This window comes from Pedobacter psychrodurus (assembly GCF_004331735.1).
Lineage (GTDB): Bacteria > Bacteroidota > Bacteroidia > Sphingobacteriales > Sphingobacteriaceae > Pedobacter > Pedobacter psychrodurus.
Genome location: NZ_SJSO01000029.1, coordinates 1 through 57,671, shown reverse-complemented (window position 1 = coordinate 57,671; position 57,671 = coordinate 1). Strand labels below are relative to the sequence as shown.

The following is a 57,671-nucleotide window of genomic DNA, read 5'->3' as shown; positions in this document are numbered from 1 at the left end:
AAAAACATTTTTTTATTTCATTTTCAATAAAATTCATAAAAATAATACGATTCTTTTACGAAGATTAAGAAAATATACTATTTTTGACAAAAAACATAACAAATTAATGAAAAGCTTAAGAACCATCGCATTAAAAGAGGCTCAAAACAGAATTTCACCAGAAGTTAAATCACCATCAGCAAAAATTTCTGACTTTTTTGGCGCTAATGTATTTGATAAGAGAAAAATGAGAGATTTCTTATCTAAGGACGTATATGAAAAATTAATATCATCTATCAACCAGGGTGAGTTAATTAACGCAGAAGACGCTAATCAGATTGCGACGGCAATGAAATCTTGGGCTATGGCAGCTGGTGCAACACATTATACGCACTGGTTCCAACCATTAACTGGCACAACTGCTGAAAAACATGATTCATTTTTTGAGCCTAGCGGCGAAGGTGCAATTGAAAAATTTGCTGGTAGCGCTTTAGTTCAACAAGAACCAGATGCATCTAGTTTCCCTAACGGAGGTATCCGTAATACTTTCGAAGCGCGTGGTTATACTGCCTGGGATCCTTCTTCTCCAGCTTTTATCATGGAAAGCAAAGCAGGTAAAACACTATGTATCCCTACAGTATTTGTATCATATACCGGTGAAGCCTTGGATTATAAAGCACCATTATTAAAAGCATTATCTGCGCTTGATAAAGCAGCAGTTGATGTTTGCCAATACTTTGATAAAAGTATTACTAAAGTAAATGCATCTTTAGGTATCGAACAAGAATATTTCTTGGTTGATGAGTCGTTGTTCAATGCCCGCCCAGACTTATTATTAACTGGCCGTGCTTTATTCGGACACATGTCTGCTAAGGGCCAACAACTAGAAGATCACTATTTCGGTTCTATCCCTGAGCGCGTATTCAGCTACATGGTAGATTTCGAAAACGAAGCTTTAAAATTAGGTATTCCTTTAAAAACCCGTCACAATGAGGTTGCACCTTCTCAATTTGAGTGTGCACCAATTTATGAAGAAATCAACTTAGCTATCGATCACAATCAATTATTGATGGATTTGATGGAGAAAGTTGCCCGTCGTCACCACTTCCGTGTATTATTACACGAAAAACCATACGCAGGTATCAATGGATCAGGTAAACACAACAATTGGTCGTTAATTACCGATACCGGTAAAAACTTATTGGCACCAGGTAAAACACCTAAAAATAACTTAATGTTCCTTGCTTTCTTTGTAAATACAATTAAAGCCGTTAGCGAGCATGCCGATTTATTACGTGCAAGTATTGCATCAGTAAGCAACGATCACCGTTTAGGTGCTAACGAAGCTCCACCTGCAATTATCTCTATCTTCTTAGGTTCTCAATTGAACGATGTGTTAGACGAGATTGAGCACTCACGTATCAGCAAAAAAATCAAAGAAGATAACGCACTTTGGTTAGGTATTCCTAAAATCCCTCAGATTTTATTAGATAATACCGACCGTAACCGTACTTCTCCATTCGCATTTACAGGTAATAAATTTGAGCTTAGAGCTGTTGGATCTTCAGCAAACTCTTCTGCTCCAATGACGATCTTAAACGCGATTATGGCCGAGCAATTGGTTAAATTTAAAGTTGAAGTTGATAAATTGATCAAAAAAGGTGATAAAAAAGACATCGCTTTATTAACAGTGATCAAAAAATACATCAAAGAATCTAAAAACATCCGTTTCGAAGGTAATGGTTATAGCCAGGAGTGGGAAGATGAAGCTGCAACACGCGGTTTATCAAACATCAAAACTACACCAAAAGCTTTAGATGCTTATTTAACTGAAAAATCTGCTGAGTTATTTGCCTCAACTGGTATTTATAGTGCACGTGAGATTCATGCCCGTCATGAAATCATGTTAGAAAACTTCTATAAAAAACTACAGATCGAAGCACGTGTTATGGGCGAAGTAGCTAACACCGCTATTATCCCTGCAGCAATTGCTTACCAAAATGCTTTAATCGAAAACGTTAAAGGATTAAAAGAACTTGGTATTGAAAGCAAATCATCATTAGATATTGTTAAAAAATTATCAGAACACTTAGATATTGTTAAAACCAATATCGACGCCATGTTAGAAGAACGTAAATTAACCAACAAAATCGAAGATACCCGCGAGAAAGCGATTGCTTACGATGAGAAAGTTAAATCTTACTTCGATACCATCCGTTACCACGCCGATAAATTAGAACAAATTGTTGACGATAGCGTTTGGCCTTTACCAAAATTCAGAGAATTATTATTCATGAAATAAGAAAGGCGTAAGCTAAAAGATTTAAGGCGTAGGGTTCACTCTACGCCTTTTTTATTTTGTTCATTTTCAGTTGTCTCATTCCACAAATCCGTCATCCGATAGCTATCGGATGCGAACCGATTTTTCATCGGTGAAGCAATCTTCAAGCCATTAAACAGCTTCAATTCTTTGTGGCCTTTGTGTCTTTGTGGTAAAAACTTAGATGTGCTCAGGTGGTCAAAAATTATTATTTAGGAAAGCAATTGCAATGCTCATTGGTTAAAGCAGCCCTGCTTTCCTTCCTGCTGTAATAATTTTCGCAAGATTTTAATCAATCTTTCACAGCATCCATGCAATCAGGTTTATTTAAGTTAGGCCTGTGCAGGAAAAACCCGCCATATCAAACAACCCTCAGTACCTTAAGCCCGATTGTACCGTCCTTACATAAAGTCCAACCGTGCGTGGATACCTTTTTTACGAATAGTTTTGGGCGTCATGCTAACCAGCTTTGAAAAACCACAGGCTTTACCGAAGGACGCCGTCAATCCCAAGTGGCAGGAGAATCAAAAAAACAGGTGCACAATGGTGCGAACAGTACTACCAAACCTGAAACGCAGTGGTTTTGTGTTCATTTGCAATGAATTCAAAGTTTAATATAAATTGAACACAAACCCCGAAGGGCTCAATCAGACCAAAGAAAACATAGACAATACCTGATTAAACGAAGTGCCGCTGTTTTTTTGATGAGAATGGGGCATTGAGAAGCCACCTTGCCGGATTGACAAAGCATTTATTCATGGTTATTTATTGTTTTATAGGCATGAATGAGCTCCGCTAAAGCTCCGGTTTTGCATACTTTTGATGCCTCAAAAGTTTGATGCCCTGCGGCATAGGAGCAAAAAATAATTAAATATTTATGTCCACTCAGTATAAAGTAAAAACGGCAGGAGGAAAAGCGGGACAGCAAGCCGCCATGAAAACCCAACCTTCACTTCCAAAACCTCTCAATGATATTGTTAAGACAAGCCTGTACAGCTAAAATCTCAACGCCAAATTAATATTCGACCCATCGACTTCAGACTTCGGACTCCCGACTCCCGACTTTCTACCTTCTACCCTTTTACCTTCCACCTTAAAAAACTATCTTTGCGCCAACATGAGTGATAACAGGTACAATCAACGCGGCGTTTCAGCCTCAAAAGAAGATGTGCACAATGCCATCAAAAACATCGATAAAGGAATTTTCCCTAAAGCATTCTGCAAAATTATCCCCGATATTTTAGGTGGTGATGAGCAATACTGTAATATCATGCATGCAGATGGCGCAGGCACCAAATCTTCTTTAGCCTACGTATACTGGAAAGAAACTGGAGACATCTCCGTTTGGAAAGGTATTGCACAAGATGCCATCATCATGAATATCGATGATTTAATCTGCGTTGGTGCAACCGATAATATCCTCTTATCTTCCACAATTGGCAGGAATAAAAACCTGATCCCAGGTGAAGTAATCGCCGCGGTAATTAATGGTACAGAAGAAATTTTGGCCGATTTACGCGAGCAGGGTATTTCGATCTATTCTACCGGTGGCGAAACTGCCGACGTAGGCGATCTGGTGAGGACCATTATCGTCGATTCTACGGTAACTTGTCGCTTAAAACGTGAAGATATCATCAGCAACGATAATATTAAACCTGGCGACGTAATTGTGGCACTAGCCTCTTCCGGACAAGCTACTTACGAAACGGAATACAATGGTGGTATGGGCTCGAACGGATTAACCTCTGCCCGTCATGATGTTTTTGATAAATCAGTAGCTAATAATTACCCTGAAAGTTTCGATCCGGCTGTTCCTTTCGATCTGGTTTTCTCTGGAAAGAAACAATTAACAGAAGAAATAGATATCGAAGGATTCGGTAAAACCACTGTTGGTAAATTGGTATTATCGCCTACCCGCACTTATGCTCCTGTAATTAAAAAGATTCTAGAAAGCTATCGCAGTCAGATTAATGGTATTGTACACTGCAGTGGTGGCGCACAAACCAAGGTGTTACATTTCATCAATGATGATATCCATGTAATCAAGAATAACTTATTTCCTATCCCTACCCTGTTTAAATTAATTCAGGAACAATCGGGTACCGATTGGAAAGAAATGTATAAAGTATTTAACATGGGGCACCGTATGGAGCTTTATGTCCCTCAGGAGATTGCTCAAAATATTATCGAAATTTCTAAAAGCTTTAATATCGATGCGCAGATTATCGGTCGCGTAGAAAAAGGCGAGCAGAAACAGGTAACCATCGAAAGCGAAAAAGGAACTTTTGTTTATAATTAATAAATTAAAAAATAACGAAAAGCCGTGTTGAGATTCTCTTCACGGCTTTTCTTTTGCAAGAATCTTCCAAAACCTATTATATCTTTATCGATACATTCTTAAGTTTTATCGGCACATCATTTAATTTTGCTTGTATAAGCATATATTAGACTTAACAAATTACTCCTAACAGGAATAAGAACGATGATTAATGTATATCTATTGGGTGTCGGTAAACATGCCACTAAACTTAGCGAGTATTTTAATGGCTCGGGTGAGTATCTTTTAACGGGATATATAATCAATTTAGAAGATGCTGAAAATCATCCAAACCTAACGAAGCCCATTATTTCGCTACCATCTTTTTAGAAAAACATCCCGCTGCCTTAAATATTGCATTAATTGGGGCAATAGGCAGTTATGAAAGAAAATCTATTATTAAGCTGTTAGAAAACAAAGGCTATCCGTTCATCAATATCATCCACCACCACAATTACATCAGCCCTTCGATTAAAATTGGTGTAGGAAACGGCATTGCCCCGGGCTGTGTAATTAACGCAAATGTGCATATCGGCAACTATGGCATTGTTAATTCAAATTGCAATATCAGTCATGATTGTATTATAGAAAACTACGTGACCATTTAACCAGGCGTAACCATTGCAGGCAATGTACATATTAAGGAGGGTATTTTTATCGGATCTGGCGCAACAGTAATTCCAGGCATCACGATCGGAAAGGGAGCCTATATTGCCGCCGGAACCTGTGTTACAAAAGATGTGCTAGCAAATGTGATGGTTGCTGGTGTGCCTGCAAAGATTAAAAAAGAGGTAGGATCATGATTTGATTAGTTCGAAATAACAACCCTCGTTCCCATTCAGTGTTATAACAAAAAAAAAGCCCCGATCAAATGATCGGGGCTTTTAAATGTTGTATTTCAGTATTAGTTAAAGTTATAACGAACTCCAACTTGTCCTTGCCATCTTGAAAGGAAAGAAGACAGTGCATAAGGAACACCACCAGTTGGTGCTCTAAATGTAAAACCGCCACCATTCGCAGCAACATAGTTAATAAGCGAGTAAGCTGTATTATTAATAAAATAAGATTTTCCCCAATCTTTATTGATCAGGTTTCCTACGTTTATAATATCTACAGAAAGTTGTAGTGAATTTTTAGTGCCTTTAAACACAATACCTAAATCTTGCATAATGCGAACATCAAACTGGTGTTCCCAAGGCATCCTGGCAACATTACGCTCAGAGTACTGACCTCTAATTTTACTTAAGTAAGGATCATTGCTAATATAGTTATCTAAGGCAGCCCATTGTTCAGCAACCGATTGTGCAGGTAAAGATCCTGAAGCAGCCAAAGGGATTAATTTAATATCGTTTAATGTACGAGGTACAAAAATTAAATCGTTGCTTGGGTTTCCAGATGAAATTGAGTTATCACCATTTAAATCACCATTATAGATATAAGAGAATGGGGTTCCAGACTTACCTACATAAAATAACGAGAAAGTAGTAGCTGAAGCTTTGTTTCTGCCATATTTAATTGAATAATTTAATGCACCTACCACTCTATGACGAAGATCGTAATTAGAATAAGCTAGTGGTGGGTTTTGAGGATCGCGAGAAATTAATACACCTCCAAATCCAGAACTGGCCGTACTACTAAAACCTGAGTTGATATCTTCTGATTTCCCATAAGTATACGCAATTGAAGCATATAACCCCATGTCGAATGCTTTTTGTAATTGAGCAGTTACATTATAAGCAGAACCACTTCTTGTATTTTGCAATAAATAAACTTCAGTAAATTTTGCTCCGTTTACCCTACCTGCAGTTGTATTAACAAAAAGAGGACGAGTATCAGCGCCACCAGATAAAGATGGGTTAATTGAGGCAACAGAAGGTTTAATATTTAAATTTTTATATGAAATATTGTTAACCGTTGAAGAATATAACCCTTCGATAGTTGCTTGAACTCCTCCAGGTAATTTAAAATCAACAGCTAAATTGGCTCTAAAAACCTGAGGTAATTTGAAGTTATTATCAATTAAACTAATTTGTGAAGTTGTACCAGCAACACCACCAGCAGCCGATTGGTTATTTACATCTGGAATAAATGTTCCAGTTCCAACAGGAGCACTAACGGCACTAGTTAACATACCATTTCCAGAGAATTGATTAGATATCCATACAAATGGCGCGCGACTTGTTAATAGTCCACCACCACCTCTCAATTGAACCGAACGATCTCCTGTTAAATCCCAGTTAAAGCTCAAACGTGGAGAAACAAGTATTTGGCCGCTTGGAACCTGATCAGTTCTGTAATTAGGGAAAGTAGCAACAACATCAGGGTTTGCTAATGGAGTATCAAAAATTAATGGCACATCTACTCTTAAACCAGCGATCAGTTTAAAGCCTTTAAATGCATCTATTTCATCTTGGAAGTAAAATCCTAATTGCGCAGCACTAAATCTAGCTGCAGGTCTTGGATCTCCCGGAACCTTTGAAGTACTTGTAGCTGCAGAGGGTTTAGTATTAGCCTCAAAGTCTGCTAAATTATTCCATGCATAACTTCCAGTAAGGTTGTTCACAAATAAGTTTCTGATTTTATAAAACTCATTGTGTGTACCAATTGTGAAAGTATGTTTGTTAGCAAAAATTTTAAAGTTATCAGTAAATTCAAAAATATCCTGATCCAACTCATTCGCTGTTGATGATGCTTCTGAACCCAATGTAGCAGCTTGGCTACCTGTACCTAAACCATTAATTCTGATTTGTGGGAATAAATCACCAACAGTTGCTCTTGTATCTCTAATTCTAGAATAACCAATAATTAAATTATTCGATAATGTACTAGATATTGCACTTCTCAATTCTAAAACAGAATTGTTTTGCTGATCATTAAAACGATATAAGTTACTTGCAAATCGGAAAGCAGTCGCACTTCTAGAGATGTTATCATCATAAGCTTTAATGTAGTTATGACGTAATGTTAACTGGTTCTTCGAATTAATGTTCCAATCTAAACGAGCAAAAAGTTTGTCACTTCTTGTTTCAGCATCAAAAGCATCAATACCACCTGCATCATAACCGTAACGATCTTTAGCAACTTTAGCAATTCTTAAAAGTTCAGCAGTAGAAACTGCGCCTACATCACCTGAGTTAAAAGTTGTAGGCTGAACAATAGTTTGTCTTTCAGCACTTACAAATAAAAATAATTTATCTTTAATAATTGGCGCTCCAATTCTTGCTCCATATGTATAATTGTGGAAAGGTAATGCCTTGGTATTTGTACCATCAACACTTTTACCAATTGTATTTTGGTTTCTACCGAAGAAATAAGCTGAACCTTCTACAGTATTTGATCCTGAACGGGTAACAGCATTCACACCTCCACCAATTGCATTACTATTCGTAACGTCAAATGGAGCCAATACAATTTGTAATTCTTGAATCGCATCTAATGAAATTGGTTGTGTGTTTGCCTGGCCACCTGGTGCACCTGTACTTCCTAAACCAAAGGCATCGTTGTTTACAGCACCATCAATAGTTAAGCCATTGAAACGGTTATTGATACCACCAAATGAATTACCATTTGCTTGTGGAGTTAAACGTGTAAAATCTTGCAATGAACGTGATAAAGAAGGTAAATTTTGAATCTGGTCCTTGCTAACATTCGTAGAAGCACCCACTTTTTTACTGCTAAATACGGCATCTCTTTTACCAGCAACTACAACTTCCTGTAGTTGTTTGCCATTTTCACTTAAAACAAGGTTTAATAAGTAAGGTTCACCTAACTTTAACATTGCTCCAGTTACTTTCTCTGGTGCATAACCAACAAAACTAATTTCGAAAATATAAGGACCGCCAACACGCATGTTATTGATTACAAAACGGCCATCGTTATTTGTTGATACAGAATATACTGTACCAGTTGGGGTATGTGTTGCTTTAACACTTGCACCAGGTAAGGCGCCTTTGGCATCCTTAATTGTTCCTGTCATTGATGATGAGGTTACCTGTGCATTTGCACTAAAGGTAATACCTACAAACGCAACAATAACCAGTACTAATCTTAAAAGTAAAGATTTCTTCATACTTTGTTTTTTAAATGTTTTTTGTTGTTGAATAATAAATCTAATAGGGATATTAATGCCGCAAATGTACCCAATAAAATTTAACACATTTTAACATCCAATGTTAAATAATTATTAAGTCAGGCAAAACTTTTCAACATTTAACACATATTGGATCGACTATAACTTTCAGTTTATCAATACTTTGAGCATATAACTAGATTATTAATAACGAAACTTACCGTTGATTATAATTTACGCAGAAAAGACCCTATAATGTTGGTATTTTTCCAATAACACCTGTTAACAATAAGTTTTTAAGCAAAAACACCATCATAATTTAACATATCGTTAAAATATTTATTATTTACTTGCAAAATCCCGAACACCAGATCAACACACAACCGTAAATTTGCACGACCAATATTCAATCATTGTAAATTTTAACGGTTATCTCAACATTGATCTAAGCAATTGACATTTTTTTTTTAGTTTTGAGCGATTGTTGCAGGATGAAGATCTTTTAACTTTTTGTAATCCGAATCTAGGCAACCAGTATTAAGGAATAAAGCCTAACGATTACAGCTAATACAAAACAATTAAAAATAAATCTCATTAAAACAGATACGAACCGTCCATAAATTAAATGATGATTTTAATTATGGTAAGCTTCCATCTGACAGATAAAAAATAAACTAAAAAATACGGATGAATTACGATGTTATTGTTTTAGGCAGCGGCCCAGGTGGTTACGTAGCTGCAATCAGAGCTTCTCAATTGGGACTAAAAGTTGCAATTGTTGAGCGTGAATCATTAGGTGGTATTTGTTTAAACTGGGGCTGTATCCCTACTAAAGCACTTTTAAAAAGTGCTCAGGTTTTCGAATATATTAATCATGCTGCTGATTACGGAATTACTACTGCTGGCGCAACTGCCGATTTTGCTGCTGTGGTAAAACGCAGTCGTGGTGTAGCCGATGGCATGAGTAAAGGCGTTCAATTTTTAATGAAGAAAAATAAAATTGACGTAATTATGGGTACTGGTAAAGTAAAACCAGGAAATAAATTAGACGTTAAAGGTGCTGATGGTTCTCAACAAGAACTTAGCGCTAAAAATATCATCATTGCTACAGGTGCACGTTCAAGAGAATTGCCTAACCTGAAACAAGATGGCAAAAAAATTATTGGCTACCGCCAGGCAATGGTACTTCCTGAATTACCAAAAAGCATGGTAGTAGTAGGTTCCGGTGCTATTGGTGTAGAGTTCGCTTATTTTTATGCTACCATGGGCACAAAAGTAACCATCGTAGAGTTTATGGATAATGTGGTGCCGGTAGAAGACGAAGATGTATCTAAACAATTATTACGCAGCCTTAAAAAAGTGGGTATCGATGTAATGACATCGGCTAGTGTAGAAGCTGTTGATACAAGCGGCGCAGGCTGTAAAGTTTCTGTTAAAACGGCTTCGGGTATGCAGACTATCGAAGCTGATATCGTACTTTCAGCTGCTGGTATCGTAGCAAACATCGAGAACATTGGTTTAGAAGAAACCGGTATCAAAACAGAGAAAGGTAAAATTGTTACTGACGAATTCTACAACACTTCTGTTAAAGGTTATTATGCAATTGGCGATGTAGTAGGTGGCCAGGCACTTGCACACGTTGCTTCTGCAGAAGGTATTATCTGTGTAGAAAAAATCGCTGGTCAGCATGCTGAGCCATTAGATTACAACAACATCCCAGGATGTACTTATTGCACACCAGAAATTGCTTCGGTAGGTTATACCGAAAAAGCAGCAAAAGCAGCAGGTTACGAATTAAAAATTGGCAAATTTCCATTCTCTGCATCAGGTAAAGCAAGTGCTGCCGGTGCGAAAGATGGTTTCGTAAAACTAATTTTCGATGCTAAATACGGAGAATTATTAGGCGCACACATGATCGGTGCCAACGTTACCGAAATGATCGCCGAAATAGTAGTTGCCCGTAAATTAGAAACTACTGGTCACGAAATGATTAAATCTGTTCACCCTCACCCTACCATGAGCGAAGCCATTATGGAAGCCGCTGCTGATGCATACGGAGAAGTGATCCACCTATAAGTCATGAGTCTGTAGTCGAGAGTCTATAGTCAATGATCCAAATAACAAAAACCCTTTAGTTAATCCTAAAGGGTTTTTGTATTTTTCTAAACCCCTAACCCCTAACCCGAACCCTCAAATGAAACTCCACACCATAAACACAGGCTTATTTAAACTAGATGGTGGCGCTATGTTTGGCGTTGTACCCAAGGCCATCTGGCAGAAAACCAACCCGGCCGATGCGAACAATCTTTGTACCTGGGCCATGCGCTGCCTTTTGATAGAAGAAGGCAATCAATTAATTTTAGTGGATACCGGAATTGGAAACAAACAGGACGAAAGGTTTTTCAGTCATTATTATTTGCACGGGGACGATTCGATGGAAAAATCGCTCGCACATTTGGGTTTTAGCACAGCCGATATTACTGATGTTTTCCTTACCCACCTTCACTTCGATCATGTTGGTGGTGCCATAGTTAGAGAAAACGACAAACTGATACCTGCTTTTAAAAACGCGCACTATTGGAGCAATGAAAAACATTGGCAATGGGCGGTAGAACCAAATGCAAGAGAAAAAGCTTCTTTCTTAAAAGAAAACATCCTTCCTATTCAAGAAAGCGGACAGCTTAAATTTGTGGAAGAAAAAGAGAATATCGAGTGGCAAAAAAACATCAATATCAGTTTTGCTTACGGCCACACCGACGCCATGATGTTACCCAAAATCAGTTACAAAGACAAAACAATGGTGTATATGGCCGATCTTTTACCTTCAGTAGGTCATCTTCCCCTGCCCTACGTAATGGCCTACGACATGTTCCCGTTAAAAACATTGACCGAGAAACAGGCATTTTTAGAAGAAGCGGTAAACAACAACTACATATTATATCTTGAGCACGATCCAATTAACGAATGCTGTACCCTGCAAAGAACAGAAAAAGGAATCCGAGTGGCTGATACCTTTAACCTAAGCGATATCTAAATGATTAGACCAGCCCAGCCCACTGATGCTGAAGCAGTTGTACCGTTGATTATCCAGGCCATGGGTACATTGGCGAATAAATTAACCAATTCTGATGACGTAGAAGTCATTAACGAGATTTTTAAACACTTCTTCCAGCAGCGGGGTAACCAATATAGTTACGAAAATACTTTAGTTTTTGAAGATGAAGGCAAAGTTCTGGGATCTATAAATGCTTACGATGGCAGTAAACTCCCCGAACTTCGTCAGCCATTTCTGGCATACCTGGCCGAGCATCACCAGGCAAACAATACTAATCAAGGCACTGAGACCCAAAGTGGGGAATTTTACCTCGATACCATTAGTGTTAATCCGAAGACTCAAGGAAAGGGAATAGGAAAACAGCTCATTAAAGCAGGAATTGATTGGGCTAAGCAACTTGGCCACCATCACATCGGCTTATTGGTAGAACAAAACAATGACCGGGCATTAAAACTTTATCAAAATATGGGCTTTGCTATTCAGAATGAAAAGGAATTTATGGGCGGACTGTATCATCATATGGTTTTTACAACCAATTGTTAACGAATAGTTTACACGCATAAACAACCTATATAAATAGGCCTGATATATCTGCCTTGCATGCCTACTGATGCTTATATGTTCTTTAATTACTTATATGGTTCACATATATACGGTGTAGTTTTAAAAATTGATCTATTTTATCTGCCTCAGCTATTTACCATTTAAGGAATATAAGGTCATTTTAGACCATTTGTTTTAAATCGGCCACTTATTCAATTATAAATCACTACGCTTTAATGTATCTGGCTTACATGTCTACTGATACTCTTATGTTCTTTAATTAACTTATATGGTTCAATATACGATGTGGCTTTATAATCAATATATGTAGCTGCTTCAGCTATTTAACATTTAAGGAATATAAGATCATTGAAGTATTTCTTTTAAACCATCATTGTTCAATTATAATTCACTACGCTTAAAAACCAATTTGGCAACCCGCCTAACGCTCTACGCTGAGCGCTTCCCAAATTTATTTTCGTTTTTATTTGTATTTAATCTAAATAATGCCAATTTTTGTAACCGATGGAAAAAGCGTGTATCGATATTAATGAACTGGTTAACGTATTCTCAAATACCCATGGTTCTATTTATCAATCAGATAAATTAAACTGCTTTTATGTAGATTTTGGCGGCAAGTTTGCACGCTTTAACTGCCTGTCTCTTCAAAAATTAAAAAAAGTAGTAGAGGAGATTGATATCGAAGCACTTCTTTTAAATACGCACAAGGCCGATTTCGAACTGGTTACCTTTAATGGCTGCGAACACATTTATTTATTAAGCGCTTTAGAAATCATAGCCTTAAAAGATTTATTACAAGGCACCTTTACCATGTTCAAATTAAACCACCTCATTAGCGACTGCCTGTATAGGTTGGTTTACTAGTTCAGTGGTTCATTAGTCATTTGTTCTGCAAATTGGTTAACTGCATAAATTGGTTGATCGGTTAATTGTTTAAACTGGCTAACTGCTTATATCAAAATGCCAATTGAAAATTGTTAACTGAAAATTGCCAACTTCTCTTACACTTGTTTCAGTATCCATTATGCTGGGAAGATCCTGAGATAAACTACCATTAACGTTATTCGTAATCATATAATGATAAGCACTTTATTTGCAACATACATTTCTGCCCAGCTTGGCCATAGTACTATATCTCCGTTATACTTAAATCCGGCCTAACAAATTTTTCGGGCTCTACCGCCCCAGCCATCCCCCTAGCTTTGAAAGAAAAATTTTCAGCCGGTGGTTTTTGTTTTTTCACTTGCTTTTATTTTTTTTAGATGTGTTCAAGCTAGCTTTGCTGGTCTTTTTGACACCAAAAAGAAAGAGCCAATCGGCGGCGGTGAGTCGTAGGGTAAAAAATCAATCATATTGATTTTTTACAATAAATTATCCCTCAGGATGACGATCGCGAAGTGAGTTTCGATATAACCCATTTCCTAATTCTCAATTACTCAACATAGGCTTAAATTCATTCGTAACTGCAAACTGGTCTTTTGGGTTAATTGTTTAAATCAGTTAACTGATGTCAAATGCCCAACTAAAAACTCCAAACTTATGGTTATTTCACTGGTATCTGAAAATTGTCAACTGAAAACTGATCACTATCCTTCTGATTCTCAACCAGTATCCGTCTCGCGTTATTCCGTCATCCATATTACATCCTCCATCATACACCCCACCTTATTTAAACTGATTACAAATAACTAATTATCAGCAATTTAGACTAATTTCATATAGCAAATAAATCACACAATATGGTTAATTTGATGTTACATTTGTATCATTAGTTAAGCAAAGAAAATTATGAAAGACTTAATGCGCATTAAATGTTTAATATCACAAGATATTGAAACATTATTAAATCAGCAGATCAAAAAAGAAGCTCACTCTTCATCACTATATTTATCAATGTCATCTTGGTGTGACCAAAATGGATTCGATTTTTCAGCAGATTATTTTTTAAAGCAATCTGAAGAAGAAAGAGTACATCAGTTAAAATTATTTAAATATGTTTTAGATATGGGCGGAAACGCAATATCTCCAGAAGTTTCGGGTATTAAAACCGAATTTGCCGGATTTAGAGAAGTTTTCGAAGATGCCTTAGAAGCAGAGATCGCGATTACCCAAAGTTTTAAAAACCTGGCTTCTAAATGCCATAAGGAACAGGATTTTGTAACCATGGAATTCTTAAACTGGTTCTTGAAAGAGCAACGCGAAGAAGAATACAAAGCACGTAGAGCATTAGAATTATTCGAAGTGATTGGCGAAGAAGGCACAGGAAGATGGGAAATTGATAAACACGTAAATAAAATCACTTATTCTGAAGCATAACAACAACAAAACATATATTGAAAGCTATCCCGATTAAAATCAGGATAGCTTTTTTTATACTCAGAATCCTTTTGAGGGATCGTCATTTCGACCGCAGTGTTCTAAAAGAACTCCTTTGAAGGAGAAATCTTTGAACTTTTCAAACTAAACATAGTTTATAGATCTCTCCATTCCGCTTCACTTCATCCGATAGCTATCGGATCGAGACGACGACTTTTCTATTAGAGCCCGCCATTGTATACAACCTCAACACCTGCTTAATTTGTACTTTTTACCTTCTTAAATCTTCGGGAAGTATAAAGCCATAATCATCTGTTCTCCTAGATGCCGCAGAAAAATAGGGCAGATTTAAAAGGATGTTTAATTGAACATTCTCTTTAAACCACATACCCTACAAACTGCCTCTAGTTTCTTAACCATATGAGACATAGAAGGATCATATAAGCTTTGTGGCCTTACATTTTCTTAAATTCCTTATATGGTAAAATTAAACCGTGCTTTGTCTGTCTGAGCCTGTCGAAGACAAGTAACGAAGGATCAATAATAACGGTGGCCAACTAGTCTATTTCTTTGCTCAAAGATCTCTCCATTTCAGTCGAGATGACGATAGACTTATATAGCTTCTACGCTGATCATCTTAAATCTGCGAAAAAAACATCACCCCTTTTCCCTGACAATGCAGAAAAGAAAAGCGTAGACTTAAAAGAAATATAAATGAAAAAGCTAAAAAATAAGGCGAATAAAAAGAAAAGCTCCAGTTTTACTGGAGCTTTCTTGGTTTAGGGTGTTTGGTTTATGTTGATTATGAATAAGTCTTGTAATTTTTATAAAAAAAGCGCCGTTACCAGCGCTTTTTTTAAACCAAATATATAATAATAATTAACGAGCATCACAAAAGTACAAATTTTATCCATATTAGCAAGTATTTTTATTAAAAAAATTAAAATTTTAATAAAAAATACATAAAACACTAAAATTCAGATACAAAAATTATCACAAATAGACATAAATCATATTATTATTAAATTTTTATATAAAAACATTAGTTTTTCACTTACAAAATCATAATTTAAGGAAATATTTAAGCAAAATGATAGAAGATTTTATAAAAAATTACTTTAATCATCCCAAAACTTACGATGAAATGTTCCTAAATGGTGATAACTATAGAGATCACTATTCAAACTTCATCAACAATTTCTCTAAAGAATCGCTCGACAACCTAAACAAAAAGGAAGAACTGGCCAAAAAGCTGTTCATGAGCCAGGGTATTACCTTTACCGTATATGATAGCGGCGAAGGCATAGAAAAAATCTTCCCTTTTGATATTATCCCGAGAATTATCACTTCAACAGAGTGGTCTTTTATAGAAAAAGGGATAAAACAAAGGCTAAAAGCGCTGAATCTTTTCTTAAAAGACATTTATAGCAATCAATTTATCCTAAAAGACCAGATTGTACCTATAAATGTAATTTATTCTTGTCCGCATTTTTTAAGAGAGATGCACAATGTAAATGTATTACACGATATCTATATTCATATTGCCGGAATAGACCTGATCAGAGATCACGATGGAACATTTTATGTACTGGAAGATAATCTTCGAACACCATCAGGCGTAAGTTATATGCTCGAAAACAGGGAAATCACCAAAAGACTATTCCCCGACCTCATTCCGCAATGCAGTGTAAGAAGTGTAACCGAGTACCCTGCCATATTATATAAAAATTTAATGAGCCTCTCTCCCAGAGCAGTTTCGAACCCAACAATTGTTCTCTTAAGCCCGGGCATGTATAATTCTGCATATTACGAACATACCACCCTGGCTCGCTTAATGGGCGTAGAACTGGTAGAAGGACGTGATTTGGTGGTTAAAAATCAAAAGGTATTTATGAAAACTACCACTGGCCTGCAGCAGGTTGATGTGATTTATCGTCGTGTAGATGACGACTATCTTGATCCGCTGGTTTTTAACCCAAATAGCGTACTGGGTGTTGCTGGCTTAATGGGTGCTTACCGCAAGGGCAATGTAGCCATCGTAAATGCGGTTGGCAATGGTGTAGCCGACGATAAAGCCGTTTATACCTATGTGCCAGATATGATCAGGTATTACCTGAACGAAGACCCCATATTAAAGAACGTACCCACTTACCAGCTTAGCAATCAAGATGAGCTCGATTATGTTTTTGCAAACATCAACACTATGGTGATCAAAAAAACCAATGGAAGCGGTGGATACGGTATGCTAATGGGACATGAGGCAAGCGAACAGGAAACCGAAGAATACAAACTTGAAATATTAAAAGATCCGCGCAATTTTATTGCCCAACCCACCATTAGCCTATCCTCTGCTCCATGCTTTATTAATGGAAAATTAGCACCGCGCAGGATCGATCTTCGTCCTTTCGCTTTAAACGGACCAGATGGCATTTCAATTGTGCCAGGCGGCTTAACCAGGGTCGCTTTAAAAGAAGGTTCGCTGGTGGTAAACAGCTCGCAAGGCGGCGGCAGTAAAGATACATGGGTTTTAACTTCTTAGAATACAGAATATGTTAAGTAGAGTGGCATCAAGTTTATATTGGTTAAGCAGATACGTTGAGCGCAGCGATGGTATGCTGCGCATGTTAAAAATAAATTACGCTTCCTCACAAGATACCATACAGGAATTTACCTGGAAGCCCGTAATCAGGATTTTTTCATCAGATGACGAAAATGAGCTATTGAATATCCAACACGATAGCCGGGCGGTGATAGAATACCTCTTGTTAAACCGCGAGAATCAAAATTCGATTTTAAACATCGTTACCCTGGCACGAGAAAATGCACGGAGTGTTCAGGAACATATCCCTAAAGATTTATGGCAATGCTTAAACGAATATTACCATGCAGTAAAAGACGAAAAATTATTGTGGTACGTACAAAAGGATGATCCTGTTACAGCCTTAGATGTATTGATTAAACAGGTAATGTTATATAACGGAACTGCCGACAGTGTAATGGAGCGAGGAGAAAGCAGAAGTTTTATGAACATTGGCAAACACCTGGAGAGAAGCATTCAATCGGTTGATATTTTGGACATTAAATTTAGCTCGATAAGCAGCAATCCAGATCTGTTGACCGACATATCCTACTGGAAACATTTATTGTTATCATTAGGTGGCTATGAGCTATATCTAAAAACTTACAGGCAAGGTTTCGATGCAAAAAATATCATCGAATTAGTGATGCTCAACAATGATTTTCCACGGTCGGCACTGTATGCCATGAATAATATTGAGAGATATTTTAACCGGCTAAAGAGCGAAAGTAATATCGAACATTACAACAACTTATCTTTTAAAATAGGACGTTTAAAAAGTATGATTACCTATAGCTCGGTAAATACCATGAACGAAGAGCAATTGCATCATTACCTTACAGAGATCAGGGCTGAACTTTTCGGCATCGGAAACCTGTTAAATGAATATTATTTCGCAAATTCATAAGATTATATTTTTTTTAACCACAGATGAACACCGATTAACACAGATATTATTCTTCAATTGATTTTTAAATCTGTGGTAACATAACAATAGCCAATATGCCAATTTTCAAAATCAAGCACATCACCAATTACAAATACGAATTGCCTGTTCGGGATAGTGCAAATCAGATTATTTTATTTCCGATTAAAGATGATTTCCAAAAAGTGGTTAAACACGACCTGAATATCTCCGGAAGCCCGGAAATTGAGATTTTTATCGATTATTACGGAAACGAGGTGGGCACTTTTACCCAAAACGAACCGCATACCCAACTTAAAATCTTCTCGAAAGTAAGTGTAGAAACTTTTGCCAAAGCACTACCGCAGGATGATATGTTCAGCAGCGAACAATGGAACAGCTTAAATGCGCTTAAATATGAAGTGCCTTATATTGATTATTTACGTCAGGAAAGTTTTGATGGAATTATCCAACTAAAAGAAACCGCCTTAGGTATTAAGGGACCTGAAGATACACCTTACCAAACTGCGATAAAATACTGCGCAGATGTATTTAACAATTTCGAATACATTAAAGGTGTAACTGCCGTTGATACCACTATAAATGAAATATTGAAGCTTAGGGCTGGCGTTTGTCAGGATTTTGCACACGTATTAACGGCGATGCTGCGCTTAACGGGCATTCCGGCAAGATATGTGAGCGGTTACATCTGCCCAAACAGAGATGGTATGCGTGGCGAAGGTGCAACCCATGCCTGGGCCGAAGCCTATCTGCCTGAATATGGCTGGCTGGGCTTAGACCCTACCAACAATTGCATCGTGAATGAAAACCATGTGCGTTTGGCCGTTGGACGGAACTTTACCGATTGTTCGCCAGTAAAAGGGGTTTACAAAGGCGGCTTCGAACACATCATGGAGGTAAATGTATCAGTAGGTTACAATGATGAAGATTTTAATGACAATGAAACCTACTTTCAACCGAAGGAAGTTAACTATACCAAACCTTCAGGCACGATAACCACCGTCAGAACACAAAACAGCTATCAACAATATATGGAAGCGATCCAGCAACAGCAGCAGCAACAACAGTAGTAATAGTTTGGAGTTGAGCGTTTGGAGTTTAGAGTGAGCCACTTGCTAAAAAACTGAAAACTGTGTACCGAAAACTGCCAACTGATATATTTTTTTTCTAAATTTGCGCCTTTTACAAATAACAATATGATTAAGAGACAGCAAATTAAAGATTTATTAAAGTCGACAGCATTTGACACAGAAGTAACGGTTATGGGATGGGTTAGAACTTTCCGTAATAATCAGTTTATTGCATTAAATGATGGGTCTTGCATGAGCAATATCCAGGTTGTGATCGATTTTAATAATTTACCTGATGAGCTGTTAAAAAGAATAACAACTGGTGCAGCCATTTCTGCAACTGGCAAATTAATCGAATCGCTCGGTAAAGGTCAAACTGTTGAGATTAAAGCAACAACTGTAGAAATTTTGGGTGATAGTGATCCTGAAAAGTTTCCATTACAACCGAAGAAACACAGTTTAGAGTTTTTACGCGAAATTGCTCACCTGCGTTTCCGTACCAATACTTTTAATGCCGTTTTTAAGGTGCGTCATGCATTGGCTTTTGCCATTCACCAATTCTACAACGAACGTGGTTTTGTGTACATGCATACACCAATAATTACTGCTAGTGATGCGGAAGGTGCCGGCGAAATGTTTAAGGTAACTACTTTAGATTTCGACAATACACCACGCACAGAAGACGGTAAAGTAGATTTCTCACAAGATTTCTTCGCCCGTGCAACTAACTTAACAGTATCGGGGCAATTGGAAGGTGAGTTAGCGGCAATGGCTTTCGGACAGATTTATACTTTCGGCCCTACTTTTAGGGCAGAAAATTCGAACACGACACGTCACCTGGCCGAGTTCTGGATGATTGAGCCAGAAGTTGCCTTTGCCGATTTAGAAGACAACATGCAGCTTGCAGAAGATATGATGAAGTATGTAATTAAATATGCTTTAGATAACTGCAAAGATGAATTAGAATTCTTAAACACACGTTTAGCTGAAGAGGACAAACAAAAACCGCAGAACGAGCGCAGCGAATTTAGCTTGTTAGAGAAATTAGATTTCTGTTTGGCAAACGAGTTTGAGCGTTTAACATATACTGAGGCGATCAGGATTTTAAAGTCTTCTAAACCGAACCAGAAGAAACAGTTTAAATACCTGATTGATGAATGGGGTGCCGATTTACAAAGTGAGCACGAACGTTACCTGGTAGAAAAACACTTTAAAAAACCGGTAATCTTAACGGATTACCCTGCTGATATTAAATCATTCTACATGCGCCAGAATGAGCCAGATGCAGAAGGCAGACAAACTGTTGCAGCGATGGATATTTTATTCCCAGGTATTGGCGAAATGATTGGCGGATCGCAGCGTGAGGAACGTTTAGACCGTTTAACTAAACGTATGGAAGATTTAAACATTCCGCAGGAAGAACTTTGGTGGTATTTAGATACCCGCCGTTTTGGATCTGCTCCACACGCAGGTTTTGGTTTAGGTTTCGAACGTTTAGTATTGTTCGTAACCGGAATGACCAACATTCGTGATGTAATCGCTTTCCCAAGATTCCCGAAAAACGCGGAGTTTTAGCCTTAGGGTTTAGGGTTTAGGGTTTAGGGTTTAGGGTTTAGGGTTTAGGAAAAACAAATAGCCTATTACCAAAGAAGTCAAGTTTTTAAAACTTGACTTCTTTTTTTTTATATGTAATGGCCATCTTTCCAATGTCGAGACACGAAACGTTCCTACGGAACGGAAAAAATAATCTATTTTTTTACCCATCAATCGTCCCGATGGGACGATGTAGTGAAGGCAGTTAATTATTAGTGAAGATGGTAGGCAACGGGCAATCATCATTGACAACCTTTCTATTGGAATTGCTAGTAGGGTACAGTTTTTTTAGGACAATATTGGAAGAGAGATGACATTTACACATCGTAGCGTCATTCCCAACTTGATTGGGAATCGTAATGCCTTAGTAGGGTTTGTCAGTCGTATTAAGATTCCCGCCTGCGCGGGAATGACGACCGCTCTTTGGAATCTAATGTTGATAGCTTATCTAGAAGGACAAAAGTTGTTTCATCTATCGGTTGGTGTCCCACCGACCGAAATTAAATAGTTATCTTCTTGGCTGGTGGGACACCAACCAATAAAAATTAATGCATTGCCCCACTGCAAGATTATGATTTAAACTTTTATTCCCTTGCCGTCCCAGCGGGACGCATCATGGGTAGAAATGCCAATTGAATAATTGGCATTTTCGTTCCGTAGGAACGTTTGGTGGTTTACACATTAATAATCTTCTAGCTCTGCCACCTAAACCTGATTGGAATGAAAAGCACGCAAACGAGGAACGAGTGCGGACTTGTAATGAAAGCAGGACTGAACAAAACCTAAGCACCACTGAGCTTGCTTTCCAAAAAAACTCATTCTTCCCCTGGCCAGACTTACGAAGTTTTGCCTACGCTTATGCCCTCTGAAACTTCGTAAGTCATCCCTAGCTGTTAACGCCCATCATCATGCATGGTGTCGCCATATGGATTAGCGTGTGAATAATCTACCGCCGAAACCTTATAATCAGTTGGTGCAAAACTGGCCGAAGTGCTGAGTGCCATACCCAATTCGTAACGTGTTGGATAAGGTGTTTTTAACAAACTACCTGCCGGAATATATGGGAAACTCTCTAAATAACTCTGAATTACACTCGGACTTACCCGCCTATTGATATATGCCCTGCTTAACTGATGCGTTTCTCTTAAACCTGCAGCGCCCAACAACTCTACTGCACTGGCCACGGTTAGGTTATGGAAGTTTTTAACGCGAACGGTTTTATCTTCTACCACAAGGCCTTTCATTAAACTCTGATCTTGTGTAGCTACGCCTGTTGGGCAGGTATTGCTGTTACATTCTAAAGCCTGAATACAGCCTAAAGCGAACATCATTCCGCGGGCAGCGTTGCACATATCAGCACCAAGGGCTATATTTTTAACCAGATCGAAACCTGTTGCCACTTTACCCGAAGCAATAATTTTAATGTGTTTTTTCAGATCAAAACCATTCAAAACATCATATACAAAAGCCACACCTTCGCGCAAAGGCATACCTACAGAATTCGAAAACTCCTGTGGCGCAGCACCTGTTCCGCCCTCACCACCATCAACGGTAATAAAATCAGGATAAATCCCGGTTTCTATCATGGCTTTACAAATAGCATAAAATTCGCTTTTACGACCGATACAAAGTTTAAAACCTACTGGTTTACCATCCGATAAATCGCGAAGTTTTTTAACAAATTCGATTAAACCGATAGGCGTATTAAATGCCGAGTGCGCAGGTGGCGACAATACATCTTTACCTTCGGGCACTAAACGGATCCTGGCGACTTCTGGTGTTACCTTTTTGGCTGGCAGCATACCACCATGCCCTGGTTTAGCCCCCTGCGAAAGTTTAATCTCGATCATTTTCACTTGATCGGTTTTTGCCCGCTCGGCATAAGCTTCATAATTAAAAGTCCCATCGGCATTACGGCAGCCAAAATAACCCGTACCAATCTGCCAGATTAAATCACCCCCTGGCTGACGGTGATAATCGCTGATCCCACCTTCGCCGGTATTGTGCGCAAAATTGCCCATTTTAGCACCACCGTTTAAAGCCAGAATTGCATTCTGACTTAATGAGCCAAAACTCATGGCTGATATATTGTAAATACTCGCAGAATAAGGTTTTTTACAATCTGGCCCACCAACAGTAACACGTGGATCTAAATTTAATTCGTGGTGAGAAATAGCGGCAATACTATGACTTAACCATTCATAGCCATTATCGTAAACATTTAACTGTGTTCCGAACGGAATGGTATCATTATCTTTTTTAGCACGTTGATAAATTAATGAACGGTTTAACCTGCTATAAGGCGTACCATTCGTATCGCTTTCTACAAAATACTGGTAAACTTTCGGCCTTAATTCTTCCATAAAGTACCTTAAACGGCCAAAAACCGGGTAGTTCCTTACGATACTGTGCTTGGGCTGGTATAAATCGTAAACACCAAGAATTACAAAAGGACCTGTAAAAATGAATGTCCACCATAAAAAGGGATGATACATGCCCAGCATAATGGTTAGGGCAACTAAAAATGCGGCAATTGCGACGAAAGCTTTTCTCATGTTTTGTTATTGTTAAGTATGGTATCTGCATTGTAGAAAAATAATTTTGTTATCTTCTACTTTGTATACCAATCTGTGCTCTAAATTAATCCTCCTTGAATACCATCCAGAATATTGATGTTTTAATAGTTCAGGCTTCCCTGCACCTTCAAAAGGAGTGCGCTCTATTTCTTTTATAAGGGCATTTATTTTCTTGAGAATCGATTTATCAACCGATTGCCAATAGAGATAATCCTCCCATGCGCCCTCAAGAAATAATTCAATCATGATCAATCAAGTCCTGCTCCTTCGCTAAACCATTCTCATAATCTTTTAATCCTTGCTCCAGCCTAAGCGCATTTTTTGGACTTTTTACTAGATAAAAAGTTTCTTGCATACTATCATAATCCGCTTTAGAAAGAACTACAACATCTTCCCCTTTCGCTCTAGTAACAAACAAGGGCGTGTGATTAGAAAAAACCTTATCTAAATAAGACTTTAAGCTTTGCCTAAATGAGGTATAATTTGTGATTTCCATGTTAATGTTTATAATACCCAAAAATAAAGATAATAAAAAAACTGTACAACTATTTGTACATATTTAACATCTATATGATTAATATGTTCTTCAAACAACAAACGTATTAATTTGTTATTTTTGCATTATGCTTATTAAGATCTATCCAGAAAACCCCAACGAAAAAGCCATTGAACAAGTTGTTGAAGTATTGAAGAAAGGGGGTTTAATTATCTATCCAACTGATACGATTTACGGTTTGGGCTGCGATATTACCAATCCAAAAGCTATTGAAAAAATCTGCCGTATACGTGGTATAAAACCCGAGAAGGCCAATTTTTCTTTCATCTGCCACGATTTAAAGCATATTTCTGATTACATCAAACCCATTGACAATACCACTTTCAGGGTTTTAAAGAAAGCTTTACCAGGGCCATTTACGTTTATCTTTAATGCCAATAACAACGTACCCAAGTTACTCAGTTCTAACAAAAAAACGGTCGGTATCCGTGTACCTGATAATAATATTGCACGCTGTATTGTAAAAGAACTGGGCAATCCCATTCTATCTACCTCAATAAAGGATGATGATGACGTAGTTGAATATTCTACCGACCCGGAATTGATCCACGAAAAATATGAAGATTTGGTTGATCTGGTAATCGACGGTGGTTATGGCGATAACGAAGCATCTACCGTAATTGATTGTACCACGGGCGATTTCGAAGTAATTCGTGAGGGTAAAGGGAATATTGAGGAATATTTATAAGATCTTGGTATATTGTATTGCATTTTTTGGAAGTGAAAGTTCCGGTTACCCGTGGCGGCCTCCTGCCCTGCTTTACACTTCAAGTCCTCCCTATAATGTAGACACAATTCCATTCTTCTTGCGTCATTCCCGTGAAAACGGGAACCACAAAGTGCTCAACGAAGTTAATCTTAAAGCCTCACACATAGCTCATTAAACTTTCTTCTTGCATTAAGATTGCCAGTCAAGCTGGCAATGACGGTCAATGCTAAGGATATTGCAAAAGATGTGTCCTCAGTAGGTTTTACATCGAGATTCGGGCTTTCCGTTTCATTCAGTGATTGGTGAGGGTAAAGGGGATACTGAGGAATACCTGTAGCAATCTTGTGATGTGAAGAGTTTTTAACCACAGATGAGCACAGACGCACACAGATTTAAGTTTTTTATATCTTTAAGACAGTTTAGGCATCATGCTAGCTTCCTTAAAAATCCCACAGGCCCTACCGAAGAACGCCGTCAATCCCAGGTGGCAGGAAAATCAAAAAAACAGTTGCAGAAAAGAACAGTTTGCATTGCCAAACCTAAAACGTAGTGGTTTTGTGTTCACAAGCATAAATTTAGCTTTAAAGAGCATTGAACACAAAACGAAGTGCCACTGTTTTTTTGATGAGCGAGGGGCGGTGAAAAGCCACATTGCTGGATTGACAAAGCGCTTTGGGTACTTTGGCGCTCCAAAGTACCATGCCCCGCGGCATAGAGCGGAAAAAATAATCTTTTAATAATTATGTTCAAATGATAGTTTTTTTCGGAGCCAAGGTTTTTTAATAGCAGGATGGATGCTGAAATGAATTCAGGACGATCGGCCTTAGGTAAAGGGATTAAAAAACAGGTCCTTCGACAGGCTCTCCGTAGGAGTCCTTTGGACAGGATGACAATCTATGTTTATGATACATCTCGATGGATCTTTTAGCCAATAATCCGGATAAAACACCGTAAAAAAATCACATTAACGTCTGCACAACCAAAAAATTACCCTATATTATATTTATTTTTCCACATTTTACCGAATTAACATTAAGTTAATCTGATAATAAGGCAATTGCATATACATTTGTTGTAAACAAAACTTATTATATGAAAAGACCTTTACTTCTCATTTTATTTTTCCTGGTTTTCTCCAATTATTTATCTGCCCAAGTTTCATTAACGGCAATAAATACAGCTAAATCAGAAAATTTTGACGGCATGACTGCAACAGGCACTTCGGCAGTTGCTGGATGGAGCGCCGTTAAAGCCAGTGGCACAGGTACCGCAGCTGTTGGTTCGGCTTTAACATTAACGGTTTATACCGCTTCGTCAAATGCTGGCGCCGTTTACAATGCAGGGACAGCCGGAGCAGCCGACCGTTCGTTAGGAAGCCTTGCCTCTGGTTCGTTGGTACCAAGATTTGGTGCCGCATTCCAGAATAACACCGGTGCAACCGTAACTTCAATCGATTTATCAGGTGTTATGGAACAGTGGAGAACTGGTTCAACAGCTACGGTTAACGAAAAACTAAATTTCGAATACAGTTTCAATGCCACAAGCATTGCCGATGCATCGGGCACCTGGTTACCGCTTACCGGCATGGACCTTAACGAAAAGTTAACCACAACTACCGCAGCAGCTGGTATTGATGGAAACTTACCTGCAAACCAAACCGCTATTTCGGGAAGCATATCCGCAATTACCTGGGCAAATGGCGCCACGCTTTATATCCGTTGGACAGATACCGACGATTTAGGAAGCGACGGTATTTACACGATCGACGATTTTAGCATCACCCCAAAAGGCAGTGTTACCGCTACACCGGTTTTATCAGCATCAAATAATTCATTGGTTTTTGGCGATCAAAACATCAATTCAAATGCTACAGCACAAAGTTACACTTTAGGTGGAGCCAATTTAACGGCAGGCGTTTCAGTAAATGCTACAGCACCTTTCTTTGTTTCGAAAGACAATACTACTTTCAGCAATTCAATCAGCTATACTGCAGGCGAGGTTGCTGCATCGCCAATGGTATATGTGCGTTTCAGTCCAACAGTTGCTGGCAATGCCAGCGGCAATATTACCAATACAAGCACTGGTGCTACCCCTGTTAATGTTGCGGTAACCGGAAATGGACTATCAACAATTTTAACGGTAAACCAAACTGCTTTCGATTTTGGTTCGCAGAATACAGGTACCAATTCTACAGCACAAACCTTTACCCTGAGTGCAACGGGCTTAACCGATGTTGTAAATATTACCACAACAGCACCTTTTTATCTTTCTAAAGATAATGTTACCTATAGTACTTCCTTAGTTTATACTGTGGCTGAGCTTGCAGCAAGCAAAACGGTTTCGGCACGTTTTAGTCCGACAGCAGCTACCGCAGCATCGGGTAATATCAGTATTTCGAGCACTGGTGCAAACACGCAGAATATTACCACAACAGGTGTGGGCACAACACCACCCGCAGCGCCAACGCATGTTGTCATATCAGAAGTTTATGGTGGCGGCGGAAACAGTGGTGCAACCTACAAAAACGACTTTATCGAATTATATAACCCGGGCAACACAGCAGTTGATTTAACAGGCTGGAGCGTTCAGTATTTAAATGCTGCCGGAACAGGAACCTGGGCCAAAACAGATTTAACTGGAAGTATACCTGCAAAAAGTTTCTATTTGGTTCAGGAAGCTGTTGGAGCAGGTGGAACCGTTAATTTACCTACACCCGATGCAACCGGAACATTAGCCCTTTCGGGTACCACCGGAAAAGTAATTTTAAGCAGTGCTAACGTGCTTTTAACTGGTGCTAACCCATCAACCGCTGTGGTAATAGATAAAGTAGGTTTTGGCCCAACCGCCACGGGTTTTGAAACCGCGCCTACGCCTTTAATTTCCAATACCACTGCTATCGAGCGTAAAGCAAGTGCAACTTCAACAGCGGCTACTTTAGCGGTAGGTGGTGCAGAAGAATTTAATGGAAATGGTTACGATACCGATAACAACAGTAGCGATTTTGTAGTTACTGCCCCAAATCCGCAAAACACTTCGATAAAAGAACCAACTGGCGCCAATCATGTGGTTATTTCTGAAGTTTATGGCGGTGGTGGTAACAGCGGTGCTACCTATAAAAACGACTTTATCGAATTATACAACCCAACACTTACAGCTGTCGATTTAACCGGCTGGAGCGTTCAGTATGCAAGTGCTACAGGTACAGGCAGCTGGGCAGCAACCACCTTATCGGGTTCTATTGCTCCAAAAGGTTTTTACCTGATCCAACAGTCAGCAGGCACAGGTGGTACAGTAAATTTACCAACACCTGATAAAATTGGCACACTTAACTTATCGGGCACAACCGGAAAAGTATTGTTAAGCAATTCGGTTACCCCTCAAACAGGTGCCAATCCAGTTAGTGCAAATATTATTGATAAAGTTGGTTTTGGAACAGCAAATGGCTACGAAGGTATTGCCCCTGCACCTGCTACAACCAATACTTCATCAATAGAAAGAAAAGCAAGCGCAACATCAAATGCCACCACCATGGGTATTGGCGGTACAGAAGAATTTGCAGGTAATGGATACGATAGCGATGAAAATTCGTTAGATTTTGTGCTGAGGGCACCAAATCCGCAAAACAGTTCGATAACTGAGCCAGCTTCGATGTCTGGCCCATACTTAGTTGTCACGCCAAAAACCTTAGCTTTCAGCAATCAGGCCATAAACACCACTTCAGCAGCTAAAACTTATGTATTATCTGCCGGAAACCTAACCAACGCCACTACTTTAACTACAGCGGCACCTTTTTCTATTTCGAAAGATAATGTTACCTTTTCTACCACATTAAGTTATAGTGTTGCAGATTTGGCAACCAACAAAACTGTTTATGTAAAATTTAGCCCAACGGCTGTGGGTAATTCTACTGGTGCCATTTTACATGCAAGTGCGGGTGCAACTTCAGTTTCACTTTCATTAACTGGTCCGGCTGTTGATCCTAACCAAACGGCTTTCAACTTTGAAAACTGTACGACGGTTGGTAGTGCTGCCCTATCCGATGGCTTTTATCAATACAGCGTAACCGGTGCACAAACCTGGGGCTGTACCACTACTTTCGGCCATGATGCGGCCGACCCAACAGGTGTGGCAAGCGCAGGAAATGCCCTTCAGATTAATGGTTATTCGGGTGGTAATATTTTGAATGAGGATTGGTTAATTTCGCCAGCCTTGAATATCGCTTCGTTTAACTATGCTATTTTATCTTTTTGGACAAGATCAGCTTTCGCAGGAGATAAATTACAACTCAAAATCTCGACAAACTATACCGGTTCAGGTAATCCTGCATTGGCCACATGGACCAGCTTAGACGGTAAATTTCCTGAAACGGGTACCGATAAATGGACAAAATCGGATAATATAAACTTATCAGCCTATAAAGCAACACCAATTTATGTGGCTATTGTATATAATTCTACTACCTCATCGGCCAGCCGCTGGACAGTTGATGATTTTGCCGTAACCAATTCGAACACCCCACCTGCTGTTGATATTAGCACTTCGCCATCAAGCGTTAGCTTTGGTTTCCAGGCAGCCAATACCACTTCGGCGGCCAATACTTTCGGTTTTTCTGCAGGTAACTTAACTGGCGATGTAACCTTAACCGCTCCGGCTAATTTCACACTATCAAAAACCAGTACCGGAGCATATACCAGTACAATAACTTACCCAAAAGCCGATATCAACAATACTTCACCTACAGTTTACGCTAAATTTTCGCCAACCATAGTGAATACCAGTTATACCGGAAATGTAAGTATTGCCACTGCTGGTTCGGCAAACAAAACAGTTGCCCTTAGCGGAAACACCTTCGATATTGCCAATACCTTAGAAGTCGTAAACTGGAACATCGAATGGTTTGGTAGCCCTGCCCAAGATCCATCGAACGATGTGTTGCAGGCGGCCAATGTTAAAACCATCATAAACAACCTCAATGCAGATATTTATGGTCTGGCCGAGGTGGTAGATACCACCTTGTTCAGAAATACAGTTTTACCTGCAGGCTATAATGTGGTGTTCAGTGAGTTTGGATCGTATGCCGATGATAAAACCGATGCCGACTATCCATCGGCACAAAAACTGGCTTTTATGTACCGCACCGATCTGATTAAACCCATTTCAACTTTAGGCATTTTAAGAGATACCTATAACCCTGCTGTACCAGCAACGAGTGCCGATGGTACCCCATATAAAAACTGGTCATCGGGCCGTTTCCCTTACATGATGCAGGCGCAGGTAAAAATCAACAATAAATTGGATACGGTTTATTTTGTCGAGCTTCATGCCAAAGCAAACACAGGCCCAACAGCCGATCAGATTGATGCTTATAACCGGAGAAAAGGCGGAAATAAACAATTAAAAGATTGGTTAGACGCTAACCTTGCGGGCAAAAAAGTGATTATTCTTGGCGATTTTAACGATGTATTAGATGCCGATAAAACCATCGCGCCAATGCCGCCGGGTACAGGTACTTCCTATTCAGATTTTACGCAGGATGCGGCCAATTATTTCCCGGTAACCTTACCTTTAAGTTTAGCAGGTAAACAATCTACAGCTGGATTTAATACCGTAATTGATAACGTAATCGTCACGAAAAGCCTTAACCTCAACTACATTCCAGCCTCGGCCGAGGTATTGGACGCAGTTAAAAACCTGGTAACCAATTACAGTTCTACCACAACCGATCACTATCCAATTAAAACAAGATATTTATTCGGCAATGGCGTTCCAAGCCTCAATGCTGTGGCAAACCAGGCCGTTTGTTATACCCCGGCCAATCAAACCATTGCTTTAACCGGAATTTCTGCTGGTCCTGAAACTGCGCAAAACACAACACTTTCTGTTACTACTGATAACGCTAACCTGTTTGATGTATTAACCGTAGCTGCAAATGGAACTGATAAAGGTACCATCACTTACCACCTAAAAAACAATGTAAGTGGTGTAGCCAATATTACGGTTACCGTAATGGATAACGGAGGAACAGATTTTGGAGGGATAGATAAAACCACTAAAACTTTCAAATTAACGGTTACCTCTACTGCTACAGCAAGCATTACAGGTACAGCTGCAGTTTGCTTAAACGGAGCCGCTCCAACCATCACCTTTACCGGAGCAAACGGAACTGCACCCTATACTTTTACCTACAATATTAACGGCGGAACAAACCAAACCGTAAGCACTACAGCAGCAAGCGCATCGGTAACGGTTTCGGCACCAACTAATGTAGCAGGTACATTTGCCTATAATTTAGTAAATGTTAAAGATGCAAATTGTGGTCAGGCACAAACCGGAACAGCAACGATAACCATATACGCTTTACCTGTAGTTTCCATCAGCAGCAATAAAGGTGTAACCATCTCTAAAGGCGATGCCTTGGTTTTAACTGCAACTGGCGGTACACAATACAGCTGGACGGGTGCTGAAATTACCAACGGACAAAACACCGCATCGGCAAGCATCAGGCCAAAACAAAGCGGCACTTATAAAGTAACCGTAACCAACGCCAGTGGCTGTGTTAGCGATCAAACCATTTCGATAACCGTAACCGAAGATTATAAGTTAGAAGCCAGTACCGTAGTTACACCAAATGGTGATGGATACAATGATAAATTTATCGTAAAAAACATCGATTATTATCCAAACAATACCCTGAAGATATTCGATAAGGCCGGGCGGGTTTTATATACCAAACAAACTTATACCAACGATTGGGATGGAACAGTAAACGGTAGTCCGCTGAGCGAAGGCACCTACTATTACATCATTGATCTGGGCAAGGGCATCGGTACTTTTAAAGGTTTTATCAACATCATTAGAGACTAATTACAGACATGAAAGCAATTACAAAAAACATAAAGCAAATGCGTCGCGTAACGTTTCTATTTGCAGCCAGTACATTATTTTTAACTACAGTGAAGGCGCAGATCCTTCCGCTCAATGCACAATATTTCCAGAACCGCTACCTGGCTAATCCATCAATGGCGGGTATTACTGAAGGTTTTAACATCAACGGCAGTTTCCGCAAACAGTGGTCGAACATTCCAGGGGCACCCATTACCCAGAGCGTAACTTTAGATCAACAGCTCAACAAAGTGGGTTGGGGCGTAAATGTGTACAACGAGAAATCTGGCGGTCTACAGCGCACCAAAGCTGTTGGAACCTTTGCATACCACCTCCCGTTAAACAACGACGACCAGAAATTAAACTTCGGGATCTCTTTTGGCGCAAGTCAGGATAAACTGGATTTGAGCAGTGTAAGAAACAGCGACATTAACGATCCATCCATCGCCCGTTTTAACGATCGGGGTTATTATTTAGATGGCGATTTCGGGATCTCTTATACCTCGAAAGGATTAACTGTTGAAGGTGCCGTTCCGAATATGCGTTCTGTTTTTAGAAAAGACGATTTAAACTTTGCCGATAAACCAACGTTTTATTCGGCGGTGAGTTATAAGTTCATGTTGGGATCAGGTATAAACGGCATCAGCCTGGAGCCTAAAGGTGTTTTCAGGGGCATCAAAAATTACGATAATTTATGGGATGCTGGTGTAAATGCAAATTTTGCCAACGATAAATTATACGTAATGGCCATGTACCACAATACACAGAATGCTACTTTTGGTTTTGGCATGAACTACAAATCGACCTTATATTTTATGGCTTATTACAATACCGCAACTTCAGCTATCAGTGGTTACACCGACGGCGATTTCGAAGTGAATATTCGGGTAAATATTGGTAAGAAGCCATAATTTGTTTTAAAAAAATGATCGTCATCCGATAGCTATCGGATCCCGCGCAGGCGGGGATCTTAATGCAACAATATGCGTTATATTGAACTCTTTTAAGTTTTAAAGAACGGTCGTCATCCTCGCGCAGGCGGGGATCTTAATGCAAATAAACATCAACCTCCCGGATTCATTCGGGAGCGACACCATAAAGCCGCAGCTCTCCTGACCTGCGGCTTTTTTATTGATCGTATTCCCACCGATCCGCATAAACCCCTATCCGCCTATCGGCACCTTTCCCCTGAAAGGGAAAGGGCTAAAAAAGAAAACTCACCGCACCCTGCAATATGCTCCCTCCTACCTGCACCCTGTTATCTGGCATAGCAGATTTTCTTAGTAAGAATCAGTCGTCATTTCGACTGGAGTGCAACGAAATGGAGAAATCTTTATAATATGTTTAAGCGGGAAAGTCCAAAGATCTCTCCACTGCGGTCGAGATGACGACCCGGCGTGCCCCTCATAGTTTCAAAGTAATCAATCTACGGATGCCTGTCTCTGCACCCTACAATATGCACCCTGCTATCCGGCATAGGAGATGATGGAAGGAGAAAACGTTAAAGCTTTTGCAGCTCCTCTCAACCTACCACAACCCCGAGGCAGCACGCCCTTTCCGACCCTTTGTAAGCCTGTCCCGAACATTCTTCGGGAGGGCTTGTGCTGATGACCGAAAAAGCTTTGACGAATTTATCCGACATCAGATCCAAGCCTTTTAGTTATGCCCTATTAGTTGTTGTTTTTTAAGGCAGGCATGCTTTCGCTACGCTCAGGTTGGTTACCTTTTTATCAAGAAAAAGGTAAGAGCCCTCGGCGGCGGTGAACCTGTACCGATTTTTCATCGGTAGCCGAGGCAAGTCCGAGCAATGGGCAAAACCCATGACCATGCATTAACCCCATTAATAAGATTGCTTCGGCTCGCTCATACCCAGCCTCGCAATGACGAATTCATCGTGGCGGAAAGTCCAAAGATCTCTCCTCCAAAGGAGCTCCTTCGGAGCACTACGGTCGAGATGACGATACAGCGTGTCCCTCATAGTTTCAGAGTGATCATTTTACGGATGCCTTTCTCTGCTCCCTGCTATCCGGCCTGGCAGATTTTCGCAGGAAAAAACACGGAAATCTGTGCACTTCCCCTCATACCCCACAACCTAAGGCAGAATCAAGCGGGAGTGGTGGGATAAGTAAGGGTAAGAGCCTCGATACTGCCGCTATCAAGATTTCCGTAGGTTTTTACAAGAAAGGATGCAAGCCTTGGGTTTTTGTTTCTTTTGGGCCAAGCCAAAAGAAAGAGCCCCTCGGCGGCGGCGAGCCGAGGCAAGCCTGAGCTTAAGGCATAGAATAGCCAACGCATTAAGATTAGCTTCGCTGAGCACTTCGTGGTTCCCGCCTGCGCGGGATCCGATAGCTATCGGATGACGACCGTATTAGATAACTTCCAATAGAACCTAAATCCATAACATTCAAATAATACATTTCCTCACAAAAAACATCCCCTTTTCCCCCTTCTTTCACTACTTTTACCCTTATGGCTAAAATAATCAATCTAGAAGCATTTCAGCGTTTCTTTCGCTCCGGACAAGTTGGTGGTTTTTTATTATTAATCTGCGTGGCCATCTCCTTAATTATCGCCAATACCTCCTCAAATGAAAGTTTCGAAGCTTTTTTAGCAACCCAATTAGGATTCGGTGCCATTAACTACAGCATTTTAGCGTGGATAAACGATGCTTTAATGGCTATATTCTTCCTTTTAGTCGGACTCGAAATTAAACGAGAACTCGTAGAAGGCGAACTTTCCTCCATGAAAAGTGCAGCACTACCTGTAATTGCCGCACTGGGCGGCATGCTTATACCTGCTTTAATTTATTTTTTGTTTAATAAAGGCACAGAAACCGCCGGAGGCTGGGGTATCCCTATGGCGACAGATATTGCCTTTGCGCTCGCCATCATCGCGATGTTGGGTAAAAGCGTACCCACCAGTTTAAAAATATTCCTGGCTGCACTGGCCATTGTCGACGATCTAGGTGCCATTCTCGTGATCGCGATTTTTTATACCCACCAGATTCATTTCGAATACCTGGCCATGGCTGGAGGTATCCTCGTTCTTTTAGGCTTAATGAACTACTTCGGTGTAAAGAACCTGGTTTTCTACCTCATTCCGGGTATATTCCTTTGGTATTTCATTCATCACTCCGGCATCCACGCCACCATTGCAGGGGTACTGTTGGCTTTTACCATCCCCACCAACGAAACCGACATCAAATCGCCTTTAGAAAAACTCGAACATTTTTTAACCACTCCAGTGAACTACATCATTATGCCCGTTTTCGCACTGGCGAATACCAATATCACTTTCCAAAAAGAAATGCTGGTCGGACTGGTTTCACCACTCGGACTAGGCATTATCGTAGGTTTATTTGCAGGCAAAACCATTGGCGTAACCTTTTTCAGCTGGTTAGCCGTGAAACTGAAATGGGCCGATTTGCCTACCGGAGCAGGCTGGAAACACATCTTAGGTTTGGGCATGCTCGCCGGAATCGGTTTTACCATGTCGATTTTTATTGCCCTGCTCTCTTTCAGCGAGGCGCTGCATGTTTCGGAAGCGAAGTTTGCGATTTTAACGGCTTCTATCCTATCAGGTGTGGTGGGTTTTGTGTTTTTGAAATCGGTTAAAACTCAGGGCTCAAACACAGATGGCAATTTAACCACAGAGAACACAAAGTAAAACACAGAGGGACACTGAGTAAATGTATTAAATAACCTTTTGAAATTCAATTTTGATTATGTTCTAAGCTTAAAGGATCGTCATTTCGACTGAAGCGTACTGATTCTTCATCAGAAGCGGAATGGAGAAATCTTTCAACTATATTTAAGTGGATACTATAACTCTAAATCGGGACAGACAATACCACAGAATTCGTTTTGCATTAAATACGATTGATAAGCAACCTCAAAAGCCGATCGTTTAAAGTCTGTATCCAACAATTCCATTAATTCAATAATAAAATCCGACCCGTTGCTCTTCTGAGCAAAATTAAGCTTACCATAAGCTTTAATAATATGATCTAAAATTTCAATATCATAATCAGAAAACTGCGAATCATCAAAAGCCTCGGCTGGTGCTAAAATAATACCATCCCTCAAATGCTTTGGCGGTACAGAAACTGCTAAATGCCGAATTGCTTTAACGCCTTCTTCTTTCTGAAGTTGATGATAATCATATTTAACCTTAAAATAAATATCTTCAGACACTTGCCCTAGCTTCAAGACTTTATAATTGAGCCAGGTTATTGGCACACCAGTTTGCCTAACAGCCATTTCATTGGCTAAATAAAGCAGGTTAGTAGCTTTGGTTAGATATAAAGGTTTAATCCTTTCTGCAAAATACACAAGCGCATTAAAGGCCTTATCTTGTGCTAACGTGAATTCCAAATAACGATAAAATGGCTGAGTAATCATATAAACAAAGTTCAACTTTATCTATGCAATGTATTTGCACCACAAAAGTTATAGTCGCTTAACTACATACCACCGCTCAATCCCCTCAACATATCCCTCAAAAAACTCCTTATAATACCCTTTCAGTACCTGCACCCTAAAATTTACCCTGCTAAAAAACCAAACCAGTTTATAATCCATTTCCGCTTCAAGCAAATACCACAAATACGTTTTAACACTATCGCAAACCAAAAACAGCCCAAAGCTATCGCTACCTAATTTCAACAGCTTCCCTTTCACCTTAAGCCTAAGCTGCAGTTCAAAATAATCACCCTTATCCCTTAACACAAAGCTTAAAACAGGAATATCTAACGAGAAAAAAGCCAGTTTCATATCCCTCCTTACTGGCTTGCCTGCAACATTTCGCATGCCATACGTATATAGATAATGCGTAAAAGGTTGCTGCACCAATAACGGTAAAGCCTTATTCCAAAGCTTAAAAATTTCGAGTTGATTAGCCTCATTAATCCTGCTAATTTCAGCCACGGTTTCGGGTAGCGCACCGTATACACTGAAACGTATTGCAGCAATCTTTTTCATGGCAAAGCAAATGCTGTTCAGCTCTTGCTGTTGTGGCGATACACTTATCCCCTCCACATCTTGCGCATTAAACACAAAACGTTTGTACGATTTTACCGTTTTAAGGTAAGCCGTGGCAGCATAAACATAAGGAATAAGAAAAGGATAATGGTTGCTGTGAAAATTCTGCAGATCTGTATTGGCAAAACAATAGCCAACACCCATCGGTGCCAGATCAGCAACGGTGTGTTTAGCCCCTGTTGGCCGCGGCACAAGCACCCGCTCCTTAACCTCCGGGAAATAATCACCAGGCCTAAATAAACCGATAAACTTTTTCTTTAATCTAATCTCCGGTCCGTTAGGTTTTTTAACAAGATCTACATATTTAGATCGCTCGGTATTTACCCCGAAACATTCGGGCCAGTAATATGCCTTAAAATCAAGGCAGCCCGTCCACAGCATGGCCCGCAAGGTATGGTAGGCATAACGCCCCAGGTACGTTTCATCAGTATCTACACTACAGCTCACCAATAAATGATCGTATTCTACCTTAATGTAAACCCTTTCTGACGCCTCATTTTTCAACTTAACGGTAACGATTAACAAACCCTGCTTAAAAGAAAGCAATTTCTTTTCTACCAGATTAGGGTTTTTATGCACCTTGAATGTGCTATGCAATCCGATAGTTATCGGATCGAGCTCCTCTAATCTTAATACCCTGCTCCCTTTTTCGAAAGGCAGTTTGTAAAACTGCGAAAGTGGTTTCCCTATAATTGTAATTGGCTCAGACTCCTCTTTCGCCCTTTCTACTGGCTTTAATAGGTTATTTTTCATATCTTCATCCTTAACACCTACAATTTCCGACAGAAAAACCGGGTACCGAACCACAGGCAATTGTTTAAAACAATTAGGCAGTTGTTTCTTACCCTACAAAAAATTTAGATATATTTGGCTATGGAAACTGCTCAAAAACCCAACCGTACACATATAGGCCGTAAAATTAGCCGCATCCGCGAACTTCGTGGCATGAAACAGGAAAGCCTTGCTAAAGCACTCGGCATTAGCCAGCAGGCCATTAGCAAATTAGAACAAAGCGAAGAAATTGAAGATAGCACTTTAGAAAAAGTAGCAAAAGTGTTGGGCGTGAGTGTGGATGCGATTAAGAACTATTCCGATGAGGCAGTCTTTAATATAATATCAAATACATTTCATAACACCAGTAGCGACAATTCTACATTAATTGCCAGCTCTCTAAACTATCAGCCGACTTTTAATACGATTGAAAAAATTGTAGACTTGTACGAAAGATTATTGGCGAGTGAAAGAGAAAAAGTAGAGATATTGAAAAAACAATAATCTTTAATTTTTAATGAAACCAGACTTAGATTTAACTTCCCCACTCATACAGAATATATTTTTCGAAATTAACAAACAATCCATCTCGGCACTAGATGCTAAACAAACAGTTGAAAGTGCAGTTTTACCTGTTTATGCTCTTTTGAAAAGAAAAGATCATCAAAAACCAAAAACCAAATTGGAGCAAATTGGGTCTGGCGTTCTGATCAAGATTAAATCTACTTATTTTTTGTTTTCAGCTACTCATGTTTTCTTTGAGTTTGATAATGTTGCATTATATACAGGTCTTGGAAAAGGAATAGAAATTATTGGTTTACCGGGAGAAAGATTTAGTACTGGCAAATTAGATTCACCAAATGCAAATTCGTTGGATGCCTCAGTCTATCACATCCAAGCCGAACTACCACAATACTTAAAAGATGTTGCTATCACTATGGAAGATGTAGACCTTTCAGAGGAAATAGATTCGAGTTCGGTATTTACGGCTGTAGGTTTTAGAATAAAAAGTCGAATACCAGCGGTAATATTATTAAAACCCAAAGAGAAGCTTTTCCTAGTTGTGAACTTCAAAAAGACTTCTATAAAAAATTTTCAATAGATGAAAATTTACAGTTTTTATTTGCGTATAGCAATCAAATATTAATTACTGGACAATGGAAAACATCACCAGTTCCAAAGGGCTTCAGTGGGGGTGCGATTATCAAGGCTCATGGAACAAATCTCAAAAAGGCTGCTGAAAAATCAACAGAAATTAGGCAACTACTGACTGCCATAATTATAGAGCATTATCGTGGTAAAAACAAATTGCCTGGCTTTATTTTGGCTACTAGAGTGAATGTATACTTTAATTTAATAGATAAATTCTTACCTGGCTTTCTAGATGATATTTGGCCCTTTTCTGACAAACCATAGCTTTTATTACGAATATCAAAAATCAATTATAGTTATATCATTTTTGTCGATACTGTTTCCAACTTACTAGACTCAACATTATATCAAGGAGTTTCAGTAAACAATATTATTTCATTATTTTAGCCTGTTTACCTTCAGTATCAAGGTTTAAGATTGGAATATTTGCAATTCTATTGTAATCGCTTCTACCAACATAATAGTCCTTAATGGCCCCAGGTAGTCGATGGTAAACCTCATGCCAAATAAGCTTACCACAATTTTCACTTGCTCCCATTGTATATTCATTTATAATTTCCTTATCTCTTACATAGTACATCCCATAGACAGCTCTTTCAAACTTAATTAATCCTTCATCTACTATATCAGGAAAAAGAATAAGGTTAAGCCCAGCACCCGCCGCCTTTACACTTGGATATATTAAACCCTTTTCTCCATTTTGTCTTAAAAGAGATGTATATGCTGCTGAAATTTTGTATAACCATGGTTTTTCTTTAGGTACTTCCTTACTAAATTCTTCGCACAAAAACTTGTCTATTGCATATAGCGACAAAGCACTTTCCTTAAAACTAGTTACGAAATCTTTAAGTTGGTTATGACGATTTTTAGCTTCCATGCTTAGATAAGTAAGATTACTATCCCCTCCTATGAAAACAAATTCTGTGTCCTCTTGCAATAACCAATTTCCGATTACAATTCTATACTGCCGTATACCTGTATCCATTCTTGGAATTAGTTCTAATGCACTGCAATTATATCCTTCGATAATCTCAGTGGCTATACTAGCATAAAAAACTGATTCTCCTTCAAAATTAGCTCGGCCAGCACTGGAGCCTTTGGGATTGTAAGAGATTCGTTGCACATCCATTGGAAAGTAATCACTTGGCTCTCCATCAAGCAATACGGCCCTTTGCACGAATCGGTTTTTCAAAAGTTTATGTTTAACCCCGATATGTTTATAAAGTTTGGTAAGTAAATCAAATATTTCGTTGTTACTTACTTTCTCCAAATCTAGTAATCTTAGTCTTTTAAGTACATCTAAGGTCTCAGTGTGATTAATATCATTTAAATTCATCCAATTATTAATTAAAGCTATTCATGAAGAATATTATATACGTATTTACGTACCTCAGAGAAGCAAGATAATTGATTAGTAACAATCATTTATTTTATACATTACTAATCAGAACTATATGGTATTTGAAATTATTAGTATACATTTTTTCCAACTATGACATTTCTATTCATCAATTTTTTGTATTAAAAATAATTATAACCCTACCCTTACAATTTCTACTCATTTTCAACATCCATCCGTTGCTTTTAAACGGAAGGATGCCAAACGTTAGCAGATGATGCATCATAAAAAGCTAGTTGAGGCATCTTAATACCTCTTTTCATAATTTGAAGCGTTTCAGCTACCCTTACAATTTCTTTGTTTTGTTCCGATAAGATATCACCATATATACTTATATACAGCCTTTCAATTTTACTTTTCGAAATTAATTTTAAAATGTGGCTATCATTGCTTGCCAGTGAATGACCGTAGATAAACAGACATCCACCTATGTTTGCAAAGCTTCTAAGTCCACGAGAAAGATAATTACTATGCATTATTTTACTTTCCTTTTCTATACTCGAACCTTCTGATACAAATAAGGGGAACGATCCTGAATCTAGTGCTGCTCTAATTTGGTCAATTAATTTAATACCCGTATTAATCCATGTAAATTTCTGTAACTCCGAGCCAGTATCAAAAACATGTAAAGCACCATGAAGATAAAAAATATTTTGCCCATTGGTTTTTTCTATATCCCAACTAACATATTCTTTTCTTCCTTCATCTGGAGTTCGGAAACCGTCATCTGCAATGATCTCTTTAGTTTCCATAAAATGCATTGTAGTCCAATACAATAGCAAGTCATAGTTTAAAGTGTAAATATTATTGAAATTACTCAAAAAAGCTTTGCAACAATTATATTCATCTTCTGAAATTGTGCTAGGATTTTCCGGGTGACTTGATGCTATAGCTTCGACTAATACATTCTTTAAATCTTCAGCATCCTTTTCGAACTTCGAAATTAAAGATTTTTCATTGGGTGCGTAAACCGCTAAGATTTTTGCGGCACCTATTAAATTTCTCATTACGATCTCAAAGTCTTTTGTATTTAAAACTTCAAAAACCTTCTTAACATTAAAGCTCAATTTTGAAAAATCAGCTTGTTCATAAAGTGTATCATATCTAAAAATGTCACTTCTGCACGCGATACTGAAACCGTTACCAGTAAGCAAATGTTTTCTGTTGAACCCTTTCGCATCCCTAAGCGCCTCTTGGAAACTTAGCAAGTTATAACCCATAATGTTTTGCTTGATATAATTTATGTTTCTTAACGACTGTCCTTAAGATAGTTTGTTTTTTAGTCATATGAACTCTAATAATTAATTGCCGTTATAACAACTATTTACTTAAAACTTTAAGCAATCCTTTCAATTTCATTATAATTTCGTCAAAAGTCACAATATCAACAGCTTTTTGATTCGACCTTATTAGCTCGAAGCATTTTTTTTGTGGTTCAGTTAGCTTTTGTTTTTGACCAATTACTAAAATGCATTTAGGATCGAACATTGGGTTTTTATTTCCGAAGTCCTTAATGTAAACGTCCTTTTGATCCAAACACTGGGCAATACCACCAGACAGATCATCTGACATTGCAAACACAGCCGGTTTCCTGTAAACCGCATTTTTTAAAAGAGTTTTGTTATGCGTTTTAAATTCTAATAAAGCGAAATTATCTTTAAATCCATTTGCGAAAAGAAAATCTACAATACGGCCATCTTTGTTACCCAAAGTTTTTCCTCCGACATATGCCTCTCTTTCATTAAGTATTACCTCATACGGAAAAATATGCGATAACGTCCATGCGTTTTTCTCAAAAAAGTTTTGCCATTGCTTTTCGTTATCTTTAGTTGCAGACATTAACTTCTCAAAAGTTGTGATCGTGTCTTCTATATATATCTTATTAATCTTTTCCTTGCTATTAATGAAATTTGCAGTGTTTTGAATTAAAGTAGGAGGTATGTAATCCATAACTGCGGAAAGCGCATTTAGATCATAACTATTAATTTTTTCAAAAGAATCATATTTGGATAGAAATCTTTGCAAATCACCAGCAGGAATATACCGTTGAGCGATAGTAAGCCTAGTATTAATTTTTGATAGGTGTTTATTAATTAGATATGTTTTTTCCCTATCATAGTTATTTTTTTCTTTTCCTATATCGCCTAAAATCACCTTTACATTGGCCCAGTTTAAATAAATATGATCTGGCCTAAAACTATTTTCAATATTAATTCCTATCGTAAAATCTCGCACATCCTTAAACTTGCTGTATAAAACGTTAAAAAAGGCTTTGGTACGTAACTTTCTTAGTCCATACTTGTTTTCAGTTTTGAAATCATCTGGTATATCATTGATAGTTTCCCATCCTAAAAATTCAATACTATTAATTCTTTTTGATTTTACAGAACCATCAGATGTATTTATAGAGTAAGGATAAAAAAGAAATCTTTTTTCTCCCACCCAAAATTCCTTCGTCTTAAAAATTGGCAGTCCCTTATCATTACAATAATGATATACCTGATTCATGCCATCATCGCTAGTTACATTTTCTGAATTTGGTTGATACTCTTTATCTTTGCTCATTTAGTATAAGTTGGTGATATTTTATAATTTAAGAATCCGATCCACTTCTCCAAGAACAATTCTAGCTTCTTTAAAGGCCCCTTCTATTTCAACATTATCAAAGACGTTCAATTCAAATTGACAGCTGTTAACATTGAAAATGCCTATCTCCACTCTATCCACCTCACACTCATAATAATTTTCAGCAAGATATTTTTGAAGTATTGGATATTTTAGTTCATACTGCCAATTGGAAGGAGCTTCTTCTATTGAAAAAACTATATTACGAGTATCACTTGAGCTTAAAACTGGTGAATTACCTCCCAATGAAACATTTGAAAGTAATTTTAAGTTTATTCTGGTAAAAAAATTATCCAAGCCAAATCTATGCTCTATCATGTAATCAGTATACTTGGAAAACGCCTCACAATATTTCTCAGCACGTTTATTATTTAATGAGTTCTCAACAAATTGAAGCTTATAGGCATCTTGCAGTTGTGTATGAAATTTGTCTTTATTCGCTATATCATTGTGAAACTTTCCAATAAAGCTTTTAAATGTACCACTAAAAGAACCTCTATTGCCAAATCCTTTTTCAGCTACACTTAAGCTTGCTGCGAATGCTTGTGGGTTTTTCCTTGCTTGCTCAAGTTTTGCGATACTTATATTCAACATCTAATTCTTCTCCTTTCTAACGCCTTTAAAAGGCGTTCCATCCTGTTTCACATCCATAAATTTACCAGTTTCGGTATCTCGTTTAACCCATTGTTCGGTTGTAGGGTTAAAAGTTTGCGAGCGATCTTTCACTGCACCATGTCGGCGATTATCGCCTGATTTACCATTTGTAGCCATACTAAAAAATTTAAATAATAGGGAATCAATGCCCAATAAATGAGCAGATTTAATTACTTCCAGAAGGTTTGCAAGGCTGGTATCTCCAAGGCAATAGGAGAAAAAGAATATGAACTTAATGGTGTACAAAAGCATAATAATTTTACTTTTGTACCATTCTAAATAACGAGGCTATCTCATGTTCGTTTCTAATTCCCTTAGTTGCGAATAATAAATTTTATTGGGCTCAGGATATGTCGAAGTCTCCTGAGCCTTTTTATTTTTATAATTCCAAAATCAAATATTTCCGTCTTATCACAAAGACACAATATAGGCAAAACTTAAAAACTAGTTTAATATAAGTTATTAACACTATTGCGTTCGGAATTGATTATAAAATCATTCAATTGTCAAAAACGGATGGAGAATGAGATTCAACTGTAAATTGCCAATTTAAAAGGTGTGTTAATAACTTAAAAAAACTCAAAAACACTATAAAACACTGAAAATAAGGCGATTTACGGGAAACCGTAAAGTATTAAGTCATGAAAATAATATTACACTCGAAGTCTAAACATCGACAGATTAATTGTTTTATGATGACATTTGAGATTTCTACTTATAAACTCAATAAAAGAATCGTACAGTATACTAACACTTACATGCACTCCTCTCCACATATTCCTTATTGCCCTTGCTATTATAATAAAAGCACCCACCTTTGGAGCCTTGATATAATTTTTGCCCGGATTTATACGTGCCACATGGTATATAGGTTTCGGTATCTGTACCTGCCCCAATTTCATTTTGTTTGCTACAGGCAAGTATGCCAATACATAAAAACAGGATATAATAAAATCTTTTCATGGCACCAAGATACCAGGCCATGAGACGTAAAAATTACGGGTTCCCGTATTGAGAGAAAACTTCTATTTAAAATAATCTGTTAAGCCAACACGCTTTCAAAAATCCCTATAACCTTTAAATCAATAGTTTCTTCATCTCTTAAAACAAGAGGCTTAAAATACTCATCGGTCGATAAGGGATGTAAGGTAATTTCTTCATGCACCCAACTATCATCAGTTTGGGTTTTCTTGCTCCTATATTCTTTAATAGTATACTGACCACCTAATTCTTTATCATAGATATTGGTTGATTCGACTAAGCAAATCAATCCATTACGTGAGCCTCCGCTATATTTTTTAAATAACGCAATTGATCCGTTAGGAATAACTTTATTCATAGATTCGCCAACAATCTTGCAAGCAAATAGATCGGTATTTGTTCTTAAGCTTTCAGGCAACTCCAAAAAGCTAATATTTTCAACTTGCTGATAATCGGAAAATGAACCCGCAGCAATAGTTAAATCATAAAAAGGAATGCATTGCCCGTTGGTTTTGTTCGGATGTATGTTTAGCGGCTTAACTTCAGCTAAGGTTTCTTTTAACCGCCAAAACTTTTTAAAATGGTTACGCAGTGCTGGATCGCAAACGTAAATAAAAGTTCCATTAATTCCTCTCAATAAAATGGTTTTATAAATATTAATAATATAGCTTTTTAATATCTCAGGATCTCTAATAGAGTTTTTACCATTTTTATCCTGATATAGTTGATCATGAATAATTAGTTTTTCTGATATAGGATCATATCCGATTTCAGGCCCAATGATTACGCCAGTATAATTTAGATCATAGCCTTGAAGAGTATGTATACAACCAACTTCATTTATGGCATTTGGTGTATTTACCCAATCAACAGTTACAGCATTCCACTGCAACTTTGTATCCTCGATAACAATATCAAATTTGCTTTTATCTTTCTTTGAAATCCATTTCCAGGCAAAACCTGCAACTAATCTGGATAAGCCGAATTGCTGATCTTTTAATTTTATATCATTCACCATATCATCTAAAGATTCGTAGAGATATGACTCATAGTTTAAGCCAGGGGCATAAGGTTTTAATGCCTTATTTTGCTCGGTAAACAAACCTTGAATAAATTTCACGTAATCCGCCCCGCCCTTAACCCTAAATTGAGTTTTCAATATTTCGTAACGGGTATCTGCTTTTTGCTTTAAATGCTTAAATGCAATGGCCGACACATCAGAAGGTTTAATGCTTTGCTGTTCATCATAAAATAAGATGCATTTATTGGCTTGTTTTAAAACCCAGTCTAACTCAGAACTCGTCATTTTGTCGAAATCTAGTGCCTTACAATTTCTATCAAAGGCACCAAAATAAGCGCCTAAATTTACCCTTTGCCTTAAACGATGTGATTCATCAATAATTAATAAATCGTATTTCTTTTTAACTACATCGGCAGGCCCGATAACCATATTCGATTTTAAACCTTTAATCCCTTTAAAAACTTTTTGTATTGTTTTTCTAAACGACGACATAGGCACCACCAAAGCCATTTCCAAATGACCGTATTGTTGCTTAACTTTTTTAAATAATTCAAAAAGTTCCAGATCATTCTCGTCAAAATCAGTTAAATTAAAATCTTCGGTATCTGTTTTTAAGAGTTTAAATAAAAATATAGCTAAAATACTCTTTCCTGTTCCAGCACCACCTTCAATTAAACTTACCTTTGCCCTATCATCCAACAAACATTTAAGTATTGTTTTTAGACCAGTAACCTGTTCATCTGACAAACTTTTATAAGGCGAATATTTAAAAAGATCACTATTATCGATATATTCTAAAGAATGTCTGGTAATACCCAGCGTTCGGAGTTCAGACCATATATCTTTAAAAATACCCCAATATAGTTCCTTTCTTTGGTAAAAATGATGGTCAGTAATGCCTAAATTACCATTTTGTAACTGATAGCGGCCATCGGCAGCTATGTATTTTATTAAATTCGATTCAATATCAAGTGTTGCAGATTTGTTAAAAAGATCACTTAAAATTAAATGTACCGATTTAAGATTTTTTTTACGATTGCTTTTTAAATGGGCTTTCATCCTGCTAACAAGGTCGGTAGTCTCCCCAACGTAAGCTTCATACTTATTGTTTTCACTTAAAAAGTAAACTAATGGCCAGGATAAAAAATTCTGATGTTTTAAACTTAGATCTGTTAAACTTTCTTCGGAAAATACAGAGGTGCTAATTAGATAACGTTTACTCATTTATAGTTCATTATACTTTTTAGCTGTTCCTTTTGCTTTACCAACGGGATACTTGGTATCGTTAAGTTTAATTTTATCAAGGATGATCTGCTTCACATCCAGATTATATTTTTCGGCCAATAATAATGCATAAGAAAACACATCAGCGAGTTCCTCTTTAATTTTGTCAACATTTGCATCCTCTGCATTTTTCCACAGAAACAACTCAAGCAGCTCTGCTGATTCTATACTTAAAGCAAGTGCTAAATCTTTAGGATTGTGAAACTGCGCCCAATCGCGCTCGTCTCTAAACTTTAATAATGCCGCTGTTATTTCTTCTGTCATAAGGCTAATTATGGCCAATTTAAGAATATACTGTTGATTTGGGAAGTGCAATCATATAAAAATTTCGAGATTGGCCAAACTGATCAGTACGTTAAATAAATCCAAGTACACATTCACAGCACTACCAAGCTTATTAAACACCTAAAAAAATCGGACCAAAACAACAGCAAACTCACTCCTCCTCTACCACCCAGCTTAACTTATCCCCTTGTTCCATTACCTCTCTTTCAACTTTAGGTTGCCTCACAAAATTGACGACCAAACCATCCTTTACATGCAGTGCGTGAATAATTTTACCTGCATAATAACGCCGGTCGGCAGAGCGGGCAGCACCGATGAAAAATGAAATGCCCATGGCGAAAATCAAAGCTTTATCGCCCCTGTGATTCAGGCCTAAGGTTAAGGTTGTTTTCGGAAAATGGCTGTTACTTAAAGGTATGACCAGATCATTCACTTCAATAATTTCGTAGCCGCCATGATCATCCAGTTCGAAATGAAAGCCCATGACCTGCAATCGTGCTTCGGTAGCCTTAGGATGCGGTTTCAGGAGGGTTTTAAGTTCGCATTTAGGCAGAATAAGTTTTACTAATCCATCGGTATCTATGCACAAATCGGTTTCGCTCAGCCATAACTGTTGCAGGGGCTTGCTGGTATTAAATTCGAAACCCTTAAGCAAAGCAATATCACCATCAATCAATTTTTTATTGCCTGCTTTTTCGAGCGGGATCGTTTTAAAGATTTCGATAAAACGCTTGTTTAGGCGATTCAGGAGATCGCCATAAGCATAAAGTTTTACCAGTGGCGCAAATGCTTTTCTGATATAAGCCGCATTTCTGCTGGCCCTACCAAAATCGCGGCTGCTTTTTTTGCTCGCTTCAGTTTGCTGTTTGTGAGCAGCTTTTTGTCTTACAACATCTGTATTTCCGCGTTTGTAAAAAACAAGATCGCCCAGTTGCCCATTAATTTTGATAATTCCATTCTGGATAGCCATAATTTTAGTATATTAGGTTAAACAAAAGGGATGATCACCCAATTTAGTCAATCTGATTAAAAATCCAAAAAAAAATATCCTAAACCCCACCTTTACGCCACATTTACCCCACGTTTAAGCCACCTTCCGGCCAGGCTTGCTTGTCCCCTGCTATGTACTTAGTTGCATACTGCTTCGAACTTGTTTTGGTAAAATTAAGGCTTCGTTGTAGATCAGGTAGGTCCAAGATTTGCATCGCTTTCGGTTGGCGGGTTAACAATAGCTAAATAAAAGGTAAAGAAAAACATAGCTTAGGGTTATTTTGGTCTACAGCTATGTCGAAGGTTGGGTATGAAAAATGGTAAAAGCAAGCGTTTTAAGATTAGCTTCGCTAAAGCAATCGTGGTTCCGCCTGTGCGGGATCCGATAGCTATCGGATGACTACCGAATTACTAAAAAATGGCAATTAACCACAAAGACACCAAGAACACAAAGTTTGGCAAGGTTATCTTAGTGACTTGGTGACTTGGTGGTAAAAACACGACTAAATCTCCATGAAGATTGCTTCGGCTCGCTCAAGCCCAGCCTCGCATCCGATAGCTATCGGATGACGAATTAAACGAAATAGAAATTATGCGTAATATTTCTCCGCTCCCTGTAATCTGGTATAGCAGATAGCGAGCGCTTTAAGGTTCCCGCCTGCGCGGGAATGACGACCGTATTAGAAAGTTCAAAGATCTCTCCACTACGGTCGAGATGACGACCCCACGTGCCCCTCATAGTTTCAGAGGAATAAATTTACGGATGCCTGTCTCTGCTCCATGCTATCTGCTCCCTGCTATCCGGCCTAGCAGATAGCGCTTTAAGGTTCCCGCCTGCGCGGGAATGAAGACCGTATTATAGCGAGCGCCTTAAACCCCTATCCGCCTATCGGCACCTTTCCCCTGAAAGGGAAAGGGCTAAAAGACAAATTACCGCATCCTGCAATGTGCTCCATGCGATCTGCATCATGCTATCCGGCCTGGCAGATTTTCGCAGAAATAAGCATTGAAATTCTTACACAACCCCACAACATACCACAACCCGAGGCAATATAAAGTCCCGATTCTTCATCGGGGCCTCCATATTGCCGCAATAAGAATTTCGATAGCTTATTTCAAGAAAGGATGCAAGCCTTGGGTTTTTGTTACTTTTGGGCCAAGCCAAAAGTAAAAGCCCTTCGGTGGCTAACCGAGGCAAGACAGTGCAGAAGGCAACAACATAGCGACCGCTTTAAGATTCCCAACTGCGCGAGAATGACGAACTATGTTTATGAAAAGTTCAAAAATCTCTCCACTACGGTCGAGATGACGAATCGATCGAGGTAGGATGACTTAATGGTAAAAACACCACTAATGAGATTGCTTTACCGACAAATCGGTACAGGCTGGCTCGCTCAAGCCCAGCCTTATAATGACGATTGATCGCGGTTGAAATGATGCGATAATCCCTCTGCTCCCTGCTATCCGGCCTAGCAGATAGCGAACGCTTTAAGATTCCCGCCTGTGCGAGAATGACGACCGTATTATAGCGAGCGCCTTAAACCCCTATCCGCCTATCGGCACCTTTCCCCTGAAAGGGAAAGGGCTAAAAGACAAATTACCGCATCCTGCAATGTGCTCCATGCGATCTGCATCACGCTATCCGGCCTAGGATATGATGGAAGGAAAAAACGTTAAAGCTTTAGCACCCCCTTTCAACCTACCACAACCCCGAGGCAGCACGCCCTCCCCGATTTTTCATCGGGGCTTGTGCTGACGGCCAAAAAAGCTTTGACGAATTTATCCGACATCAGATCCAAGCCTTGATTTATGTCTTCTTAGTTGTTGTTTTTACAGGTAGTCATGCTTTCGCTGCGCTCAGGTTTTGTTTCTTTTCTATCAAGAGAAAAGAAAGAGCCTTTCGGTGGCCAACCGAGGCAAGACAGTGAATAGGGCAACAACATAGCGACCGCTTTAAGATTCCCGCATGCGCGGGAATGACGAACTATGTTTATGAAAAGTTCAAAGATCTCTCCACTACGGTCGAGATGACGATGCACCTCCCCAAGTAAACCAAACCCGATGGAAGTGAGCATCCTGATCCTTCATCAGGATAAAACGGACAGCGGGACTATCGGAACCGATGAGCACAAAAACTGCTTTCCAAAACCCTTTTATAAAACAAAACACCAGGAACATCCTGCTATTGCAAAACATCCTTGGTGTCTTTGTGACTTAGTGGTAAAATACTACTAAACCGCTCTATGAAGATTGCTTTACCGACAAATCGGTACAGGCTGGCTCGCTCAAGCCCAGCCTCGCATCCGATAGCTATCGGATGACGGATTACAGGAATTACTGCCAGCCGCCGCCTAACGAACGGTACAAACCAACAACTGCATTTAACTGCTCTGTTTTAATCGTGGTTAATTCCAGTTCACTTTGCAATAAATTGCCTTGCGCAGTAATCACCTCTAAATAATTAGCCATACCACTTTTAAACAATAAACTTGCATTTCTAGAAGCCTGTTGTAAAGTTTGTGCCCTTTTCTCAGCGATGCTGTATTGTGCTTTTAACTTCTCTACTTTGGTTAACTCATCAGAAACTTCGCCAACCGCATTCAATACCGACTGACGGAACTGGATTACCGATTTCTCACGGTCGATTTTAGCCAGCTCTAAAGAAGTTTTTAACTGACCTCTCTGGAAGATAGGCTGTGTAATGCCTGCCCCAACCAAACCGAATAACGATGCCGGTACATTAAACCAGTTGCTTGCTTTAAAAGAGTTGATGCCTCCACTTGCGGTAATCACCAATGAAGGGTACAAACTTGCTTTCGCTACACCAACCTTTGCATTAGCAATAGTCAGGGCCAGTTCAGCACTTTTAATATCAGGCCTGCGGCTTAACATAGACGAAGGAAAACCTGCGTTTAATTCCTGCGGGAGATTCATTTTATCTAAACGGCTATCGCGGTTAATCGCTTTCGGCAAAGTACCGATCAATACACTTAAAGCATTCTCCTGTAAAGTTACATTCTGCTCTAAACGAGGGATCAGCTGCGCCGCATTTAACTGCTGCGCCTGAGCCTGCTGTATCGCCAATGAAGTTACCTGACCAGCATCGAACTGTAAATTGATAATCCTTAATGTGCTGTCGTTCAGTTTTAAGTTCTTTTTCGCGATTTCCAATTGCGCATCGAGCATTAACAAATTGTAATAGCCTTGTGCAACATTGGAAACTAAACGGGTTTGAACCGCTTTACGGGCTTCTTCTGTCTGCAAAAAACTGGCTAAAGCGCCAGCTTTTTGGTTGCGGATTTTACCCCAGATATCGGCCTCCCAAACCACACCCAGATTCGCATTATAATCTTCGATATGTGTTGAGCCTGTAAACTGATTAAGGCTTAAACCATTTAAACTGTTATCAGACGGGCGGCTCGAACTTGCAGCAACCTGCAATTTAAGTTCGGGCAGATAACCCAATTTCGATTGTTTGAACAATACTTCGGCTGCATCGATGTTTTTCAATGCAATTTGCATATCGTAATTTTTAACCAAAGCTGTATCAATTAAATTTTGAACAGTAAGGTCGTTGATAAAACTTTTCAAGGGCATACCGCCAACACTTGAAGAATCTTTAGGTAATGAATTTCTGAATAATCCTGGCGCAATATTAGGCAGCGCTGTATCTTTCGAAACCGAACATCCGCTCCAGATTAATGCAAGGAGCAGGATGGTAAAACTATTAAACCGTTTCATAAACTGTATGATTATTATTTACAGGTTCTCCATGGTGGTGAACAACCTCATTTCTTGATTTTTTTGATATTTTTTCCTGTAAAGCCTGGAAGATGACAAAGAGTACCGGAATGATGAACAAACCTAAAATTACACCAGATACCATACCGCCTGCGGCACCGATACTGATGGAGTGGTTACCTTGTGCCGATGGACCTGTTGCAATACTCATCGGGAACAAACCAAACACAAAGGCAAGTGATGTCATTATGATCGGTCTGATCCTCAATCGCGCTGCTTCTATAGCCGAATCAACCAAACTGAGTCCCGCCTTTCGTCGCTGCACGGCAAACTCTACAATCAGAATCGCATTTTTAGCCAGCAAACCAATCAGCATAATCAGCGCTACCTGTACATAAATGTTATTTTCGATACCAGTTAGACCCAAGACCACAAACACACCAAATACACCTGTAGGGATGGAAAGTATTATCGCCAATGGCAGGATGTAACTCTCATACTGTGCTGATAATAAAAAGTAAACAAACACCAAACAAAGCAGGAATATCACAGTAGACTGTCCTCCTGAAGAAATTTCCTCACGTGTTTGTCCCGAGAATTCGTAAGCATAGCCGGTTGGTAATTGTTCTCTGGCGGTTTCTTCTATCGCTTTGATCGCATCACCAGAACTGAAGCCTGGTTTAGGGATCGCATTTACCTCGATTGAGTTAAACAGGTTATAACGCGAAGCCGTTTCTGAACCATACACACGGGTTAATTTAACCAATGTACTGATTGGCACGCTTTCTCCTGACTTGTTTTTAACAAACACACGATCGATACTTGCAGGATCGGTTCTGTCGGCAATATCAGCCTGAACCACTACACGGTAGTATTTACCAAAGCGGTTAAAATCTGATGCCTGCGCAGTACCAAAATAAGTCTGCATGGTTTGTAAGATATCTTTTTTGCTTACGCCCAACTGATCGGCTTTTTCGTCGTTAACATCCAATTGTAACTGCGGATAATCGGCTTTATAAGAAGTAAAAGCATAAGCAATTGCCGGTTTCGCCATCAACTTTCCGATAAAGTTATTCGCTACACCACTAAATTTATCCAGCCTGCCATTCGTTTTATCCTGTAACATCACGTTCATGGCCTCCACGTTACTAAAGCCCGGAACTGTAGGGAAACTGAATACAAAGAAGGTACCGGCAGATATGGCCGCCATTTTGGCCCTAACTATATTTTGGATCTCATCGATATTTTTTACCGCCCCTCTTTCGTCGTTCGGTTTTAACAATAAGAAAATCTGACCAGCTGATGGACTGTTCGATGCGGTTAAAAAGTTATAACCAGCCAACGACATCACAAATCTTGCTGATGGCATAGCCCTTAACTCTGCTTCTGCTTGTTTTAATATTTTATTGGTATTGGCTAATGATGTTCCTGATGGACTGGCAACCGCGATCGCCACAAAACCCTGATCCTCTGTAGGAATAAAGCCTGTTTTTGTTCTGCTCACCAGAAAAACGGTAACCAAAACGATCAAAGCAAGTCCGCCCATGCTCAACCATTTGTTACGGATAAGCACTTTTAAGCCGCCAACATATCGGTTGGTCATATAATTAAACCCACCATTAAAACCTGCATAAAACTTTTCTACAAAACCTTTTTTAGGCGCTTTGTGCCCACCTTCAGCATGTTTATTCTTTAAAAATAAGGCAGCCAGCGCAGGACTTAAAGTTAAGGCGTTAACAGCCGATATAATGATGGCTATGGCCATAGTTAAGGCAAACTGTTTGTAAAATATACCTGTTGAGCCCGTCATAAAACCAACCGGTAAAAATACCGCCGCCATCACCAGTGTAATCGATATAATTGCCCCGGTAATTTCATTCATCGCCTGGGTAGTTGCTGCTTTCGGCGTAAGCGTAGGGTCTTCCTCCATCTTGGCATGCACCGCTTCTACCACCACGATCGCATCATCTACCACAATACCAATGGCCAATACCAGCGCGAACAGGGTTAAAAGGTTAATAGAGAAGCCGAACAGCTGCATGAAAAAGAAAGTACCGATAATAGCCACCGGAACCGCTATAGCCGGAATTAAAGTAGACCTGAAATCTTGAAGGAAGATAAATACAACGATAAATACCAATAAAAAGGCTTCTATCAAAGTGTGCTGTACCTGGTTGATGGATTCATCAAGATCGGTTTTGGTACGATAAAACTGATTGTGTTTAATACCCGCCGGGAAATCTTTTGATAGTTTCGCCAACAGTTTATCAATGGCAATCTGGATTTCGTTGGCATTAGAGCCTGATAACTGGATCACCCCAATGGTAATTCCATCGTGTCCGTTTAAGCGGTTTACACTACCATAACTGTAAGCACCCAATTCTACACGGGCCACATCTTTTAAACGTAATATAGAACCATCTGAATTGGAACGGATCGCAATATTTTGATATTCCTCTGGTTTGGTCAGCTTACCTTTATATTTAATGATATATTCAAACGCCTCACTACTTCTTTCTCCGAACCTACCAGGTGCTGCTTCCAGGTTTTTGTCCTGAATGGCTGTGATCACTTCATTGGGTGTAATTTTGTAAGTAGCCAATTGACTTGGGTTTAACCAAATACGCATTGAATAATCTTTAATACCACCAAATACACTGGCAGAACCTACACCCGGGATACGTTTAAGTTCGGGAATGATATTGATCTGTGCATAGTTATTTACAAAAACGGCATCGTATTTTTTTGGATCTTCTGAGTAAACACCGATAGCGCCAATAAAACTATTTTGCTGTTTGGTAGTGGTTATACCATACTGTACAACCTCTGCAGGCAATTGGCTGGTGGCCTGCGAAACACGGTTTTGCACATTAACAGCTGCCTGATCGGGGTTGGTACCCTGTTGAAAGTAAACCGTGATCGCCAAGGTACCATCGTTACTGGCGCTGGAGGTCATGTAGGTCATGTTCTCCACACCATTAATGGCTTCCTCCAATGATGGAGTTACCGAACGTAAAATCGTTTCGGCATTAGCCCCTGGATACACCGCGGTTACCAATACCGACGGAGGTGCGATATTTGGAAAGCGCTCTAAGGGCAACTTTGTTAAGCCAAGTATACCTACTATCACCAATAAGATGGAAATAACAGTCGAAAGTACAGGCCTGTCTATAAATTTCTGAAACATGATTGCTTAAACTTTAATTGTTTGTTAATTTTTTGTTTTTGCAACAGCTACTTTATCTGCTGCTTTTTGAGGCTGGATCACCATGCCCTCCTGTAATTTATCAACCCCGCTTAACACGATCTGGTCGCCAACTTTTACCCCAGAATTAACCAGGTAATTTTCGCCGGCTTTACCAACAATGGTAATGGCTTGTTTTTTCACTTTACTGCTATCGCCTACGGTAAATACAAATACTTTATCCTGCATTTCTACCGTTGATGACTGCGGTACCAGAATGGCATCATCATGTTGCAAACCTAAGCGGATTTTGCCGGTATTACCCGAACGTAGCACACCGCTCGCATTAGGAAAACTGGCTCTCAAAGTAATGGCCCCAGTATTTTTATCAAACTGACCGTCAATCATGTCGATTTTACCTTTAATTGGATAAGCAGAGTTATCGGCCAGTAAAAGTTCTACTGCTGGTAAATGTTTAATCCTGTCGGCAGGTGTTTTACCTGGATAGTTTGCATTAAAATTATTGAAGTCGTTTTCTGCCAAGGCAAAATAAACATGCACTTCATGAATATCTGATAACTGTGTTAAAGCAATTTGATCAGTCGGCGAAACTAAACTTCCTTGTTTTTTAGGAATACGGCCGATGTAACCGCTCACCGTAGCCTTAACATTAGTGTAACCTAAATTGATCTGTGCCGAAGCCACACTGGCTCTAGCTTGTTCGGCATTTGCCTGAGCAATTTTATAGGCCGTTTTAGCTGTTTTTAACTGAAAATCAGAAACTACTTTATTCTGAACCAGTGGTGTTAACTTATCAACTTCCAACTGCGCATTGAGTATAGCTGCTTCTGCTGCATGTAAACTCGCTTTAGCATTGTTTAAAGCCTCGCGATAAGGGTTTTCGTTAATTTTGAATAAGGTTTGTCCTGCGGTTACGTAAGCGCCTTCATTAACCAACACACTTTGTAAGTAACCACTCACCTGCGGACGAACATCGATATCAACAGCACCCTGAATAGAGGCCGGATATTCAATATACGTAGTTTCTGTGCTCGAGTTAATCGCGCTTACAGGCAGTGCTGGTGGCGGTGGTGCAGCTGCCGATTGCTCAGGAGATGATTTACAACTCACCAAAATTATAGATAGTAGAGAAATTGTTAACAATAACTTAATGCTATTAAACTGTTTAACAGTGTTAAGTAATGGGTACAAGCGATGTAGAGATTTCATATGATTAAATTTAATTGGAATTATAGTGTATAAATAATCTAACAGTGTTAAATTACTGTGTAAAAAAAATATTTTAACTGTTAATAGATAACGTGATGCCCTTGATTGCATCTTTTAAAATTTGCTGGTTTAACTCGTCAGTAGTTCTTCCATTCGGGCGAACCAGGTTGATGGAAATTAAACCATGGATGATAGACCAATAGGTGTAATACTTCATGCAGATATCGTCCTCAGAAACAGGTTTCTTCACAAATAAGGATTCAATTACATCGCCCAACATACTACCTACGTTTTCGGCTTCGGGCATTGAATTTTTAACGGTACAACAAACCATATCCACACCGTACATCAATTGATAAAATTCTTTGTGGGTAAAGGCGAAGTTCCAGTAGGCAATCCACATGGCTTCCATTTTATCTTCCGGAGATTCGTGCTGATCTCTGGCTTCGCGGATATCTTTCGCTAACATTAAATATCCTCTTCTGGTAAGTTCCAGTAAGATGCCATCTTTGTTAGAAAAGTATTCGTAAATAATGGGTGCAGTATATTCAATCTGGTCGGCAATTTTACGCATACTTAATGCTTGCCAGCCCTCTGTTTGAACAATGTTCAAGGCAGCATCCAGAATTTTTGTTCTGGTTTCATCTTTTAAACGTAGAATTCTTTCTTTACTTCCCATGACTGGAATATTAGGTGTAAATAATCTAACACCGTTAAGCAAATGTAAAACCAATTCCAGAATTCACAATCATTCATTTGTCATAAACATTTTATTGTTTAGTTTAGCAACTGATAATCAACGGTTAGAATACCTTAAAAGACCTTTTTAATAAATTAAATTTCTCCATAGCTCATAAAAAATGATTTTCCGCGAAGCAAAAACGACTGACATTCCTGCCATACAAATTGTCAGACATACGGTAAAAGAGAACACTTTGTCTGATCCGGCGCTGGTTACTGACAAAGATTGCGAAGAATTTATTACGCAACGTGGCAAAGGTTGGGTTTGCGAAGTGCATGGAAAACTAGTTGGTTTTGCTATTGTTGATCTAAATGAACATAACATCTGGGCTTTATTTCTTCGACCCGAGTTTGAATGCCAAGGCATTGGCAAAGAACTGCACCGATTGATGATGGATTGGTATTTCGATCAAACGCATGAAGCAGTTTGGCTGGGTACATCGCCCAATACCCGAGCGGAAGAGTTTTATACCCGGCAAGGCTGGAAAAAAGTAGGTATCGTAAATAAAGGAGAAGTGAAATTTGAAATGACTTATGAGGATTGGGTGAAACGAAGCGTATAAATAATTACCACAAAGATCCTTAAGAGTAATCTTAATGCGATCGCTATAACCTATATAGTAATATTGCTAAGAATGGTCGTCTTTCCCGCGCAGGCCTATCCTGTGGACACATCTACATTAGCCTGTATTTGTTTTTAGCACATATTCCTAAGGCGATCGTCATGCTGTCCCGAATGTTCGGGATCAGCATCTTTCTTGCTAACAACAAGATTTGATATCTTAAAAACTATACTTTGGAGATAAATGTTGATTTTTTTTCCGCTCTTTGCCGCGGGGCATGGTACTTTGGAGCGCCAAAGTACCCAAAGCGCTTTGTCAATCCGGCAATGTGGCTCCTCACCACCCACGCTCATCAAAAAACAGCAGCACTTTGTTTTGTGTTCAATTCTCGTGAAAGCTTTAACTCATCGCTTATGAACACAAAACCACTGCGTTTTAGGTTTGGTAGTGCTATTTGTTCTATACTGCATCTGTTTTTTGATTTTCTGCCACTTGGGATTGA

General features: G+C 38.9%; 40 protein-coding genes. 21 read left to right on the top strand and 19 right to left on the bottom strand.

All coding sequences use genetic code 11. The features are described from left to right. Window positions 1-106: 106 nt before the first annotated feature. The 3 genes from EZ456_RS22805 to EZ456_RS25455 all read left to right on the top strand — a co-directional run bounded on the left by EZ456_RS22805 (window position 107) and on the right by EZ456_RS25455 (window position 4,946). Window positions 107-2,281: a glutamine synthetase III family protein gene (locus EZ456_RS22805; RefSeq protein ID WP_131534168.1), complete on the top strand. Its 2,175-nt coding sequence runs from the start codon at window positions 107-109 to the stop codon at window positions 2,279-2,281. A gap of 1,135 nt (window positions 2,282-3,416) precedes the next feature. Further along, window positions 3,417-4,598, top strand: coding sequence for an AIR synthase related protein (locus EZ456_RS22800; RefSeq protein ID WP_131534166.1), 1,182 nt, complete (start codon window positions 3,417-3,419; stop codon window positions 4,596-4,598). Window positions 4,599-4,781: 183 nt separating this feature from the next. Then, on the top strand, window positions 4,782-4,946 hold the full coding sequence (locus EZ456_RS25455) for a hypothetical protein (RefSeq protein WP_205945157.1): 165 nt from the start codon (window positions 4,782-4,784) through the stop codon (window positions 4,944-4,946). 77 nt (window positions 4,947-5,023) lie between these two features. Here EZ456_RS25455 and EZ456_RS25705 read toward each other — a convergent pair whose 3' ends face one another. After that, a complete protein-coding gene (locus EZ456_RS25705) occupies window positions 5,024-5,146 on the bottom strand; it encodes a hypothetical protein (protein WP_262712022.1) in 123 nt (40 codons plus the stop codon). A 90-nt stretch (window positions 5,147-5,236) separates the two neighbouring features. Between EZ456_RS25705 and EZ456_RS25850 the strand changes: the two genes are divergently transcribed. Further along, window positions 5,237-5,419 (top strand): acyltransferase, encoded by a 183-nt coding sequence (locus tag EZ456_RS25850; RefSeq protein WP_131534191.1) that lies wholly within the window; start codon window positions 5,237-5,239, stop codon window positions 5,417-5,419. A gap of 101 nt (window positions 5,420-5,520) precedes the next feature. On the opposite strand, the gene EZ456_RS22790 is transcribed toward EZ456_RS25850, so the two are convergent. Beyond that, complete coding sequence (locus EZ456_RS22790) at window positions 5,521-8,685, bottom strand: TonB-dependent receptor (RefSeq protein WP_131534164.1); 3,165 nt, start codon at window positions 8,683-8,685, stop codon at window positions 5,521-5,523. Between the two features lie 687 nt (window positions 8,686-9,372). On the opposite strand from EZ456_RS22790, the gene lpdA reads away from it, so the two are divergent. The 9 genes from lpdA to asnS all read left to right on the top strand — a co-directional run bounded on the left by lpdA (window position 9,373) and on the right by asnS (window position 20,768). Continuing rightward, the gene (lpdA, locus tag EZ456_RS22785; RefSeq protein ID WP_131534162.1) at window positions 9,373-10,761 is read left to right on the top strand and encodes a dihydrolipoyl dehydrogenase; all 1,389 of its coding nucleotides are present in this window, start codon (window positions 9,373-9,375) and stop codon (window positions 10,759-10,761) included. A 118-nt stretch (window positions 10,762-10,879) separates the two neighbouring features. Next, on the top strand, window positions 10,880-11,719 hold the full coding sequence (locus EZ456_RS22780) for an MBL fold metallo-hydrolase (RefSeq protein WP_131534160.1): 840 nt from the start codon (window positions 10,880-10,882) through the stop codon (window positions 11,717-11,719). Then, on the top strand, window positions 11,720-12,283 hold the full coding sequence (locus EZ456_RS22775; RefSeq protein WP_131534158.1) for a GNAT family N-acetyltransferase: 564 nt from the start codon (window positions 11,720-11,722) through the stop codon (window positions 12,281-12,283). It begins immediately after the preceding gene. 525 nt (window positions 12,284-12,808) lie between these two features. Further along, window positions 12,809-13,168: a hypothetical protein gene (locus EZ456_RS22770; RefSeq protein ID WP_131534156.1), complete on the top strand. Its 360-nt coding sequence runs from the start codon at window positions 12,809-12,811 to the stop codon at window positions 13,166-13,168. 924 nt (window positions 13,169-14,092) lie between these two features. Beyond that, entirely contained in the window at window positions 14,093-14,620 is a 528-nt protein-coding gene (locus EZ456_RS22765) for a ferritin (RefSeq protein WP_131534154.1), read from the top strand. 1,090 nt (window positions 14,621-15,710) lie between these two features. Beyond that, window positions 15,711-17,159, top strand: a complete 1,449-nt coding sequence (locus EZ456_RS22760) for a circularly permuted type 2 ATP-grasp protein (RefSeq protein WP_131534152.1) — start codon at window positions 15,711-15,713, stop codon at window positions 17,157-17,159. Window positions 17,160-17,169: 10 nt separating this feature from the next. Next, on the top strand, window positions 17,170-18,105 hold the full coding sequence (locus tag EZ456_RS22755; RefSeq protein WP_131534150.1) for an alpha-E domain-containing protein: 936 nt from the start codon (window positions 17,170-17,172) through the stop codon (window positions 18,103-18,105). 95 nt (window positions 18,106-18,200) lie between these two features. Continuing rightward, the gene (locus EZ456_RS22750; protein WP_131534147.1) at window positions 18,201-19,193 is read left to right on the top strand and encodes a transglutaminase family protein; all 993 of its coding nucleotides are present in this window, start codon (window positions 18,201-18,203) and stop codon (window positions 19,191-19,193) included. Between the two features lie 126 nt (window positions 19,194-19,319). Then, complete coding sequence (asnS, locus tag EZ456_RS22745; RefSeq protein ID WP_131534145.1) at window positions 19,320-20,768, top strand: asparagine--tRNA ligase; 1,449 nt, start codon at window positions 19,320-19,322, stop codon at window positions 20,766-20,768. 911 nt (window positions 20,769-21,679) lie between these two features. On the opposite strand, the gene EZ456_RS22740 is transcribed toward asnS, so the two are convergent. From EZ456_RS22740 to EZ456_RS22730, 3 genes are read right to left on the bottom strand one after another with little or no spacing between them, the layout of a single operon-like run. Next, window positions 21,680-23,341 (bottom strand): FMN-binding glutamate synthase family protein, encoded by a 1,662-nt coding sequence (locus EZ456_RS22740; RefSeq protein WP_131534143.1) that lies wholly within the window; start codon window positions 23,339-23,341, stop codon window positions 21,680-21,682. 12 nt (window positions 23,342-23,353) lie between these two features. Then, the gene (locus EZ456_RS22735; protein WP_131534141.1) at window positions 23,354-23,608 is read right to left on the bottom strand and encodes a Txe/YoeB family addiction module toxin; all 255 of its coding nucleotides are present in this window, start codon (window positions 23,606-23,608) and stop codon (window positions 23,354-23,356) included. Further along, a complete protein-coding gene (locus EZ456_RS22730; RefSeq protein WP_131534139.1) occupies window positions 23,601-23,858 on the bottom strand; it encodes a type II toxin-antitoxin system Phd/YefM family antitoxin in 258 nt (85 codons plus the stop codon). Before EZ456_RS22730 ends, EZ456_RS22735 begins: the two co-directional genes overlap by 8 nt. A gap of 127 nt (window positions 23,859-23,985) precedes the next feature. Between EZ456_RS22730 and EZ456_RS22725 the strand changes: the two genes are divergently transcribed. The 4 genes from EZ456_RS22725 (at window position 23,986) to nhaA (ending at window position 35,175) form a co-directional block, all read left to right on the top strand. Beyond that, window positions 23,986-24,606 carry an L-threonylcarbamoyladenylate synthase gene (locus EZ456_RS22725; RefSeq protein ID WP_131534137.1) on the top strand — a complete coding sequence of 207 codons (621 nt, stop codon included), beginning with the start codon at window positions 23,986-23,988 and terminating at the stop codon, window positions 24,604-24,606. A 1,113-nt stretch (window positions 24,607-25,719) separates the two neighbouring features. Further along, window positions 25,720-31,491: a lamin tail domain-containing protein gene (locus EZ456_RS22720; RefSeq protein ID WP_131534135.1), complete on the top strand. Its 5,772-nt coding sequence runs from the start codon at window positions 25,720-25,722 to the stop codon at window positions 31,489-31,491. Between the two features lie 8 nt (window positions 31,492-31,499). Next, complete coding sequence (locus EZ456_RS22715; protein ID WP_131534133.1) at window positions 31,500-32,420, top strand: PorP/SprF family type IX secretion system membrane protein; 921 nt, start codon at window positions 31,500-31,502, stop codon at window positions 32,418-32,420. A gap of 1,558 nt (window positions 32,421-33,978) precedes the next feature. Beyond that, on the top strand, window positions 33,979-35,175 hold the full coding sequence (gene nhaA / locus EZ456_RS22710) for a Na+/H+ antiporter NhaA (RefSeq protein ID WP_131534131.1): 1,197 nt from the start codon (window positions 33,979-33,981) through the stop codon (window positions 35,173-35,175). 155 nt (window positions 35,176-35,330) lie between these two features. On the opposite strand, the gene EZ456_RS22705 is transcribed toward nhaA, so the two are convergent. Together EZ456_RS22705 and EZ456_RS22700 are read right to left on the bottom strand one after the other, a co-directional pair. Then, a complete protein-coding gene (locus EZ456_RS22705) occupies window positions 35,331-35,909 on the bottom strand; it encodes a Panacea domain-containing protein (protein WP_131534129.1) in 579 nt (192 codons plus the stop codon). A 48-nt stretch (window positions 35,910-35,957) separates the two neighbouring features. After that, window positions 35,958-37,301 carry a hypothetical protein gene (locus EZ456_RS22700; RefSeq protein WP_131534127.1) on the bottom strand — a complete coding sequence of 448 codons (1,344 nt, stop codon included), beginning with the start codon at window positions 37,299-37,301 and terminating at the stop codon, window positions 35,958-35,960. Window positions 37,302-37,421: 120 nt separating this feature from the next. Here EZ456_RS22700 and EZ456_RS22695 point away from each other — a divergent pair, with 120 nt between their 5' ends. Further along, on the top strand, window positions 37,422-37,823 hold the full coding sequence (locus EZ456_RS22695; protein WP_131534125.1) for a helix-turn-helix domain-containing protein: 402 nt from the start codon (window positions 37,422-37,424) through the stop codon (window positions 37,821-37,823). A gap of 13 nt (window positions 37,824-37,836) precedes the next feature. Continuing rightward, window positions 37,837-38,421 carry a hypothetical protein gene (locus tag EZ456_RS22690; protein ID WP_131534122.1) on the top strand — a complete coding sequence of 195 codons (585 nt, stop codon included), beginning with the start codon at window positions 37,837-37,839 and terminating at the stop codon, window positions 38,419-38,421. Between the two features lie 420 nt (window positions 38,422-38,841). Here the strand turns inward: EZ456_RS22690 and EZ456_RS22685 are convergent, their stop codons facing one another. The 12 genes from EZ456_RS22685 to EZ456_RS22630 form a co-directional block, all read right to left on the bottom strand. Continuing rightward, the gene (locus EZ456_RS22685) at window positions 38,842-39,807 is read right to left on the bottom strand and encodes an RES family NAD+ phosphorylase (RefSeq protein WP_131534120.1); all 966 of its coding nucleotides are present in this window, start codon (window positions 39,805-39,807) and stop codon (window positions 38,842-38,844) included. Between the two features lie 248 nt (window positions 39,808-40,055). Continuing rightward, complete coding sequence (locus tag EZ456_RS22680) at window positions 40,056-41,090, bottom strand: DUF4917 family protein (protein ID WP_131534118.1); 1,035 nt, start codon at window positions 41,088-41,090, stop codon at window positions 40,056-40,058. A gap of 100 nt (window positions 41,091-41,190) precedes the next feature. Next, window positions 41,191-42,435 (bottom strand): Shedu immune nuclease family protein, encoded by a 1,245-nt coding sequence (locus tag EZ456_RS22675; protein ID WP_131534116.1) that lies wholly within the window; start codon window positions 42,433-42,435, stop codon window positions 41,191-41,193. 21 nt (window positions 42,436-42,456) lie between these two features. Beyond that, entirely contained in the window at window positions 42,457-43,089 is a 633-nt protein-coding gene (locus tag EZ456_RS22670; RefSeq protein ID WP_131534114.1) for a hypothetical protein, read from the bottom strand. After that, entirely contained in the window at window positions 43,090-43,401 is a 312-nt protein-coding gene (locus tag EZ456_RS22665; protein ID WP_131534112.1) for a hypothetical protein, read from the bottom strand. Window positions 43,402-44,191: 790 nt separating this feature from the next. Beyond that, window positions 44,192-46,375 carry a DNA/RNA helicase domain-containing protein gene (locus EZ456_RS22660; protein WP_131534110.1) on the bottom strand — a complete coding sequence of 728 codons (2,184 nt, stop codon included), beginning with the start codon at window positions 46,373-46,375 and terminating at the stop codon, window positions 44,192-44,194. Beyond that, entirely contained in the window at window positions 46,376-46,699 is a 324-nt protein-coding gene (locus EZ456_RS22655) for a nucleotide pyrophosphohydrolase (protein WP_131534108.1), read from the bottom strand. A gap of 172 nt (window positions 46,700-46,871) precedes the next feature. Further along, a complete protein-coding gene (locus EZ456_RS22650) occupies window positions 46,872-47,690 on the bottom strand; it encodes a hypothetical protein (protein WP_131534106.1) in 819 nt (272 codons plus the stop codon). Between the two features lie 2,354 nt (window positions 47,691-50,044). Beyond that, complete coding sequence (locus tag EZ456_RS22645; protein WP_131534105.1) at window positions 50,045-51,451, bottom strand: TolC family protein; 1,407 nt, start codon at window positions 51,449-51,451, stop codon at window positions 50,045-50,047. Continuing rightward, a complete protein-coding gene (locus EZ456_RS22640; RefSeq protein ID WP_131534103.1) occupies window positions 51,438-54,638 on the bottom strand; it encodes an efflux RND transporter permease subunit in 3,201 nt (1,066 codons plus the stop codon). Before EZ456_RS22640 ends, EZ456_RS22645 begins: the two co-directional genes overlap by 14 nt. Before the next feature lie 24 nt (window positions 54,639-54,662). Further along, window positions 54,663-55,865: an efflux RND transporter periplasmic adaptor subunit gene (locus EZ456_RS22635; protein ID WP_131534101.1), complete on the bottom strand. Its 1,203-nt coding sequence runs from the start codon at window positions 55,863-55,865 to the stop codon at window positions 54,663-54,665. Window positions 55,866-55,938: 73 nt separating this feature from the next. Beyond that, window positions 55,939-56,544 (bottom strand): TetR/AcrR family transcriptional regulator, encoded by a 606-nt coding sequence (locus tag EZ456_RS22630; protein WP_131534099.1) that lies wholly within the window; start codon window positions 56,542-56,544, stop codon window positions 55,939-55,941. A gap of 181 nt (window positions 56,545-56,725) precedes the next feature. Between EZ456_RS22630 and EZ456_RS22625 the strand changes: the two genes are divergently transcribed. Both EZ456_RS22625 and EZ456_RS25450 read left to right on the top strand, forming a co-directional pair. Continuing rightward, window positions 56,726-57,169: a GNAT family N-acetyltransferase gene (locus tag EZ456_RS22625; protein ID WP_131534097.1), complete on the top strand. Its 444-nt coding sequence runs from the start codon at window positions 56,726-56,728 to the stop codon at window positions 57,167-57,169. 233 nt (window positions 57,170-57,402) lie between these two features. Further along, window positions 57,403-57,671: hypothetical protein (locus tag EZ456_RS25450; protein ID WP_205945156.1), on the top strand; the 269-nt coding region annotated here is incomplete at its 3' end.

Excerpts from the sequence above, each read along its gene's own strand:
- EZ456_RS22805 (WP_131534168.1), top strand. The coding sequence starts at position 107 with ATGAAAAGCTTAAGAACCATCGCATTAAAAGAGGCTCAAAACAGAATT.
- EZ456_RS22800 (WP_131534166.1), top strand. The coding sequence starts at position 3,417 with ATGAGTGATAACAGGTACAATCAACGCGGCGTTTCAGCCTCAAAAGAA.
- EZ456_RS25455 (WP_205945157.1), top strand. The coding sequence starts at position 4,782 with ATGATTAATGTATATCTATTGGGTGTCGGTAAACATGCCACTAAACTT.
- EZ456_RS25705 (WP_262712022.1), bottom strand. The coding sequence starts at position 5,146 with ATGCACATTTGCGTTAATTACACAGCCCGGGGCAATGCCGTTTCCTAC.
- EZ456_RS22790 (WP_131534164.1), bottom strand. The coding sequence starts at position 8,685 with ATGAAGAAATCTTTACTTTTAAGATTAGTACTGGTTATTGTTGCGTTT.
- lpdA (WP_131534162.1), top strand. The coding sequence starts at position 9,373 with ATGAATTACGATGTTATTGTTTTAGGCAGCGGCCCAGGTGGTTACGTA.
- EZ456_RS22780 (WP_131534160.1), top strand. The coding sequence starts at position 10,880 with ATGAAACTCCACACCATAAACACAGGCTTATTTAAACTAGATGGTGGC.
- EZ456_RS22775 (WP_131534158.1), top strand. The coding sequence starts at position 11,720 with ATGATTAGACCAGCCCAGCCCACTGATGCTGAAGCAGTTGTACCGTTG.
- EZ456_RS22770 (WP_131534156.1), top strand. The coding sequence starts at position 12,809 with ATGGAAAAAGCGTGTATCGATATTAATGAACTGGTTAACGTATTCTCA.
- EZ456_RS22765 (WP_131534154.1), top strand. The coding sequence starts at position 14,093 with ATGAAAGACTTAATGCGCATTAAATGTTTAATATCACAAGATATTGAA.
- EZ456_RS22760 (WP_131534152.1), top strand. The coding sequence starts at position 15,711 with ATGATAGAAGATTTTATAAAAAATTACTTTAATCATCCCAAAACTTAC.
- EZ456_RS22755 (WP_131534150.1), top strand. The coding sequence starts at position 17,170 with ATGTTAAGTAGAGTGGCATCAAGTTTATATTGGTTAAGCAGATACGTT.
- EZ456_RS22750 (WP_131534147.1), top strand. The coding sequence starts at position 18,201 with ATGCCAATTTTCAAAATCAAGCACATCACCAATTACAAATACGAATTG.
- asnS (WP_131534145.1), top strand. The coding sequence starts at position 19,320 with ATGATTAAGAGACAGCAAATTAAAGATTTATTAAAGTCGACAGCATTT.
- EZ456_RS22740 (WP_131534143.1), bottom strand. The coding sequence starts at position 23,341 with ATGAGAAAAGCTTTCGTCGCAATTGCCGCATTTTTAGTTGCCCTAACC.
- EZ456_RS22735 (WP_131534141.1), bottom strand. The coding sequence starts at position 23,608 with ATGATTGAATTATTTCTTGAGGGCGCATGGGAGGATTATCTCTATTGG.
- EZ456_RS22730 (WP_131534139.1), bottom strand. The coding sequence starts at position 23,858 with ATGGAAATCACAAATTATACCTCATTTAGGCAAAGCTTAAAGTCTTAT.
- EZ456_RS22725 (WP_131534137.1), top strand. The coding sequence starts at position 23,986 with ATGCTTATTAAGATCTATCCAGAAAACCCCAACGAAAAAGCCATTGAA.
- EZ456_RS22720 (WP_131534135.1), top strand. The coding sequence starts at position 25,720 with ATGAAAAGACCTTTACTTCTCATTTTATTTTTCCTGGTTTTCTCCAAT.
- EZ456_RS22715 (WP_131534133.1), top strand. The coding sequence starts at position 31,500 with ATGAAAGCAATTACAAAAAACATAAAGCAAATGCGTCGCGTAACGTTT.
- nhaA (WP_131534131.1), top strand. The coding sequence starts at position 33,979 with ATGGCTAAAATAATCAATCTAGAAGCATTTCAGCGTTTCTTTCGCTCC.
- EZ456_RS22705 (WP_131534129.1), bottom strand. The coding sequence starts at position 35,909 with ATGATTACTCAGCCATTTTATCGTTATTTGGAATTCACGTTAGCACAA.
- EZ456_RS22700 (WP_131534127.1), bottom strand. The coding sequence starts at position 37,301 with ATGAAAAATAACCTATTAAAGCCAGTAGAAAGGGCGAAAGAGGAGTCT.
- EZ456_RS22695 (WP_131534125.1), top strand. The coding sequence starts at position 37,422 with ATGGAAACTGCTCAAAAACCCAACCGTACACATATAGGCCGTAAAATT.
- EZ456_RS22690 (WP_131534122.1), top strand. The coding sequence starts at position 37,837 with ATGAAACCAGACTTAGATTTAACTTCCCCACTCATACAGAATATATTT.
- EZ456_RS22685 (WP_131534120.1), bottom strand. The coding sequence starts at position 39,807 with ATGAATTTAAATGATATTAATCACACTGAGACCTTAGATGTACTTAAA.
- EZ456_RS22680 (WP_131534118.1), bottom strand. The coding sequence starts at position 41,090 with ATGGGTTATAACTTGCTAAGTTTCCAAGAGGCGCTTAGGGATGCGAAA.
- EZ456_RS22675 (WP_131534116.1), bottom strand. The coding sequence starts at position 42,435 with ATGAGCAAAGATAAAGAGTATCAACCAAATTCAGAAAATGTAACTAGC.
- EZ456_RS22670 (WP_131534114.1), bottom strand. The coding sequence starts at position 43,089 with ATGTTGAATATAAGTATCGCAAAACTTGAGCAAGCAAGGAAAAACCCA.
- EZ456_RS22665 (WP_131534112.1), bottom strand. The coding sequence starts at position 43,401 with ATGCTTTTGTACACCATTAAGTTCATATTCTTTTTCTCCTATTGCCTT.
- EZ456_RS22660 (WP_131534110.1), bottom strand. The coding sequence starts at position 46,375 with ATGAGTAAACGTTATCTAATTAGCACCTCTGTATTTTCCGAAGAAAGT.
- EZ456_RS22655 (WP_131534108.1), bottom strand. The coding sequence starts at position 46,699 with ATGACAGAAGAAATAACAGCGGCATTATTAAAGTTTAGAGACGAGCGC.
- EZ456_RS22650 (WP_131534106.1), bottom strand. The coding sequence starts at position 47,690 with ATGGCTATCCAGAATGGAATTATCAAAATTAATGGGCAACTGGGCGAT.
- EZ456_RS22645 (WP_131534105.1), bottom strand. The coding sequence starts at position 51,451 with ATGAAACGGTTTAATAGTTTTACCATCCTGCTCCTTGCATTAATCTGG.
- EZ456_RS22640 (WP_131534103.1), bottom strand. The coding sequence starts at position 54,638 with ATGTTTCAGAAATTTATAGACAGGCCTGTACTTTCGACTGTTATTTCC.
- EZ456_RS22635 (WP_131534101.1), bottom strand. The coding sequence starts at position 55,865 with ATGAAATCTCTACATCGCTTGTACCCATTACTTAACACTGTTAAACAG.
- EZ456_RS22630 (WP_131534099.1), bottom strand. The coding sequence starts at position 56,544 with ATGGGAAGTAAAGAAAGAATTCTACGTTTAAAAGATGAAACCAGAACA.
- EZ456_RS22625 (WP_131534097.1), top strand. The coding sequence starts at position 56,726 with ATGATTTTCCGCGAAGCAAAAACGACTGACATTCCTGCCATACAAATT.